General features: G+C 54.0%; 59 protein-coding genes (2 of these 59 only partly in view). 33 read left to right on the top strand and 26 right to left on the bottom strand.

Annotation, left to right across the window (positions count from 1 at the left end; all coding sequences use genetic code 11):
- From tssC to rpmE, 3 genes are all read right to left on the bottom strand, one after another.
- Positions 1-886 carry the 5' portion of a type VI secretion system contractile sheath large subunit gene (gene tssC / locus ACL2XO_RS00225; RefSeq protein WP_203524096.1) on the bottom strand. The gene continues 665 nt to the left of window position 1, outside the view, so the window shows 886 of its 1,551 coding nt (coding positions 1-886); it begins with the start codon at positions 884-886; its stop codon lies off the left edge, out of view.
- A 29-nt stretch (positions 887-915) separates the two neighbouring features.
- Complete coding sequence (gene tssB, locus ACL2XO_RS00230) at positions 916-1,413, bottom strand: type VI secretion system contractile sheath small subunit (RefSeq protein ID WP_413726059.1); 498 nt, start codon at positions 1,411-1,413, stop codon at positions 916-918.
- Between the two features lie 920 nt (positions 1,414-2,333).
- Complete coding sequence (rpmE, locus tag ACL2XO_RS00235; protein ID WP_132924342.1) at positions 2,334-2,549, bottom strand: 50S ribosomal protein L31; 216 nt, start codon at positions 2,547-2,549, stop codon at positions 2,334-2,336.
- 202 nt (positions 2,550-2,751) lie between these two features.
- On the opposite strand from rpmE, the gene priA reads away from it, so the two are divergent.
- From priA to rraA, 7 genes are all read left to right on the top strand, one after another.
- Positions 2,752-4,947 carry a primosomal protein N' gene (gene priA / locus ACL2XO_RS00240; RefSeq protein ID WP_132924340.1) on the top strand — a complete coding sequence of 732 codons (2,196 nt, stop codon included), beginning with the start codon at positions 2,752-2,754 and terminating at the stop codon, positions 4,945-4,947.
- A 236-nt stretch (positions 4,948-5,183) separates the two neighbouring features.
- The gene (cytR, locus tag ACL2XO_RS00245) at positions 5,184-6,218 is read left to right on the top strand and encodes a DNA-binding transcriptional regulator CytR (protein ID WP_413741964.1); all 1,035 of its coding nucleotides are present in this window, start codon (positions 5,184-5,186) and stop codon (positions 6,216-6,218) included.
- Between the two features lie 89 nt (positions 6,219-6,307).
- Positions 6,308-7,297: a cell division protein FtsN gene (ftsN, locus tag ACL2XO_RS00250; protein ID WP_132924337.1), complete on the top strand. Its 990-nt coding sequence runs from the start codon at positions 6,308-6,310 to the stop codon at positions 7,295-7,297.
- Between the two features lie 85 nt (positions 7,298-7,382).
- The gene (gene hslV / locus ACL2XO_RS00255; protein ID WP_132924335.1) at positions 7,383-7,937 is read left to right on the top strand and encodes an ATP-dependent protease subunit HslV; all 555 of its coding nucleotides are present in this window, start codon (positions 7,383-7,385) and stop codon (positions 7,935-7,937) included.
- Entirely contained in the window at positions 7,925-9,256 is a 1,332-nt protein-coding gene (gene hslU, locus ACL2XO_RS00260) for an HslU--HslV peptidase ATPase subunit (RefSeq protein WP_132924333.1), read from the top strand. Before hslV ends, hslU begins: the two co-directional genes overlap by 13 nt.
- 90 nt (positions 9,257-9,346) lie before the next feature.
- Positions 9,347-10,264 (top strand): 1,4-dihydroxy-2-naphthoate polyprenyltransferase, encoded by a 918-nt coding sequence (locus tag ACL2XO_RS00265; RefSeq protein ID WP_132924331.1) that lies wholly within the window; start codon positions 9,347-9,349, stop codon positions 10,262-10,264.
- 112 nt (positions 10,265-10,376) lie between these two features.
- Complete coding sequence (rraA, locus tag ACL2XO_RS00270) at positions 10,377-10,862, top strand: ribonuclease E activity regulator RraA (RefSeq protein ID WP_132924329.1); 486 nt, start codon at positions 10,377-10,379, stop codon at positions 10,860-10,862.
- A 52-nt stretch (positions 10,863-10,914) separates the two neighbouring features.
- Here rraA and zapB read toward each other — a convergent pair whose 3' ends face one another.
- Positions 10,915-11,154, bottom strand: a complete 240-nt coding sequence (gene zapB, locus ACL2XO_RS00275) for a cell division protein ZapB (protein ID WP_132924327.1) — start codon at positions 11,152-11,154, stop codon at positions 10,915-10,917.
- A 585-nt stretch (positions 11,155-11,739) separates the two neighbouring features.
- On the opposite strand from zapB, the gene ACL2XO_RS00280 reads away from it, so the two are divergent.
- The 6 genes from ACL2XO_RS00280 to tpiA all read left to right on the top strand — a co-directional run bounded on the left by ACL2XO_RS00280 (position 11,740) and on the right by tpiA (position 17,803).
- The gene (locus ACL2XO_RS00280; RefSeq protein WP_132924326.1) at positions 11,740-12,588 is read left to right on the top strand and encodes an MIP/aquaporin family protein; all 849 of its coding nucleotides are present in this window, start codon (positions 11,740-11,742) and stop codon (positions 12,586-12,588) included.
- Positions 12,589-12,662: 74 nt separating this feature from the next.
- Positions 12,663-14,183, top strand: coding sequence for a glycerol kinase GlpK (gene glpK / locus ACL2XO_RS00285; protein WP_132924324.1), 1,521 nt, complete (start codon positions 12,663-12,665; stop codon positions 14,181-14,183).
- 143 nt (positions 14,184-14,326) lie between these two features.
- The gene (gene glpX / locus ACL2XO_RS00290) at positions 14,327-15,337 is read left to right on the top strand and encodes a class II fructose-bisphosphatase (RefSeq protein WP_132924322.1); all 1,011 of its coding nucleotides are present in this window, start codon (positions 14,327-14,329) and stop codon (positions 15,335-15,337) included.
- A gap of 179 nt (positions 15,338-15,516) precedes the next feature.
- Positions 15,517-16,263, top strand: a complete 747-nt coding sequence (fpr, locus tag ACL2XO_RS00295) for a ferredoxin--NADP(+) reductase (RefSeq protein WP_413741965.1) — start codon at positions 15,517-15,519, stop codon at positions 16,261-16,263.
- A 53-nt stretch (positions 16,264-16,316) separates the two neighbouring features.
- Positions 16,317-16,910: a DUF1454 family protein gene (locus ACL2XO_RS00300; RefSeq protein ID WP_413741966.1), complete on the top strand. Its 594-nt coding sequence runs from the start codon at positions 16,317-16,319 to the stop codon at positions 16,908-16,910.
- A 125-nt stretch (positions 16,911-17,035) separates the two neighbouring features.
- Positions 17,036-17,803, top strand: coding sequence for a triose-phosphate isomerase (tpiA, locus tag ACL2XO_RS00305; protein WP_132924317.1), 768 nt, complete (start codon positions 17,036-17,038; stop codon positions 17,801-17,803).
- Positions 17,804-18,087: 284 nt separating this feature from the next.
- On the opposite strand, the gene rbsR is transcribed toward tpiA, so the two are convergent.
- From rbsR to cpxP, 9 genes are all read right to left on the bottom strand, one after another.
- Positions 18,088-19,089: a ribose operon transcriptional repressor RbsR gene (gene rbsR / locus ACL2XO_RS00310; protein ID WP_413741967.1), complete on the bottom strand. Its 1,002-nt coding sequence runs from the start codon at positions 19,087-19,089 to the stop codon at positions 18,088-18,090.
- A 1-nt stretch (position 19,090) separates the two neighbouring features.
- The gene (gene rbsK / locus ACL2XO_RS00315) at positions 19,091-20,017 is read right to left on the bottom strand and encodes a ribokinase (RefSeq protein WP_413741968.1); all 927 of its coding nucleotides are present in this window, start codon (positions 20,015-20,017) and stop codon (positions 19,091-19,093) included.
- 84 nt (positions 20,018-20,101) lie between these two features.
- A complete protein-coding gene (gene rbsB, locus ACL2XO_RS00320) occupies positions 20,102-20,989 on the bottom strand; it encodes a ribose ABC transporter substrate-binding protein RbsB (protein ID WP_132924312.1) in 888 nt (295 codons plus the stop codon).
- 23 nt (positions 20,990-21,012) lie between these two features.
- Positions 21,013-21,981, bottom strand: coding sequence for a ribose ABC transporter permease (gene rbsC, locus ACL2XO_RS00325; protein ID WP_132927943.1), 969 nt, complete (start codon positions 21,979-21,981; stop codon positions 21,013-21,015).
- On the bottom strand, positions 21,981-23,492 hold the full coding sequence (rbsA, locus tag ACL2XO_RS00330) for a ribose ABC transporter ATP-binding protein RbsA (protein WP_413741969.1): 1,512 nt from the start codon (positions 23,490-23,492) through the stop codon (positions 21,981-21,983). Before rbsA ends, rbsC begins: the two co-directional genes overlap by 1 nt.
- 7 nt (positions 23,493-23,499) lie before the next feature.
- Positions 23,500-23,919 (bottom strand): D-ribose pyranase, encoded by a 420-nt coding sequence (gene rbsD / locus ACL2XO_RS00335; RefSeq protein ID WP_132924308.1) that lies wholly within the window; start codon positions 23,917-23,919, stop codon positions 23,500-23,502.
- Positions 23,920-24,375: 456 nt separating this feature from the next.
- Positions 24,376-25,365 (bottom strand): sulfate ABC transporter substrate-binding protein, encoded by a 990-nt coding sequence (locus ACL2XO_RS00340; protein ID WP_132924306.1) that lies wholly within the window; start codon positions 25,363-25,365, stop codon positions 24,376-24,378.
- A gap of 177 nt (positions 25,366-25,542) precedes the next feature.
- A complete protein-coding gene (gene pfkA / locus ACL2XO_RS00345; RefSeq protein ID WP_132924304.1) occupies positions 25,543-26,505 on the bottom strand; it encodes a 6-phosphofructokinase in 963 nt (320 codons plus the stop codon).
- Positions 26,506-27,159: 654 nt separating this feature from the next.
- On the bottom strand, positions 27,160-27,657 hold the full coding sequence (gene cpxP / locus ACL2XO_RS00350) for a cell-envelope stress modulator CpxP (RefSeq protein WP_413741970.1): 498 nt from the start codon (positions 27,655-27,657) through the stop codon (positions 27,160-27,162).
- Positions 27,658-27,804: 147 nt separating this feature from the next.
- Between cpxP and cpxR the strand changes: the two genes are divergently transcribed.
- The 3 genes from cpxR (at position 27,805) to trmL (ending at position 30,487) form a co-directional block, all read left to right on the top strand.
- Entirely contained in the window at positions 27,805-28,503 is a 699-nt protein-coding gene (gene cpxR / locus ACL2XO_RS00355; protein ID WP_413741971.1) for an envelope stress response regulator transcription factor CpxR, read from the top strand.
- Positions 28,500-29,870: an envelope stress sensor histidine kinase CpxA gene (cpxA, locus tag ACL2XO_RS00360; protein WP_132924299.1), complete on the top strand. Its 1,371-nt coding sequence runs from the start codon at positions 28,500-28,502 to the stop codon at positions 29,868-29,870. Before cpxR ends, cpxA begins: the two co-directional genes overlap by 4 nt.
- A 149-nt stretch (positions 29,871-30,019) precedes the next feature.
- A complete protein-coding gene (trmL, locus tag ACL2XO_RS00365; protein WP_132924298.1) occupies positions 30,020-30,487 on the top strand; it encodes a tRNA (uridine(34)/cytosine(34)/5-carboxymethylaminomethyluridine(34)-2'-O)-methyltransferase TrmL in 468 nt (155 codons plus the stop codon).
- A 51-nt stretch (positions 30,488-30,538) separates the two neighbouring features.
- On the opposite strand, the gene cysE is transcribed toward trmL, so the two are convergent.
- Genes cysE through ACL2XO_RS00390 form a run of 5 tightly spaced genes read right to left on the bottom strand, consistent with a single transcriptional unit; the run spans position 30,539 to position 33,660 of the window.
- Entirely contained in the window at positions 30,539-31,354 is an 816-nt protein-coding gene (gene cysE / locus ACL2XO_RS00370; RefSeq protein ID WP_132924296.1) for a serine O-acetyltransferase, read from the bottom strand.
- 52 nt (positions 31,355-31,406) lie between these two features.
- Positions 31,407-32,426, bottom strand: coding sequence for an NAD(P)H-dependent glycerol-3-phosphate dehydrogenase (gpsA, locus tag ACL2XO_RS00375; RefSeq protein ID WP_413726067.1), 1,020 nt, complete (start codon positions 32,424-32,426; stop codon positions 31,407-31,409).
- Positions 32,426-32,896 (bottom strand): protein-export chaperone SecB, encoded by a 471-nt coding sequence (gene secB, locus ACL2XO_RS00380; protein ID WP_132924292.1) that lies wholly within the window; start codon positions 32,894-32,896, stop codon positions 32,426-32,428. The genes gpsA and secB overlap by 1 nt, the downstream gene beginning before the upstream one ends.
- A 58-nt stretch (positions 32,897-32,954) precedes the next feature.
- On the bottom strand, positions 32,955-33,206 hold the full coding sequence (gene grxC, locus ACL2XO_RS00385) for a glutaredoxin 3 (RefSeq protein ID WP_132924290.1): 252 nt from the start codon (positions 33,204-33,206) through the stop codon (positions 32,955-32,957).
- A 22-nt stretch (positions 33,207-33,228) separates the two neighbouring features.
- Positions 33,229-33,660: a rhodanese-like domain-containing protein gene (locus ACL2XO_RS00390; protein WP_413726068.1), complete on the bottom strand. Its 432-nt coding sequence runs from the start codon at positions 33,658-33,660 to the stop codon at positions 33,229-33,231.
- A gap of 249 nt (positions 33,661-33,909) precedes the next feature.
- Between ACL2XO_RS00390 and envC the strand changes: the two genes are divergently transcribed.
- The 7 genes from envC (at position 33,910) to ACL2XO_RS00425 (ending at position 41,275) form a co-directional block, all read left to right on the top strand.
- A complete protein-coding gene (envC, locus tag ACL2XO_RS00395) occupies positions 33,910-35,208 on the top strand; it encodes a murein hydrolase activator EnvC (protein WP_203524300.1) in 1,299 nt (432 codons plus the stop codon).
- A gap of 49 nt (positions 35,209-35,257) precedes the next feature.
- Positions 35,258-36,139 (top strand): divergent polysaccharide deacetylase family protein, encoded by an 882-nt coding sequence (locus ACL2XO_RS00400; protein WP_413726861.1) that lies wholly within the window; start codon positions 35,258-35,260, stop codon positions 36,137-36,139.
- Between the two features lie 83 nt (positions 36,140-36,222).
- Entirely contained in the window at positions 36,223-37,155 is a 933-nt protein-coding gene (gene rfaD, locus ACL2XO_RS00405) for an ADP-glyceromanno-heptose 6-epimerase (protein WP_132924285.1), read from the top strand.
- 28 nt (positions 37,156-37,183) lie between these two features.
- Positions 37,184-38,230: an ADP-heptose--LPS heptosyltransferase RfaF gene (gene rfaF, locus ACL2XO_RS00410; RefSeq protein ID WP_413741972.1), complete on the top strand. Its 1,047-nt coding sequence runs from the start codon at positions 37,184-37,186 to the stop codon at positions 38,228-38,230.
- The gene (rfaC, locus tag ACL2XO_RS00415; RefSeq protein ID WP_203524117.1) at positions 38,230-39,201 is read left to right on the top strand and encodes a lipopolysaccharide heptosyltransferase RfaC; all 972 of its coding nucleotides are present in this window, start codon (positions 38,230-38,232) and stop codon (positions 39,199-39,201) included. The genes rfaF and rfaC overlap by 1 nt, the downstream gene beginning before the upstream one ends.
- 81 nt (positions 39,202-39,282) lie before the next feature.
- Positions 39,283-40,104, top strand: a complete 822-nt coding sequence (locus ACL2XO_RS00420) for a sugar glycosyltransferase (RefSeq protein ID WP_413741973.1) — start codon at positions 39,283-39,285, stop codon at positions 40,102-40,104.
- A complete protein-coding gene (locus tag ACL2XO_RS00425) occupies positions 40,091-41,275 on the top strand; it encodes an O-antigen ligase family protein (protein WP_413741974.1) in 1,185 nt (394 codons plus the stop codon). The genes ACL2XO_RS00420 and ACL2XO_RS00425 overlap by 14 nt, the downstream gene beginning before the upstream one ends.
- A gap of 7 nt (positions 41,276-41,282) precedes the next feature.
- On the opposite strand, the gene ACL2XO_RS00430 is transcribed toward ACL2XO_RS00425, so the two are convergent.
- Both ACL2XO_RS00430 and ACL2XO_RS00435 read right to left on the bottom strand, forming a co-directional pair.
- Entirely contained in the window at positions 41,283-41,999 is a 717-nt protein-coding gene (locus tag ACL2XO_RS00430) for a glycosyltransferase family 9 protein (RefSeq protein ID WP_413741975.1), read from the bottom strand.
- Between the two features lie 418 nt (positions 42,000-42,417).
- Positions 42,418-43,371 (bottom strand): deacetylase, encoded by a 954-nt coding sequence (locus tag ACL2XO_RS00435; RefSeq protein ID WP_413741976.1) that lies wholly within the window; start codon positions 43,369-43,371, stop codon positions 42,418-42,420.
- Between the two features lie 216 nt (positions 43,372-43,587).
- On the opposite strand from ACL2XO_RS00435, the gene ACL2XO_RS00440 reads away from it, so the two are divergent.
- The 7 genes from ACL2XO_RS00440 (at position 43,588) to coaD (ending at position 50,732) form a co-directional block, all read left to right on the top strand.
- Positions 43,588-44,685 (top strand): glycosyltransferase, encoded by a 1,098-nt coding sequence (locus tag ACL2XO_RS00440; protein ID WP_413726074.1) that lies wholly within the window; start codon positions 43,588-43,590, stop codon positions 44,683-44,685.
- Positions 44,686-44,809: 124 nt separating this feature from the next.
- Entirely contained in the window at positions 44,810-45,811 is a 1,002-nt protein-coding gene (locus ACL2XO_RS00445) for a glycosyltransferase (protein WP_132924270.1), read from the top strand.
- Positions 45,812-45,874: 63 nt separating this feature from the next.
- Positions 45,875-46,951: a putative lipopolysaccharide heptosyltransferase III gene (rfaQ, locus tag ACL2XO_RS00450; RefSeq protein WP_132924268.1), complete on the top strand. Its 1,077-nt coding sequence runs from the start codon at positions 45,875-45,877 to the stop codon at positions 46,949-46,951.
- Positions 46,948-48,078, top strand: coding sequence for a glycosyltransferase family 4 protein (locus ACL2XO_RS00455; protein ID WP_413726075.1), 1,131 nt, complete (start codon positions 46,948-46,950; stop codon positions 48,076-48,078). Before rfaQ ends, ACL2XO_RS00455 begins: the two co-directional genes overlap by 4 nt.
- Before the next feature lie 129 nt (positions 48,079-48,207).
- Positions 48,208-49,476: a lipid IV(A) 3-deoxy-D-manno-octulosonic acid transferase gene (gene waaA / locus ACL2XO_RS00460; protein ID WP_132924264.1), complete on the top strand. Its 1,269-nt coding sequence runs from the start codon at positions 48,208-48,210 to the stop codon at positions 49,474-49,476.
- Entirely contained in the window at positions 49,477-50,253 is a 777-nt protein-coding gene (locus tag ACL2XO_RS00465; RefSeq protein WP_132924262.1) for a glycosyltransferase family 2 protein, read from the top strand.
- The gene (coaD, locus tag ACL2XO_RS00470) at positions 50,250-50,732 is read left to right on the top strand and encodes a pantetheine-phosphate adenylyltransferase (RefSeq protein WP_132924260.1); all 483 of its coding nucleotides are present in this window, start codon (positions 50,250-50,252) and stop codon (positions 50,730-50,732) included. The genes ACL2XO_RS00465 and coaD overlap by 4 nt, the downstream gene beginning before the upstream one ends.
- Position 50,733: 1 nt before the next feature.
- Here coaD and mutM read toward each other — a convergent pair whose 3' ends face one another.
- From mutM to radC, 4 genes are all read right to left on the bottom strand, one after another.
- Positions 50,734-51,543 carry a bifunctional DNA-formamidopyrimidine glycosylase/DNA-(apurinic or apyrimidinic site) lyase gene (gene mutM / locus ACL2XO_RS00475; protein WP_413726076.1) on the bottom strand — a complete coding sequence of 270 codons (810 nt, stop codon included), beginning with the start codon at positions 51,541-51,543 and terminating at the stop codon, positions 50,734-50,736.
- A gap of 76 nt (positions 51,544-51,619) precedes the next feature.
- Positions 51,620-51,787, bottom strand: a complete 168-nt coding sequence (gene rpmG / locus ACL2XO_RS00480) for a 50S ribosomal protein L33 (RefSeq protein WP_026738454.1) — start codon at positions 51,785-51,787, stop codon at positions 51,620-51,622.
- Positions 51,788-51,798: 11 nt separating this feature from the next.
- A complete protein-coding gene (gene rpmB, locus ACL2XO_RS00485; RefSeq protein WP_132924257.1) occupies positions 51,799-52,035 on the bottom strand; it encodes a 50S ribosomal protein L28 in 237 nt (78 codons plus the stop codon).
- A 238-nt stretch (positions 52,036-52,273) separates the two neighbouring features.
- Positions 52,274-52,957 (bottom strand): RadC family protein, encoded by a 684-nt coding sequence (gene radC, locus ACL2XO_RS00490; RefSeq protein WP_413726077.1) that lies wholly within the window; start codon positions 52,955-52,957, stop codon positions 52,274-52,276.
- A gap of 183 nt (positions 52,958-53,140) precedes the next feature.
- On the opposite strand from radC, the gene coaBC reads away from it, so the two are divergent.
- From coaBC to slmA, 3 genes are all read left to right on the top strand, one after another.
- On the top strand, positions 53,141-54,355 hold the full coding sequence (gene coaBC / locus ACL2XO_RS00495) for a bifunctional phosphopantothenoylcysteine decarboxylase/phosphopantothenate--cysteine ligase CoaBC (RefSeq protein WP_413726078.1): 1,215 nt from the start codon (positions 53,141-53,143) through the stop codon (positions 54,353-54,355).
- A complete protein-coding gene (gene dut / locus ACL2XO_RS00500; RefSeq protein WP_132924251.1) occupies positions 54,333-54,791 on the top strand; it encodes a dUTP diphosphatase in 459 nt (152 codons plus the stop codon). Before coaBC ends, dut begins: the two co-directional genes overlap by 23 nt.
- Before the next feature lie 150 nt (positions 54,792-54,941).
- Positions 54,942-55,538 carry a nucleoid occlusion factor SlmA gene (gene slmA, locus ACL2XO_RS00505; protein WP_132924249.1) on the top strand — a complete coding sequence of 199 codons (597 nt, stop codon included), beginning with the start codon at positions 54,942-54,944 and terminating at the stop codon, positions 55,536-55,538.
- A gap of 26 nt (positions 55,539-55,564) precedes the next feature.
- Here the strand turns inward: slmA and pyrE are convergent, their stop codons facing one another.
- A complete protein-coding gene (gene pyrE / locus ACL2XO_RS00510) occupies positions 55,565-56,206 on the bottom strand; it encodes an orotate phosphoribosyltransferase (RefSeq protein ID WP_132924247.1) in 642 nt (213 codons plus the stop codon).
- A gap of 49 nt (positions 56,207-56,255) precedes the next feature.
- A protein-coding gene (gene rph, locus ACL2XO_RS00515) for a ribonuclease PH (protein WP_132924245.1) crosses the window boundary here: on the bottom strand, positions 56,256-56,836 show its 3' portion. The gene runs 136 nt beyond the window's last position; only the last 581 of its 717 coding nucleotides appear in the window; its start codon lies off the right edge, out of view; it ends in the stop codon at positions 56,256-56,258.

Below are 56,836 nucleotides of genomic sequence, written 5' to 3' on the forward strand. Positions count from 1 at the left end.
CGTGATCCGGTCCTTTTACCTGCTCAATGTAGTTGAAGCTACGCACAGGAACGGTATCAGGGCCGTAGGGCAGCCGGCCCAGCACGCGCGGCAAGGTCAGACCGATATAGCGGGCATCGTCGCTGTCGCGGAAAGCCTTCCATTTCAGGTATTCGGCGCGGTCGAAATAATTGCCGATATCTTTAATGGCGGCTACGTCTTCCATGGTCTCTTTACCGAAAAAGGCCGGCCCGACGGAGCCGATAAACGGCATATGGGCGGCGGCGGCCACTTTGGATATGTTACGCAGCAAGGCGATATCCCGCGGACCGCGATCGAACTCGTAGTTTGAAATGGCGGCGGCAATGGGCTCCCCGCCCGGCGTATCATACTCGTGGGTGTAGGTGATGGCGTAGAGACCGCTTTGGGCGATTTCCGGCGCATCGTCAAAATCCTGCACAAGATGATCTTTACTGATATCCAGCAGCTCAATTCGCACGTTATGGCGAAAATCGGTCTGATCAATCAGGGACTTTACTCCGCGCCAGGTGGATTCGAGGCGCTGGAAATCCGGATGATGCATGACCTGGTCCAATTGCCGGCTGATTTGGTTATCCAGCGCGGCGATATGGCTGTCCAAAAGCGTTTTATCCAGCCGCTCCACCCTTTGTCGCGACTGTCCGAGCAAGTCCATAAACACCCGAACCGCCGCCGTTACCCTTTCATCGGTGGAGACATCAGAAAGGGCATCGCTGTTCTGAAACGACTCGATAGCTGTAACGGAGGTTACCGGGGTAAGATTGATTTTCTCAAACAGAGCCGCATAGACACTTTTCGCCCCCTCGGCAGCGTTGTTTTGTACCTCAGTGGTTGCGTGATCACGAACGTTGTTTTCCTGTAACGACATAAATGCAGTTCCTTCTTTTCCGTGACGGATCAATTGACTGGCGGGACCAGGGCGGCCAAATCCATACGCAGTTCTTGGCTTAATGCCTCATCCTTCAGGATGTATTCCAATTCCCGGCGAAAAGCGGCGTTATCCAGCAAATTGGATTTAAGATCCCTCAGCAGGTTGCGCATCGCCAATAGGGCTCGCAGCTGCGGAATCTGGCGCGCCACCTGTTCAGGTTCAAAATCTTTCATATGCCGGAACGAGAGGGCTACCGCCGTCTCGGCATTATCGTCAGCCAGCGCGTCGGGCACGGAAATCGTCAGGTTTGGCTGTAAATCAGCCAGTACGCTGTTGAAATTATTTTTATCAATGGGCAGTTTGCTACGTTCGGACAACGGACGCTGTTCGCGGCCATTGCTATAGTCCCCCATAACCAAGAGCTTTAAGGGCAGTTCAACGTTTTTTCTGGCTCCGCCGGTATGGAGATCCAATTTTATATTGATTCGCGCTTTTGGTACTTCGTGTTGAAAACTGTCAGCCATAAACCAGCCTTTTAAATTTATTGGAAAAGAAATTATCACACATTATTTACTTACCCGGGATGACCACAATTAAAGGAACCATACCGATATTTAAACTTAGAATAATTAAAATAAGACATATGACACCTCATTCATACATATCCATGTAAAACTATGATCGTGCCAGGTCGGAAATAATTTTTCCTTGGGGGAGGAGTACGCAGAGTATATAAAGCTCAGATGAAAAATATCAAGTGATAATAATCCCCCATAATAAACATGGAAACCTGTCTCATCTTGGATGAGAGCGAATAATTGCCGAATTCATATTAATCATCCGTCAGTTGGCGGGTTGATGCGTGAATGAGCATGCTTTTGATTGAGCTATTAATGAGATATCGGCCAGAACGGTTAAACACCTACAATTAATACCCTTGGGTTTCATCAACCAACGGCACTTTATTTTTTATCAATTACACGAAGAGATAATATTTAAAAAAAACATCAACAAATAGTAGATTCAAATAGCCAATCGTTGAGCATTTTCAGTTATGGGGTCAATAATTTCGTAAAACAACCTTCCGCTGCTATGGAAAATAGTACCGTCCATTTTCTGAAATATTATTCCTTTTGGGCAACAAGAATAGAAAGCCTACCATCACTGCCGGCAGAACTTCCGCTCAGAGTATTACTCAGACATTGAGGCAGAAGGCAGCAAAGGAATACGAACTGAAAATCCGGTTTTGTAATCAAAAATGAAGTACGGCACAAGGGGCAATGAATATCCGCGATACCGGGTCGCCTTTGAGTTATTAGGGCATAAAAAATACGGAACGGGTTGTTTTACCGGCAGTACAAGCACAAAGCCCCGATCAATTGATCGGGGCTTTGTCAACCGGAAGCCTTCGTCCCATTGGGCGCAGGCTAATCCAGCGGGGATACTATTTCTTGGCGCCCGGAATACTGAAACGCTTGTTGAAGCGATCAACACGTCCGCCGGTATCAACAACACGTTGTTTACCGGTATAGAACGGATGGCATGCGCCGCAAACGTCCAGGGTCAGGTCGTGGCCCAGCGTGGAATGGGTCTTGATAACATTACCGCAAGAACAGGTTGCAGTAATTGCTACATATTTCGGATGGATATCTTTTTTCATGGAAAACCTCTTCATAAGGCCGCGTCGCTATCCGGTCTGCTTGCGCCGGACACCACGCGAAGGGAGTGTCGTTTCTCTGATATCGGATTATACCAAAGGCCGCGAATCATACAGAATGTCGCGGCCCTTTGCAAACACATCCGTGCATTGGAGTCGACACAGTGTACACTATCAGCGCTATTTTTTCTCCCGGGACTATCCGATGCCTGTTGTTCACGTTGCGTTACCGGTGCCATTGGCACGCACGTTTGATTACCTCTATCCCGACCATGCGCGTCCGGTTATCGGCGGGCGCGTTCGTGTACCCTTTGGACAGCGCAACGCCATCGGCATAGTCACGGGGTTAAGCGAAGGCAGTACACTGCCGCCGGACAAACTCAAGACCATTAACGAAGTGCTTGACGAGCGTTCGCTGTTTCCCGACAGTCTCTGGCGGATTCTCAATTGGGCTATCGGTTATTACCACTACCCTGCGGGAGAGGTCTTGTTCCATGCACTGCCGATTTTACTGCGCCAGGGCAAAGCCGCCGAAATGACGCCGTTATGGCAATGGTTCGCCACCGAGCAGGGGCGGGTCACTGCCCTGGATACCCTGAAGCGGGCGCCAAAGCAGCAGCAGGCGCTGGCGGCCCTATTGTCCGGTCCGCTCTATCGCCATGAGGTGGCGGAACACGCGCTGGCGGAGGGCGCGTTGCAGGCCTTGCGTGCCAAGGGATTAAGCGATCTGCGGGCCGCACGGGCGGACGGCGCCGACTGGCGCCGGGATTTTCGCGTGGAAGGTGAACGGCTGAGGCTGAATACCGAGCAGGCCACCGCGGTAGGGGCTATTCATGGCGATGACCAGCAGTTTGCCGTCTGGTTATTGGCGGGCGTGACCGGTTCGGGTAAAACCGAGGTTTACCTGACCGTACTGGAAAATATCCTGTCGAAAGGCAAACAGGCGCTGATCCTGGTGCCCGAAATCGGTTTGACGCCGCAAACCATCAGCCGCTTTCGCGAACGTTTCCATGCGCCGGTGGACGTGTTGCATTCCGGTTTGAATGACAGCGAGCGCCTCGCGGTCTGGCTCAAGGCCCGCAGCGGCGAAACGGCGATCGTTATCGGTACCCGTTCGGCGTTGTTTACCCCTTTTGCCCGGCTCGGTATCATCGTTATCGACGAAGAGCACGACAGTTCCTATAAACAGCATGAAGGCTGGCGCTACCATGCACGGGATTTGGCGGTATTTCGCGCCCGTGAGGAAAATATTCCCATCATTCTCGGTTCGGCCACGCCGGCCCTGGAATCCCTCTATAACGCCCAGCAAAAGAAATATCGCTATCTTACCCTTGGCAAACGCGCCGGCATTGCCAGGCCGGCCCACGAACAGCTCCAGGATTTGAAAGGCCTGGCGCTGACCAACGGCATGTCGCAACCGCTGTTGCATAAAATGCGGACCCATCTGGATGCCGGCAACCAGGTGATGTTATTTCTCAACCGGCGGGGATTCGCGCCGGCGTTGTTATGCCATGAATGCGGCTGGATTGCAGAATGTCCCCGCTGCGATCACTTTTATACGCTCCACCAGCAGCAGCGGCAGATGCGTTGCCATCATTGCGACAGCCAGCGGCCGATCCCAGACCAATGTCCCCAGTGCGGCTCAACCCAGCTGATACCCGTCGGCCTGGGCACCGAACAGCTTGAGGAGACGCTGGCTTCGCTCTTTCCCTCCACCCCCATTACCCGCATCGATCGCGATACCACCGCCCGCAAAGGCGCTCTGGAATTTCATCTTGCCCAGGTGCATCAGGGAGGAGCCCGAATTCTGATCGGCACGCAGATGCTGGCGAAAGGGCATCATTTTCGCGATGTCACCCTGGTTTCGCTGCTGGATGTGGACGGTGCGCTTTTTTCGGCGGACTTCCGCTCCGCGGAACGCTTCGCCCAGCTGTATACCCAGGTTGCCGGCCGGGCCGGACGGGCGGGTAAACAAGGTGAGGTTTTCCTGCAAACACACCATCCTGATCATCCGCTGTTGCAAGTCCTGCTGCATGACGGCTATATGGCTTTTGCGCAGCAAGCGCTGGCCGAACGGCAGGCCGTATCGTTACCGCCTTTTACCAGCCATATCCTGTTCCGGGCCGAAGATCTCGATAACCGGCAGGCCGCTCAGTTTCTAGAACGCCTGCGCCAGCTCCTTGATGCCAGTCCGTTGCGGGACGATGCGCTGTGGTTGATGGGGCCGATACCGGCGCTCCAGCCCAAACGCGGCGGGCGGTTTCGCTGGCAGCTACTGCTTCAGCACCCTTCCCGTGGACAGTTGCAACGATTGGTGGCCGCCAGCCTGCCCTTGGTAGACACGCTGACCCAGGCGCGAAAAGTCAAATGGTCGTTGGATGTGGATCCCATCGACATTTAACAGCGGTTTTTCATGCCGGATTTTTGTGATTGCCATTCGAATAATATTGAAAGATCCGACACCATCGGCCTTTTAAATACCCCAAGTCCCTCACAATCTGATAGAAAGGACAATATTCATTATTACGTGTTCTTTTAACAGCAACCCGTAACCGGGACGGTGCAACAATGCCCCGGCGACTGTAAATGGGATAGTAGGTTAATTCGTCAGCGTTAACCTGACGCCAGGAGATGAATGTGGAACTTAAAAGGCCTACCGTCGTGGCGACCATGAAGGATGTGGCGGAGAAGGCAGGGGTATCTACAGCCACTGTTTCCAGGGCATTGATGAATCCTGAAAAGGTTTCCGCCCAGACCCGGAAAAGAGTCCAGATTGCAGTACAATCTGTCGGTTACGATCCGCAACCCCTGGCCCGTCAGGTAAGGCGCAACGAAACCCGCAATTTATTGGTTATGGTGCCTGATATTTGCGACCCTTTTTTTTCCGAAATGTTGCGGGGAATTGAAGAAACCGCCGATGAGCAAGGGTATCTGGTCCTGATAGCCGATTGCGCGCACCAACATCCGGATAAAAAAAGCTTTAGCGATTTGATCATCGCCCGGCAAATCGATGGTATGTTGCTGCTGGGTTCCGTTCTGCCGTTCGCCATTGATAAAACTCAGCAGCAGAATTTACCGCCGATGGTCATGGCAAATGAATTTGTCCCCGAGCTTGAGTTGGCCACCGTACATATCGATAATCTTACCGCGGCCTATGAAGCGGCGGATTATCTGTTTAAACTCGGCCACCGGCGGATCGGCTGTATCAGCGGGCCGGCGGACCTGACATTGTGCCAATATCGGGTGCAGGGATTTATCCAGGCGCTGCGCCGCCACGGCATTCCGGCGGGCGAACATATGGTTTACCGGGGCGATATCAGTTTTCAGACCGGCGCGGCGGGGCTTAATGCATTAATATCGCAAACCAATCCGCCAACTGCTATCTTTTGTCACAGTGATATCATTGCGTTCGGCGCTTTGTCGCAGGCAAGGAAAATCGGCTTGAGCGTACCGAATGATTTGTCTCTGATAGGATTTGATGATATTACGCTGGCAAACTATTGCGATCCGCCGTTGACCACCGTGGCGCAGCCGAGTTTTCAGATCGGGCGGGAAGCGACGCTGTTGCTTTTGCAGCAGGTCAGGCAGCATCAGATGACGAATACCTCTTTGCTGCTGGACAGTAAATTGATCGTCCGGGGCAGCACCGCGGCGCCCCGTATAAAAACATGACGGGCTTTAGGAATACAGGCGCTAGTCAAATAATATTGCCTTCAGTAACATGACGGGCTGGTTACTTTCTTAAACTTAGCGAAATAATAGTGGCACAAAGAGACTATGTAAGCCGTGGAAGGACCAATACGCGGCGCAGAAAACCAAACAGTCGAAAAAAGCGCACGTCTTCCGGCATTTCAAAAACCATGATCGCTCTGGCGGTTGCCGTATTGATAACGTTTATCGGCGGTCTCTATTTTATTGCACACAATAAAACGGAAGAGGCGGTAATTTTACCAAGCCACGGCAATCACACCAATAACGGACTGCCGCCGAAACCCGAGGAGCGCTGGCGTTATATCAAAGAGCTTGAAAACCGGCAGATTGGCGTACAGTCCCCTACCGAACCTACCGCCGGCGGAGAAGTGCAATCGCCGGCGCAATTGACCGATGAACAGCGTCAGTTGCTTGAGCAAATGCAGGCGGATATGCGCCAGCAGCCCACTCATCTAAACGAAGTGCCTTATAACGATCAAACGAGGAACGCCGCGGCCAACACCGGCCGGTCCCCGGCGAACCCGTTCACGGCGCAGCCATTGCCGCGCCAGGCGCCTTCCGTCACGCAGACCACGCCCCGCCAGGCGGCGCCCGTTACGGCACAGCCCCGTCAGACGCCTTCCACGACCCTGGTCGCTCCACGCGAGGTTGCGCCCGCCGCCTCGCAGCCGCGCAAGACGCAGTCCGTCGCCGAGCAACCGCGCCAGGCGCCGATTACCGCCATCACCCAGCCTCGTCAGGCCGAGCCGTCGGCGCAGGCTTCACCAGCGCCGAAAGCCGAAGCCAAAACCGACAGCGCGGCGAAGGAAAAGTCCCAGCGCTGGGTAATACAGTGCGGATCCTATAAGGTCATGGATCAGGCCGAATCCGTCCGCGCCCAACTGGCGTTCGGCGGCGTTGAAAGCCGTATCACCACCAGCGGCGGCTGGAACCGCGTGATGTTGGGCCCCTATCCCAACCGCGCCAGCGCCGATAAATCGTTACAAAATCTCCGCGGCTCAGGGGTACCAAATTGTATCCCTATTGCCAGCGGGGGTTGAAAAAAGCCAATCCCGCCCCATTTATAATTTCAAATGCCCCGGATGAATGCCGGGGCTTCATTCTATCTCTACCGGAGAGTTGCTCGTGACAACAATCGTAAGCGTACGCCGCAACGGCCATGTGGTAATTGGTGGCGATGGCCAGGCCACTCTGGGAAATACTGTAATGAAGGGCAATGTAATCAAAGTCCGGCGCTTGCATAATGAACAGGTGCTCGCGGGCTTTGCCGGCGGCACTGCCGATGCCTTCACACTATTTGAATTATTTGAGCGTAAATTGGATCAGCATCAAGGCCATCTTTTGAAGGCCGCCGTGGAGCTGGCCAAGGATTGGCGTACCGATCGGATGCTGCGCAAGCTGGAAGCGCTGCTGGCGGTAGCGGATAAAAAGAATTCCCTTATCATCACCGGCAATGGCGATGTGATTCAGCCGGAAAACGACCTGATTGCCATCGGTTCCGGCGGGCCTTATGCTCAGGCAGCCGCGCGGGCATTGCTTGAAAATACTGAATTGGGCGCACGAGATATCGTCGAGAAAGCGTTGAGTATCGCCGGGGATATCTGTATTTATACCAATCAGTTCCATACTATTGAAGAATTAACGTACGAAGCGCAAGGATCCGAAATATGTCCGAAATGACCCCACGCGAAATCGTCAGCGAACTCGACGGCTATATCATAGGCCAGCATAATGCGAAACGGGCAGTGGCCATCGCATTACGCAATCGCTGGCGCCGCATGCAACTGGACGAAGCATTGCGCCACGAAGTCACGCCGAAAAATATTTTAATGATCGGCCCCACCGGCGTCGGCAAAACGGAAATTGCCCGCCGCCTCGCAAAACTGGCCAATGCGCCTTTTATCAAGGTTGAAGCGACCAAATTCACCGAAGTAGGCTACGTCGGCAAGGAAGTGGATTCCATTATCCGCGATCTCACCGATGCCGCCGTCAAGATGGTGCGTTTGCAATCCATGGATAAGAATCGCCACCGCGCCGAAGAACTGGCGGAAGAGCGGGTGCTTGACGTCCTGATCCCGCCGGCTAAAAACAACTGGGGCCAGCCGGAAGAAACGGCTGAACCTTCGGCTGCCCGGCAGAATTTCCGCAAAAAACTGCGTGAAGGGGAACTGGACGACAAAGAAATAGAAATCAATCTGGCTGCCGCGCCAATGGGTGTCGAAATCATGGCTCCTCCGGGCATGGAAGAGATGACCAATCAGCTGCAATCGATGTTTAAAAATCTGGCCGGACAGAAACAAAAACCGCGCAAGATTAAAATCAAGGAAGCGTTAAAGCTTCTGGTGGAAGAAGAAGCGGCCAAACTGGTAAATCCGGAAGAGCTGAAAGAGACGGCCATTGAAGCCGTCGAGCAGCACGGGATCGTGTTCATCGATGAGATTGATAAAATCTGTAAACGCGGCGAAACCTCCGGCCCGGACGTTTCACGGGAAGGGGTGCAGCGGGATTTGCTGCCGCTGGTGGAAGGCTGCACCGTTTCCACCAAGCACGGCATGGTGAAAACCGATCATATTCTGTTTATCGCCTCCGGCGCGTTCCAGGTCTCCAAACCGTCCGATCTGATTCCGGAATTACAGGGCCGCTTGCCCATCCGGGTTGAGCTGGAAGCCCTGACCACCAATGATTTCGAACGCATCCTGACCGAGCCCAGCGCGTCGCTGACTATTCAGTACAAAGCGCTGATGGCTACCGAAGGGGTGGATATCGAATTCACCAGCGACGGCATCCGCCGCATCGCGGAAGCGGCTTGGCAGGTCAATGAGCGTACCGAAAATATCGGTGCCCGCCGGTTGCATACCGTCCTTGAACGGCTTATGGAAGATATTTCATATGATGCCAGTGAATGGGATGGTAAAACTATTACAATTGATGCAGATTATGTTCGTAGCCATTTGGATGAGCTAATATCTGATGAAGATTTAAGCCGGTTTATCCTCTAAACGCTAAGGGATAAATGACATCCGAAACGGGAGGCTACGGTCTCCTTTTTTTTTACCAGAACCGGGTATTCACACAAAGATCCGTTAACTATGAGCCAAACCGTCACGTTAAGCCCCACCAAAGCCTGGATGGTCAGCCTGCGCCTGCGTACCCTGCCGCTGGCGTTGGCTTCCATTGTTACCGGTTCGGCTATGGCCGGCTGGCAAGGTCATTTCAAACCCGTTATTGCCCTGATGGCGCTGATAACGGCCGCGTTGCTGCAGATTTTATCCAATCTGGCCAATGACTACGGCGACGCGATTAAAGGCAGTGACGAAAAAGGCCGTATCGGGCCGCTGCGCGGGATGCAATTGGGCATTATTACCCGTGAACAAATGAGGGTCGCCCTGATGGCGGCCATTTTCCTGTCGCTATTATCCGGGGCGGTCTTGATCTGGATCGCCTGTGAAAAACCCGCCGATATTCTGGGCTTTCTGGTCTTGGGGGTATTGTCGGTTATCGCCGCCATCACCTATACCATGGGCACCCGCCCTTACGGCTATATGGGCCTTGGCGATTTGTCCGTGCTGATCTTTTTCGGCTGGCTCAGCGTCGGCGGCAGCTATTATCTGCAAACCGGCGCTTTTCACAGCGTGGTGATGTTGCCCGCCACCGCCTGCGGGCTATTAGCCGCGGCGGTATTGAATATCAATAACCTGCGCGATATTGAGAGCGATCGTCTCAACGGCAAAAATACCCTCGCGGTAAGGCTCGGCCCGACGCGGGCACGTTATTATCACGTCGCGCTGCTCACCGGCGCGGTGTTTTGTCTGGCAATTTTTACCCTGCTTGAACTGCATAACCTGGTGGGCTGGCTGTTTGTTTTGACCGTGCCCGCATTATATATGCAAGCACGCTATGTTTTACATGAAACCAGCCCGTCAGGCATCCGTCCGATGCTGGAAAAAACCGTCAAATGTGCATTATTAATCAATATCTTATTCGCAGTCGGCCTGCTGTTTAGCTAAACATGCGTCGTTCATTTTTCTGATGCGTATCAACTTAACAATTGATGATTTTGGCAACTGTCGTAAGAAAGCGATATACTTTGGGCTCCAGCGGCAAACCGACGTAAATCCTATGAAATACGATACCTCAGAACTGTGCGACATTTATCATGAAGACGTGAATGTTGTTGAACCTCTTTTCAGTAATTTTGGCGGGAGGACATCGTTTGGCGGGCAAATCATTACCGTGAAATGCTTCGAGGATAATGGTTTGTTATACGATGTGCTCGAGGAAAACGGGCTTGGCCGGGTGCTGGTTGTGGATGGCGGCGGTTCGGTCCGTCGGGCCCTGATCAATGCCGAGCTGGGTAACCTGGCGATGCAGAATCAATGGGAAGGTATCGTGGTTTATGGCGCGGTGCGCCAGGTGGATGATCTGGAAGAACTGGATCTGGGCATACAAGCCATGGCCGCCACGCCGGCGGGCGCCGCAAGCGAAGGTATCGGTGAAAGCGACATACGGGTCAATTTCGGCGGAGTGACCTTTTTCTCCGGCGATCATCTTTATGCCGACAATACCGGTATCATCCTGTCGGAAGACGCTCTCGACCTGGAATAACCGCTGCGGGTAACCAAAGGGCGGTTCGCCGTCGCCCTTTGGATCAAGGTTGTTACACCTCTTCCATTTTGCTGAGCAATGCGCGTAAACGCTCTTGCCATACACCCTGTTCCTGCTTCAGTTGTTCGTTTTCGTTAATCAACGATTCACGATTGCCGGCCGCTTGTTGGATTTCCTGCGTCAGGCTGTTGTTTTTCTCTTTTAATTCTTCAATTTCCATTTGTAAAAGCGTGATGGTATCAATTGCTTGCTGTACCTTCGCTTCCAACTTCTCAAATACTTCAAAAGCCATTTCAGCCCCCTTAAGCCTGCAAGGTGTCATCGTAAATTTGCGTTATACCCGTCATACTTCAAGCTGCAGGGATGTTGGCTTTCCTGCAACTCCAATTATTTAGGATATACACTTCTTATGTGCAACCAATGAAAATATCCGCACCATGCGCCGTGCACCATGGCCGGCGTGTGTAAAAATAACGTTGGTGCTGAAAGTCCGAAGAACGGATTTTATGTAGGCCCGTCCCCGCTGTCCAGCCGCGATCGTTCAAAAGATCGAATGCGTCCGACATTGTACGCTATACCACCCCAACGCCGCTGAAAGATTTACCTCCCTTTACTAAAATTTCCCCGTATTTTTAACATTAATATTTGAACTCCGGGTAGTCAAAATCAGCCTGTATTGGTGCTTTTCTAACACCTATTACGCGTATTCGCTCATTTTTATGACGTGACGCACACATTTTGATTTCGATATTTCTCGTTTTCGCTCATTAACGATAAATTTACAAGATGCCTACATTTGCTTCTAGGTTAAAACATTTCCGGTACGCAGAGGCCGCCCTTTGCTAAGACCTCAACTTAACGCCAGCAGGAAAAGTCTATGAGCCAATTAAAAACGCCTACGCTAACAGGCCAGTGCATCGCAGAATTTCTTGGAACAGCTCTGTTAATCTTCTTCGGCGTCGGCTGTGTCGCCGCGCTGAAGCTGGCGGGAGCCAGCTTAGGACAATGGGAAATCAGCATCATCTGGGGGCTCGGCGTCGCCATGGCGGTGTATCTCACCGCCGCGGTGTCCGGCGCCCACCTCAGTCCGGCGGTCTCCATCGCCTTGTGGTTATTCGGCAATTTTGAACGCCGTAAACTGCTGCCCTACATTATCTCGCAAATGCTCGGCGCCTTTATCGGCGCGGCGGTGGTCTATTTCCTTTATTACAACCTGTTTTTTGATTTCGAACAGGCCCACCATATGGTGCGGGGAAGCGTGGAAAGCCTGCAGCTCGCCGGCATTTTTTCCACCTATCCCAATGCGCACATCACCGTGATACAGGCATTCTTTGTGGAAACGGTTATCGCCGCCATTCTGCTGTGCCTGATCCTGGCGCTGACCGATGACGGCAACGGCATCCCCCGCGGCCCGCTGGCGCCGCTGCTCATCGGCCTGCTCATTGCGGTGATTGGCGCATCCATGGGACCGCTGACCGGCTTCGCCCTCAACCCGGCCCGTGATTTCGGACCCAAGGTATTTGCCTATCTGGCCGGCTGGGGCAAAGTGGCCTTTACCGGCGGACGCGATATTCCCTATTTCCTGGTTCCGCTGATTGCGCCGGTGGTGGGCGCCTGCCTTGGGGCGTTCGGCTACCGTGCGCTTATCGGCCCCTATCTGCCTTCCGCCGTAAACGAAGATGGCCTGGAAGAGACGCACCGCGCCGCCAGCGAGCATAAAGCATAATGACCGCCATGATCCGCGATGGAAATGGCAAGCCTTATACGCCATTAGAACGACAACTTTTGCAGGAAAACATCATGCCATCTGAAAAAAAATACATTGTAGCCCTCGACCAGGGCACCACCAGTTCCCGGGCGATTGTTCTCGACCACGAGGCTAATATCGTCAGCGTTTCGCAGCGCGAATTCACCCAAATCTATCCCAAGCCCGGCTGGGTGGAGCATGACCCGATGGAAATCTGGGCGTCGCAAAGCTCAACCCTGGTGGAGGTCCTGGCCAAGGCCGATATCAGCTCCGACCAGGTTGCCGGCATCGGCATCACCAACCAGCGTGAAACGGCGGTGGTGTGGGACAAAGAAACCGGGAAACCGGTGTACAACGCCATTGTCTGGCAATGCCGCCGCACCGCCGATATCTGCGAAAAACTGAAAAACGACGGGCTGGAAGAGTATGTCCGTGAAACCACCGGGCTGGTTATCGACCCCTATTTCTCCGGCACCAAGGTCAAATGGATCCTGGATAACGTCGAGGGCGCCAGGGAACGGGCCAGGCGCGGCGAGCTGCTGTTCGGCACCATTGATACCTGGCTGATTTGGCGCATGACCCAGGGCCGGGTGCATGTGACCGACTATACCAACGCTTCCCGCACCATGCTGTTCAATATCCATGCCCTGGACTGGGATGAGAAAATGCTGGATGTGCTGGATATCCCGCGCTCCATGCTGCCGACGGTGCGCTCCTCTTCGGAGGTCTACGGCCAGACCAATATCGGCGGTAAAGGAGGGACCCGTATTCCCATCGCCGGCATCGCCGGCGACCAGCAGGCCGCGCTGTACGGCCAGCTGTGCGTCGAGAAGGGCATGGCCAAGAATACCTACGGCACCGGCTGCTTCCTGCTGATGAATACCGGCACCGAAGCGGTACGGTCGAAACACGGCCTGCTGACCACCATCGCCTGCGGCCCGCGCGGCGAGGTGAACTATGCGCTGGAAGGGGCGGTGTTCGTCGCCGGCGCGGCCATCCAGTGGCTGCGTGATGAAATGAAGCTTATCAGCGACGCCGCCGACAGCGATTATTTCGCCTGCAAGGTAAAAGACACCAACGGCGTCTACGTGGTGCCGGCCTTTACCGGCCTGGGGGCCCCCTACTGGGACCCCTATGCGCGCGGGGCCATCTTCGGCATCACCCGCGGCGTCAACGCCAACCATATTATCCGCGCGACGCTTGAGTCCATCGCGTTCCAGACCCGGGATTTGCTTGATGCCATGCAAGGGGATTCCGGCGCCCGGCTGAAGTCGCTGCGGGTGGACGGCGGCGCGGTGGCCAATAACTTCCTGATGCAATTCCAGTCGGATATCCTGGGCACCCGGGTGGAGCGGCCGGAAGTGCGGGAAGTGACCGCGCTGGGGGCGGCCTACCTGGCCGGGCTGGCGGTGGGCTTCTGGAACGATCTGGACGAGGTGAGGAGCAAATCGGTTATCGAGCGGGAATTCCACCCCGGCATTGAAACCGTGGAGCGCAATGTGCGCTACAGTGGCTGGCAGAAGGCCGTGGCGCGCGCCCGCTCGTGGGAAGAGCATGAAGAACAGAAGGACTGAGGCATATGGCCCATTCAATGAATGGGCCTTATTTTTTCGGACAAATCATAGATTCAGGCAAATCATAGACCACCCGGAAAGCGTGACGAATGTGATAAACTTTGCAGCAAACTTCAATTTAAGTTGCGACGCAAGGTTTAGTCATGAAACGTGAATTAGCCATTGAATTTTCCAGGGTAACGGAAGCCGCCGCGCTGGCGGGCTATTGCTGGCTGGGCCGCGGCGATAAAAATGCCGCCGACAACGCCGCGGTCCAGGCCATGCGCATCATGCTCAATCAGGTGGACATCGATGGCCGTATAGTGATCGGCGAAGGGGAAATCGATGAAGCGCCGATGCTGTATATCGGCGAAGCGGTGGGCACGGGCCGGGGCGATTCGGTGGATATCGCGGTGGATCCCATCGAAGGAACCCGCATGACGGCGATGGGCCAACCCAATGCCTTGACCGTGATGGCGGTGGGGGAAAAAGACAGCTTTTTACATGCTCCCGATATGTATATGGAAAAAATAGCGGTGGGACCGGCGGCCAAAGGCGTTATCGACCTCGAGTCGCCCCTGGATGAGAATCTGCGCAACGTTGCCCGCAAACTGGGTAAACCATTGTCGCAACTTACGGTCATTATCCTGGCCAAACCGCGCCACGAACAAATTATCGCCGAACTGCAGCAATTGGGCGTACGGGTGTTTGCCATTCCTGACGGCGACGTGGCGGCGTCCCTACTCACCTGCATGCCGGACAGTGAAGTGGATGTCATGTACGGCATCGGCGGCGCGCCGGAAGGGGTGATTTCCGCGGCGGCAATCCGCGCCATGGACGGCGATATGCAGGGCCGCCTGCTGCCCCGCCATCAGGTCAAAGGCAACAGTGAAATAAACCTGCGCATCGGCGCCGATGAACTGGCCCGCTGCGCGGCCATGGGTATCGCCGCCAATACCGTGCTGCGGCTCAATGACATGGCGCGTAACGACAATGTGGTCTTTTCCGCCACCGGCATCACCAAAGGGGATTTGCTGAACGGCATTACCCGCAAAGGTCTGCTCGCCACCACGGACACCCTGCTGATTCGCGGCAACAGTCGGACGATCCGGCGCATTTCTTCCACCCATTATCTCGATCGTAAAGATCCCGCCCTGCATCCGTTTATCCTTTAGCGCCGTTGATGGCGTCTTTCGAATGCAACTTTTTCTTAACAAGAACCGACAGCCGGGCTGGATGCAATACCGAAATTAACTGATAATGGCGCCATCGCCTTTATCAAAAGCCGCTGTGACAGAGTGGAATATAATTTGCCGGTCAGATTATTTATTGAAAGACCAAGGGGAAATGCACTATGGCTGAATGGGTTAATGGGGAAATCTTACATGTTGAGCACTGGACGGAAAGTCTTTTCAGCCTGTATGTCCGCGCGCCGGTGGACGCTTTCACCGCGGGCCAGTTTGCCAAACTCGGCCTGGAGATCAACGGCGAACGCGTCCAGCGCGCCTATTCGTATGTGAATGCGCCGAATAACCCCAATCTAGAATTTTATCTGGTGACGGTACCGGAAGGAAAGCTCAGTCCGCCGCTGCATGCCATGCAACCGGGCGACCAACTGATGGTTACCAAAGAAGCCGCCGGTTTCTTTGTCCTTGACGAAATTCCCCCCTGTGAAACGCTGTGGATGTTGGCCACCGGCACGGCGTTGGGCCCGTTTCTGTCTATTTTGCAATTTGGAGAAGGGCTGGAGCGCTTTAAAGATATTGTCCTGGTGCATGCGGCGCGCTATGCCCGCGATCTCAGTTACCTGCCGTTGATGCTTGAACTGCAGCAGCGCTATAGCGGCAAACTGCATATTCAGACCGTGGTCAGCCGAGAAACGGTGCCCGGTTCACTCACCGGCCGTGTCCCGGCGCTGATCGCCGACGGTTCGTTGGAACAAGCGGTAGGAGTGGCACTGAGCGCGGAAAATGGCCATGTCATGCTCTGCGGTAATCCGCAAATGGTGCGTGATACTCAGCAATTATTGAAAGAAACGCGCGAAATGCGCAAACACCTGCGGCGCAAGCCGGGTCATATCACCAGCGAGCATTACTGGTAACCGGTGAGACTCGGTCTGATGGGTATCGCATAGGGTGGTTAACGGGGTTATAAATGGATAGGAACCGGTTCATCCGCTTCGCCGTCGCCAGTCTGCTGCTGGGCGTTGCCTGGACACATGTTCTGGCCGCCGATACCTCCGCCGCGGCAACGCCGGTGGCGCCATACCTGTTGGCCGGCGCACCGACGTTCGATTTAACCATCGTTAAATTTCGTGAAAGATATAACGACCATAACCCCAACTTACCTATCGGTGAATTTCGATCCATTGATAACCGAAACGATCTTATCAACCTGACCCGCGCCGCCAGCAAGATCAACAGCACTCTCTACGCATCCACCGCCCTGGAAAAGGGCAGCGGTAAAATAAAAACGCTGCAGATTACCTACCTGCCGGTGGTAGGCGGCGGCGAAAAAGCCGCCCGCGCCACCGCCGTCAATTATATGGCCGCGCTGGTGCGCGAGTTTGAACCCGGCTTAACGGTGGAGCAAAGCACGGCCCGGGTCATGGATTTATTGGCCAAAGGCCGGGGCGCCCATTTTTTTCAGCAATCCTGGGGGCCGTTACGCTATGTGGTGGCGGATGATGGCGATAAGGGCCTTACTTTTGCCGTCGAGCCCGTTAAACTCGCTTTAGCCGAGCCTTGATCCCCCTGCGTTTGATGACAAAAAACAAAGCCACCACAGCATTAAATCTCTATACTATGGGTCAGGTAAGAGTGCCTTACGGCAATCAATTTTCGCTTCGCGTTCCTGATTGGAGATTATAAAAAATGCGACATCCGTTAGTGATGGGTAACTGGAAACTGAATGGTAGCAAACATTTGGTGAACGATCTGATTACTGCCCTACGCAGTGAACTGAGTGGCGTCGTCGGCTGTGATGTGGCTATTGCGCCGCCGGTCATGTATCTGGATCAAGCCAAACACCAGCTTGCCGGCAGCCGCCTGGCATTGGGCGCCCAAAACGTCGACGTTAATCTGTCCGGCGCCTTTACCGGTGAAGTTTCCGCCGCCATGCTGAAAGACATCGGCGCCAAATACATCATCATCGGCCATTCCGAACGTCGAACCTACCATAAAGAAAGCGATGAGCTGATCGCGAAGAAATTTGCGGTACTGAAAGACGCCGGACTGATTCCGGTGCTCTGTATCGGTGAAAGCGAAGCTGAAAACGAAGCCGGGCAAACCGAAGCGGTATGCGCCCGTCAACTGGACGCCGTATTGACCACCCTGGGTGCCGGCGCGTTTGAAAACGCAGTGATCGCCTATGAACCCATTTGGGCCATCGGCACCGGCAAATCCGCCACCCCGGCACAGGCGCAAGCGGTGCATAAATTCATCCGCGACCATATCGCCAAACAGGACGCCGCGGTCGCCGAACAGGTTATTCTTCAGTACGGCGGCTCGGTTAACGCCGGCAACGCCGCTGAACTGTTCACCCAGCCGGATATCGACGGCGCGCTGGTGGGCGGCGCTTCACTGAAAGCCGATGCATTTGCCGTTATCGTTAAAGCCGCGGCACAAGCCAAACAGGCCTGATACTGAATCAAGACGAAAACGGGAACAGATGTTCCCGTTTTTTTTTTGCGCAATACCCAGCCATGAACAGTGCGAGAACATGCAACGGCCGGGTCGCATCGGCGAAAACTGATGACCTCATGGCACGACCCGCGATCGCCGGAGGTTACACCGAGCGTGTTAAAGGGAGACCGTGCTGATGGGGTCGAAGCGGGCGTGGTTTTACCGCCTGCCGGAGCGCCCCACAGCTCGGTAGGCCCGCGATCACCGGCGGTTAAACCAAGAGAAACGGGGCAATGGCGCCATCATCGACGCCCCACCGACGCCCGCTCCACCAGCTCCGGGGTCAGCACCAGCACTTGCGGTTCAGTCTCGGGATTTTGCAGCCGATAAATTAAGGTATCAATGGCCAGCTCGCCAAGGGAATCTTTCGGCTGATTAATGGTGGTCAGCGGCGGAGTAAGGTATTTGGCCAGCTCGATATCGTCATAACCCACCACCGCCATATCTCCCGGCACCGATAGCCCGGCCTGAAACAGCGCCTGGTAAACCCCAACCGCCACCGCGTCATTGCCGGTGAAAACCGCATGGGGCGGTTCGGGCAACGCCAAAAGCTGTTTCATCGCCGCCACACCGCCGCCAAATTCAAAATCGCTGAACACTTCATATCCGGCCGGAATAACCAGCCCGGCGCGATTCATGGCGAGACGATAGCCCTCCAACCGGTGGCGGGCAGTGGTTTTATCCTGGGGACCGGCAATACAGGCAATTTTATGATAACCACGGGAAATCAGATAACGGGTGGCCAGATCGCCCCCCAGCAACGAATTATCCTGGATGATATCCAGCGCGTCCTCAAACGGCGTCCAATCCATCATCACAATGGGCAATGAAGGATAACGACGCAACGCCAGCCGGGAGGGACGATTGTTTTCGGTACACATGATAAGCAGGCCGTCCACGCGTTTTTGCAGCAACGTCTCCATGCTGCGGCTCATGCGATCCGCATCCTCCTCGGTATTGCACAGGATCAAGCTATAACCGCGCTCATAGCAGCTGCGTTCCACCCCGTGCACCACTTCCGCATAAAACGGATTATTACTGGAGGTTATCAACATCCCGATGGTGCGCGTCTGGTTTATCTTCAAACTGCGGGCCAAGGCCGAAGGCGCGTAATTCAGCTGTTCCACCGCCGCCAGAACCTTATCTCGCACCGCATCGCTGACAAAACGATTGTCATTGATCACATGAGAAACCGTGGAGGTTGAAACGCCCGCCAAACGGGCGACATCTTTCATGGTGGACAAGCTAGTCTAACCCTTGCAAAAAGGCGTCGATTTCTTTGCGCCAGGGAATGGACGGCTGCGCACCCGAGCGGGTGACCGCAATGGCGGCGGCGGCATGGGCAAATCTCACTGCCTTGTCCATATCTTCCCCTTCCAGCAATGCCGTAACCAACGCGCCATTGAATGTATCCCCCGCCGCAATGGTATCCACCGCGTCGACCTTAAACCCCGGGATCAGTTTGCCATGACCCTGCCGGCTAAGCCATACGCCGCGGCTGCCCAGGGTAATCAATACCGTGGGAATGCCTTTGCCATGGAGTATTTGCGCGGCGCGGGCGGCGGAGGCGTCATCATTGATTGCGACGCCCGTCAGACGTTCCGCTTCAGTCTCATTCGGCGTGATGGTATCCACCAGGGCCAGCAACGGGTCCGGTAACTCACGGGCCGGAGCCGGATTCAGAATAACCTGCGTCTGATGCAGCTTTGCCAGCTTGGCGGCGGCAATCACCGTCTCCAGCGGCGACTCCAGCTGCATCAGCAGCACGGAGGCATCGATAATCTTTTTCTCGTATCGCGCCAGATAATCCGGCGTAAGCGCGGCGTTGGCGCCCGGATCGATGGCAATCACATTCTCACCATCCCGGTTCACGAAAATCAGCGCAACGCCGGTGGTTGTGCCGGGGCTGGCTTCCACCGATCCGACACCGATGTTGTCCGCCGCCAACTGCTTACGGATACGCTGCCCTATATCATCCTCGCCGACGCAGGCGACAAAATCGATATTCGCCCCGCTACGCCCGGCCGCCACCGCTTGATTGGCGCCTTTACCGCCGAAAGCGACGGTATAGTTTTTTCCAATAACCGTTTCACCGGGACGAGGAAATTGCTCAAGGTTGAGGATATGATCGGCATTGATACTACCCAGCACCACCAGCTTGTTTGTCGCCATCGTATTTATCCTGATTGAATGCGTTATCGTCCCCCGGCTGGCGGGTCGATAACGCAATACCTTGCTGTAGAAAGTGAACCGGCGTTATTTCGTGACCAGCTTAAGGGCTACCGGGATTATGGCATCCACCTTGCCGCCTTTTAATACTTTGTCTGCGGTTTCAACACCGATAATACCGATTTGATCGGGCTGCTGCGCCACGGTGGCGGCCATTCTTCCGCTTTGCACCGCTTTGAGTCCATCCGCCGTACCGTCAAAGCCTACCACCAGCACATCGGTTTTATTGACGGTTTGCAGGGCACGCATCGCGCCTAAGGCCATTTCGTCATTTTGCGCGAATACCGCTTGTACCGTCGGGTGGGCGGTCAGCAGGTTCTGCATGACGTTAAGACCTTTGGTGCGATCGAAATCAGCCGGCTGGCTGGCCAACATGGTGAATTTGTATTGATCGGCGGATTGCTTGAATCCTTCGCCGCGTTCACGGGCCACTGAGGTGCCGGCAATCCCTTCAAGTTCAATAACCTTGGCGCTGTTACCCAGTTTTTGCCCGATAAAATCACCCGCCATTTTGCCGCCGACCCGGTTGTCCGAGGCGATATGACTGACGATCTGGCCCTTGTTCGCCTTACGATCCAGGGTGATGACCGGGATCTTGGCTTGGTTGGCCAGGATAACGGCATTGCCCACGGCATCGGAATCCGTCGGGTTTATCATGACCAGCTTGACGCCGCGCACCGTCAGATCCTGCACGTTAGCCAATTCCTTGGCCGGATTGTTTTGCGAATCGAGGACTACCAATTGATAACCCAGTTTATTCGCTTCCTGTTGCGCCCCGTCTTTCATCGAAACAAAGAACGGATTGTTAAGAGTGGAAACCACCAGCGCAATAGTATCTTTTGCCAGGGCGTTGGCGCTGAAAGCGGCGCTTAACGCAACGGCGGACATCAAAACAGCTAATTTTTTCATTTTCATCTTTATGTTTCCTGCAGGGGAGGTTATTTACTGCTTTTGTTATCTACCAATACCGCCAACAAAATGACGACAGCCTTTACAATCATCTGATAGTAGGAAGAAACACTTAATAAATTCAGTCCGTTATTCAAAAATCCGAGGATCAGCGCGCCAATAAGGGTTCCCATGATGCGGCCTTTACCGCCGGACAGGCTGGTTCCCCCCAGCACCACGGCGGCAATGGCATCCAGTTCATACCCGGTACCGGCGGTGGGCTGCGCCGAAGAGAGCCGGGCCACTTCAATCACGCCGGCCAGCGCCGCCGTCAGCCCGCACAGCGAATAGACGATGACCTTGACCTTATCAACGCTGATGCCCGACAACCGCGTCGCGGCTTCATTGCCGCCCAATGCGTAGATATAGCGGCCCAAACGGGTGTGGTGCAGCATGTACCAGGCGGCGAGAAACACCACCGCCATAATCCACACCGGCGTAGGCACGCCCAGCGGACGGCCGATACCAAACCAGCCGAACGCATCGGCCGCATCGCTGAAGCCGGTATTCACCGGGCTGCCGTCGGTATATACCATGGTGACGCCCCGCAGCAGCAGCATCATCACCAGGGTCGCGATAAAGGCCTGTACCTTTCCTTTCGCCACAATGACCCCCGTCACGGCGCCGATTGCCGCGCCCAGCAATAGGGAGGCTCCCACCGCGACGAACACGTTGATTTCAAGCCCCACCACCGACGCGGCCACCGCACCGGTCAGGGCCAGCAGCGAACCCACGGAAAGATCGATACCGGCGGTCAAGATCACCAGCGTCATGCCCACCGCCATAATGGCGTTCACGGAGGTCTGTTGAAGAATATTGAACAAATTATTGAGGCTGAAGAAGTTCGAACTCATGGAAGACACCACGGCGATAAGCACCAGCAGCGCAATCAATGATTTCTGTTCTAATAGCCAAGTTTTGCTGAAACCGCGTTTAACGGGAATAATCCGGGTACTCATCATTGATTCTCCTGCTGGGTACTGTATTGCTTACCGACGGCCGCGGCCATCAGGACCTCTTGAGTGGCCTGCCCTATGGGGAAAATGCCGCTTAAGCGGCCCTCATGCATCACCATCACGCGATCGCTCATTCCCAGCACTTCGGGCATCTCCGAAGAGACCAAAATGATACTGAGCCCTTCTTCTTTGAACTGATTGATTAATTGATAAATCTCTTTTTTAGCGCCGACATCGACGCCGCGGGTCGGTTCATCCAGAATCAATACCTTGGGCCGGGTCATCAAGCCGCGGGCAATGGCGACTTTTTGTTGATTGCCGCCGGACAGCAGGCCTATTGGCTGCTCCATCGAGGGCGTTTTAATATTGAATAAACGAATAAAATCCCCTACCGCCTGCTGTTCTTCCGCGTGTTTCAATCCGCCGCCCTGACGGCTGAAATAGCGCAGGGCGGTGAGGGTCATGTTCTCCTTCACCGACATCCCCAGCACCAGCCCGTCCCGCTTACGATCTTCGGAAATGTAGACGATACCGTTAGCCAACCCGTCCTGAGGGGTGCGGGTCATAATGGCTCGCCCGTCCAGCACTACCGTGCCGCCGGTGCGTTTCGCCGCGCCATAGAGGGTTTTCATCAGTTCCGTGCGTCCCGCGCCCATCAAGCCCGCGACGCCGAGGATTTCACTGCGGCGCAGCGTAAAGCTGACATCGTCGACGCCGGGGCCGCTAAGATGATTGACCGCTAGACGTTCCTCGCCGAGAGGGACTTCAATGCGCGGGTATTGCTCTTCCAGGCGACGTCCCACCATCATTTCGATCAGGGCGTCTTCCTGTAACTCGGTTACCCGGCGTTCGGCGATAAACTGCCCGTCCCGAAGCACCGTGACATCGTCGCAGATTTGAAAAATCTCTTTTAACCGATGGGAAATATAAACGATGCCGCAGCCCTGCTGCCTGAGTTCGTTTATCACGCTGAACAGCGACGCCGTTTCGGTATCGGTGAGCGCATCGGTAGGCTCATCCATGATAATGACCCGGGACTTGAAGCTGATGACCTTGGCTATTTCCACCATCTGCTGATCGCCGATGGACAGCTCCCCCACCAGACGGTGGCTGCTATACCGCAGATTGAGCCGGGCCAACAGCTGGTCAGCTTCGCTGTACATCCGTTTCCAGTCGATACCGCCGAACCGATTGAGGAATTCGCGGCCGAGGAAGATATTTTCCGCAATGGTCAACTGAGGAATAAGATTCAATTCTTGATGGATAATGCCGATACCGGCTTCCTGGGATGCCTTCGGCCCGCTGAACGCCACCTCTTTTCCCAGGTATGACAGGGTGCCGGCATCTTTGCTGTAGATGCCGGTCAACACTTTCATCATGGTAGACTTGCCGGCGCCATTCTCTCCCACCAGCGCCATAACGCGGCCGGGATAAACCGTCAGCGCCGCGCCGGTAAGCGCCTTAACCCCCGGGAAGGATTTGTCTATCCCTGTCAATTGCAGTAACGGTTGCATAGATGCCTCAGAAGGTGACGCCGGAGCACAGGATGACATTGGCGAAAGGAGTGCATTCCCCACTGCGGATGACCGCGCGGCTATATGCGGTCTGGGCTTTGAATACCTGGTGGCTGATATACTCGATGGCAATGGTATTGCCCTGTTGCTGCTCAAGGGCCGTCAACTGATCCAGCAGCGCCTCATGCAGCTGAGGATTAATTTCCGCCATTTCCTTGGCCAAAATGGCCTTTTCTACCTGCATTTCGCTGACAACCGCGCTCACCACCTGTAAAAAGGTCGGCACACCCCGGGTCAACGCCAGATCAATCCTTTGGCTTGAAGAGGGAATGGGCAATCCCGCATCGGCAATCGTGACCTGATCCGTATGGCCCAGACGGGAGATGAGCGCAGAGACGTCAGCGTTCAGTAAAACACCTTTCTTCATTTTCCTGCCTCCACCAGCGAAACGTTTCGCTGAGGATGAAATTAGTTAAAAAAGCAGAGGTGTACAAGCTCAATCCATCAAAAATGTGATCGCCATCGAAACGTTTCGCTAGTGATAAAAAAGATTATTCACACAAGCAATTGAATTTGAGAGTGAAGCGAGAAGAGGATGCGGTCGCCGGAAAAACGTGGTCCGTCAGGGCAGCGGGAAGAAGATGTGAGGAAAAAAACCGACGGCTTATTGCCATCGGCCAGACTGTTGACAAATGCACTCGAAGTCAATAAGGCAGGGCAGGTTGCCAGAAGAGTAAACCGTCCGCGCCATGGGTGGCGCGGATCGAGCCTACAGGGATGTATTCACGGCGTGTTTACGATCTGGTAGCCTAACCCGACCGAACACTTTGTCAACAAGCTCACCGATGGCTTATAGCCATCGGCGTTATGCTTGGGTTAACGGTTAACGTTGGTTGATTTGATCGAAGCTGCCGCCGTCGGAGAAATGCACTTTTTGCACCTGCTGCCAGCTCCCGAACACATCCTTCAAGCTGTACAGCTTGAGCTGTGGGAATTTATCGGCAAATTCCTTCGCCACTGCCGGATCACGGGGACGATAATAGTTTCTGGCCGCGATACGCTGGCCTTCCGGCGAATAAAGATAGGTCAGATAAGCGGTAGCCACGTCGCGGGTTCCCCGTTTGTCCACCACTTTATCTACTACCGATACCGTAGGCTCCGCCACAATTGACTCGCTGGGAACAACGATATCGAATTGGCCTTTACCCACCTTATTCACCGCCAGCAAAGCCTCGTTTTCCCAGGCGATTAAAACGTCGCCGATGCCGCGTTCCACAAAGGTATTCGTGGAATCGCGGGCGCCTGAATCCAGTACGCTCACATTTTTATAAACCGCCTTGACGAAATCCTGGGCTTTCGCCTGATCGTTATTATTATGATGCAGCGCATAACCCCAGGCGGCCAGATAGTTCCAACGCGCGCCGCCGGAGGTCTTCGGGTTCGGCGTGATGATGGAGATGCCAGGCTTGATTAAATCAGGCCAGTCATGAATTTGCTTGGGATTGCCCTTACGTACCAGAAAAACAATAGTGGAGGTATAAGGCGCCGAGTTATCAGGCAGCCGGGTAATCCAGTTTTTATCAATCCGGCCGCGCGCTGCGATGGCGTCCACATCAGATTCCAGCGCCAATGTCACCACATCCGCATCAATACCGTTGATAACCGAGGTAGCCTGCTTACCTGACCCGCCGTGGGATTGCCGAATGGTGACCTTGTCGCCGGTCTTAGCCTGCCAGTATTTGCTGAAGGCAGCATTGTAGTCCTGATAAAGCTCCCGTGTCGGGTCATAGGACACGTTCAATAATTGGATATCTTTTGCCAGCGCGCTTCCCGACAATAAAATCAACAACAACCCTGCTTGCCACTTTGACATCGTTGCTCTCCCGAAGAGTCTTTTTATCACCTGAATATCGACTAAGCAGAGAGTGTCAGAAATCCTGTAACATTTTAAAGAATAAAAACGTAATTTATATAAGCAAAAGAGCTAAACCACAGAGGGTAAAAAAAACCCCCGATGACGGGGGCGTTAAATAGCGGGAAGTTGAAGCGATCAGTAGAGTTTTTTAGCACATTCCAGCAAATCACTTTTGAACGGCCGTTTCATGTTTTCTATGGCGTCGATAATGTCGTGATGGACCAATTTATCATTTTGCACCCCGACGCAGCGCCCGCCGTAGCCCTGCAGCAGCAGTTCGATGGAAAATGCCCCCATGCGCGAGGCCAGGATGCGGTCATAAGCTACCGGGCTGCCGCCACGCTGGATATGACCCAATACAGTGGCGCGGGTTTCACGGCCGGTTTCTTTTTCAATATATTGCGCCAATTCGCTGATATTGCAGATATGTTCGGTGATGGCAACGATGGCGTGCTTTTTACCCTTGGCGATACCGGCTTTAATTTCATAAACCAGATCTTCCGGTTTAAACTCCACTTCCGGCAGTACGATAAATTCGCATCCGCCGGCAATGGCCGCCGACATGGTCAAATCACCGCAGTAGCGGCCCATGACTTCAACGATGGAAATACGCTGGTGTGAAGAAGACGTATCGCGCAGCCGGTCAATAGCCTCGACCACCGTTTCCAAGGCGGTGAAATAACCGATGGTGTAGTCAGTGCCGGCCACATCGTTATCAATGGTGCCGGGCAAACCGATGCAGGGAAAGCCCATTTCAGTGAGACGCTTGGCACCCATATAAGAACCGTCGCCGCCGATAACCACCAGCGCATCGAGTTGACGTTTTTTCATGTTCTCAATGGAAATAACGCGGGTTCCCTCTTCACGGAACTCAGGGAAACGGGCCGAGCCCAAAAAGGTACCGCCACGGTTAATCATATCCGATACGCTATAGCGGTCGAGCTTGCTCATTCGATCCTGAAACAGTCCGAGGAAACCGTCATAGACGCCATAAACCTCCAAACCTTCGGAAAGTCCGGCGCGCACAACGCCCCGGATCGCTGCATTCATGCCCGGTGAATCACCACCGCTTGTCAGTACACCGATTTTCTTAATCATGACTACCTCTGAGCTTTAGCTATTATTTGTAGAATACACTATGCCGGTTAACTTTGAGGAACGGATTAAATCCGACCTATGGCTTATGGTGGAAATAGTATATCAAATCCCTTTTGCTGAATTGATTCAGGTCAGGCAATTTCCCACTATCCTCACGTTTATACCCTATGATAATGCATTACATTTACCAGTGTCTTAGCTTTTCACCACTCGGTACACCGGACAATTTGTAACCCAATGGGAAAAAGGATGGGTCTGGCTTGGCGCCGCAATTACCATAATGCCAATCATCGGCACATGCAGCACCACAGTTGATAAAAGATGTTGCAAACCGCGTGTTAGGTTATTTTCGCCAGATTGCAGAGATATGAAAGCGAGACCGGTGCCGGCCTGCCCGGGAGGCCGGCTTCCTTTGGTTTATGTCACACTTTTGCAAGACATTTTAGGATGCGGCACGGGAATATCGTAGCATTAACGCAGCGGAACTGCGGGCACTTTGCTTGTGTCTTATGTCGCCACATTCCAAGGACTTGTCATTGCCGGCATTGGTTTGCTGCTTGTCGATGATTGTAGGTGTCAGTCATTAAAAAAAACCCCACCTTTCGGTGGGGGAAGACAGGGATGGTGTCTATGGCAAGGAAAAATGAAGATGTCTTATTTAAGGGTCACACTCTGTACCGGCTTCTGGGCAGAAGATGGCATCATTTCCGATATTTGCGACGCCATTTCTGCCAGGCGTTGCTGATGATTCTGATTCAAAATTTGTCTTTGCTCCGGCGTCAGCAGGTTGTACATTTGATTCCGCACTTTAGCCATTTCAACCTGGCGAGCGACATTTTGCCGGGACATTTTTTCAATTTGGGCCCTAACAGCCGGCTCATCAAAATTTTCTGCTGTTACCAGTACATGCAACTGTTCCATTTCACTCACATTGATACGGGGAATATCAAGGCGAGCCTGACTCATCAAATCGCGCATTTGCTGCCGCTGGTGTTCCGTCAGCCTTACGCCTTCAAACATGCTGTAATGACTATCGCCGCATCGGTTTGCGATGTCATCCTGATGCCAACTTCCCGTTGCATTGTTCTCACCGGCCACAGTGCTTCCGGAAAAAAGAGTGGCGGCGATGAACATGGCGTTAAGTTTGTGCATCCCTAACCCCTACACCCATTACTAAGTTGCTTAACGATGAATTCATTCTACTGTCGCCGCTGCAAACTAGCGTCAGGGGATGTAAAGCTACGTAAAGTCATGGATTGGTAGTGATTGATGACGTATTTTGCGTTTGGAGGTGAGAAAATGAATAAAATCCTTTTGGTCGACGACGATCGTGAATTAACGGCATTGTTAAAAGAATTGCTTGAGATGGAAGGCTTTAACGTCCTGGTGGCTTATGACGGCGAACAGGCGTTGAATATGCTGGATAGCTCGGTTGATCTCTTATTGCTTGACGTAATGATGCCCAGGAAAAACGGTATCGATACGCTTAAGGAATTACGCCAGCAACACCAAACGCCGGTTATTATGCTCACGGCGCGCGGCAGCGAGCTGGATCGCGTGCTGGGACTCGAACTGGGCGCGGATGATTATCTGCCCAAGCCGTTCAACGATCGGGAATTGGTGGCGCGAATCAGAGCCATTTTGCGTCGTTCCCAGTGGACGGAACAGTTGCAAAACGGCGAAAACGGCACGCCATCGCTGGAAGTTGATTTTCTGCGCCTCAATCCCGGCCGGCAGGAGGCGACCTTTGACGGCGTTCCCCTGGAACTGACCGGGACGGAATTCACCCTGCTCTACTTACTGGCGCAGCATCTCGGCCAGGTGGTTTCACGGGAGCACCTCAGCCAGGAAGTCCTGGGTAAGCGCCTGACGCCGTTTGATCGGGCAATCGATATGCACATCTCCAATCTGCGGCGTAAATTGCCGGAGCGCAAAGACGGGCATCCCTGGTTCAAAACCCTGCGGGGCCGGGGTTACTTAATGGTATCGGCCGCATGATAAACAGTTTGACCGCGAGGATATTCGCCATCTTCTGGCTAACCCTGGCGCTGGTTTTGATGCTGGTGTTAATGGTTCCCAAACTGGATACCCGCCAGCTGACCCCGTTGCTGGACAGTGAACAGCGACAGGGCGTGATGCTGCAACAGCATGTCGAGGCCGAACTGGCCGCCGATCCGGCCAACGATCTGATGTGGTGGCGCCGCCTGTTTCGCGCCATCGACAAATGGGCGCCGCCGGGCCAGCGTTTGATTCTGGTCACCAGCGAGGGGCGTGTTATCGGCGGTCAGCGTAATGAAATGCAGGTTATCCGCAATTTCATCGGCCAGTCCGATAACTCGGATCAGCCGCAAAAGAAAAAATATGGCCGCATGGAATTGGTGGGGCCCTTCGCGGTGCGGGATGGAGACGATAATTATCAGCTCTATCAAATACGGCCGGCGGGCAATTCGCAATCGGATTTTATCAACTTGATGTTTGACAGGCCGTTTCTGCTGCTTATCGTTACCATGCTCATCAGCATTCCGTTGCTGCTTTGGCTTGCCTGGAGCCTGGCGAAACCGGCGCGTAAACTCAAATACGCCGCGGATGAAGTCGCCAGGGGCAATTTACGCCAGCATCCGGAACTGGAAGCCGGTCCACAGGAATTTTTAGCCACCGGCGTCAGCTTTAACCAGATGGTCAGCGCGCTTGAAAGAATGGTCAGCGCACAGCAACGGCTGCTGTCGGACATTTCCCATGAACTGCGTACCCCCCTCACCCGCCTGCAGCTGGCCACAGCGCTTATGCGGCGCAAGCATGGCGAAGGCAACGAACTGGCGCGTATTGAAACCGAGGCCCAGCGGCTGGATTCCATGATAAACGACCTGCTGGTATTGTCGCGTAATCAGCATAAAAACGAGTTGACGCGGGAGTTTATCAAAGCCAGCGAGTTATGGAACGATGTGCTGGACGACGCAAAGTTTGAAGCCGAACAAATGGGAAAAACCCTTGAAATTACCGCGCCTCCCGGCAGTTGGGTATTGGTGGGTAATCCGGCGGCGTTGGACAGCGCCCTGGAAAACGTTGTGCGCAACGCCTTGCGTTATTCTCATCAGCGTATCGCGGTGGCCTTCAGCGCCGACGCGCAGGGCGTCACTATCACCGTGGATGACGATGGTCCCGGCGTGAGCGAAGAGGATCGCGAACAGATTTTCCGTCCTTTCTATCGCACCGATGAAGCCCGCGATCGCGAGTCCGGCGGCTCGGGCCTTGGCCTGGCCATTGTTGAAAAAGCGGTTGAGCAGCACCATGGCTGGGTCAAGGCTGAGGATAGCCCGCTGGGCGGGCTGCGCCTGGTGATGTGGTTGCCATTGCAGCACCGTTGACCTGGTGATGCGGTTGCCATTGGAGCCTTGATGAACCTGAGGAAGTGGTTGCCTTGCGGCATCGTTAGCCAGTTGTAGCCCAAAGCGGCGGGGAGTTGCGGCGCGTTGGGCTTTTTTTTGTTATTCTTCGCCCTCTTCAAGGGGGCAGTATGTTAAATATCGTTTTATACGAACCGGAAATCCCGCCTAATACCGGCAATATCATTCGTTTGTGCGCCAATACCGGCTTTGCGTTGCATCTTATCGAGCCTTTGGGATTTACCTGGGACGATAAGCGTTTACGCCGCGCAGGCCTGGATTACCATGAATTCGCCCATATAAAACGCCACCACGATTACGCGGCGTTCCTGGCGCAAGAACAGCCGGCGCGGCTGTTTGCGTTGACCACGAAAGGCACGCCGGCACACAGCGAGGCGGAGTACCGGGCGGGGGACTATTTGCTGTTTGGGCCTGAGACCCGCGGATTGCCGCCGTTTATTCTGGATAACCTGCCCGTGGGCCAAAAAATTCGCATTCCCATGCAGCCGGGCAGCCGCAGCATGAATTTATCCAATGCCGTTTCGGTGGTGGTATATGAGGCATGGCGACAATTGGGGTATGCAGGCGCGGGCAGGTAGCGTTCGACTACGCCACGTGGCGTATGGATTTCAACCAACGCTGGAAACGAATCAGATGCCGTCGCCGTACTCAAAGCCATGGCTGCCGAAAAACTGATCCATATCCATGGAGGGTTTATCGCTGTCCGGCTTGCCGACAATCCTGGCGGGAACCCCCGCCGCAGTGGTGTGGGGCGGTACTGATTGTAATACCACCGAGCCCGCGCCGATTTTAGCGCCGCGTCCCACTTCGATATTGCCCAGAATGGTGGCATTGGCGCCGATCATGACCCCTTCGCGAATCTTGGGATGGCGATCGCCGCTGGTCTTCCCGGTACCGCCCAGCGTCACCGACTGCAGAATGGAGACGTCATTTTCAACAATGGCCGTCTCGCCGATAACAATTCCGGTGGCGTGGTCAAGCATGATGCCGCAGCCGATTTTGGCGGCCGGATGGATATCGACCCCGAAAGAAACCGAGATCTGGTTTTGAAGATAGATGGCCAGGGCCTGCCGATCCTGGCCCCATAGCCAGTGGCCGATACGGTAGGCCTGCAGGGCATGGAACCCTTTGAGATAGAGCAACGGCGTGGAGTATTTGTCCACCGCCGGGTCGCGCAGCCGCACGGCGGTGATATCGCGGGCCGCCGAATGGATCATTTGCTCGTCGTTCTTGTAGGCCTCTTCCACTATTTCACGAATGGCGATGGCCGGCATAATGGTATTGGCCAATTTATTCGCCAGCATATAGCTCAGGGCGCTGCCTAAATTTTCATGTTTCAGCAGAGTGGCATGAAAAAAACTGGCCAGCATGGGTTCACACTCCGCCAGCAAACGCGCTTCAGCTTTGATGTTATTCCATACCGCTTCCAATTCTTCAGTGGACATACTCACGACCCTTTTGCTGATGTAATCACTCTTGCCGGACGGCCGACAGCCGTCAACCACCTGTTTTCTCGTCTTTTTGGGCTCGTCCGAGCAGGCTAAGCGCCGCTTCATGGGCATTTTTGTTACGGTAGAGCACCTGGTAGATTTGTTCGGTGATCGGCATCTCGACCCCGTAACGCCCTGCCAGCGCCAGCACCTCTTTCGTATTGCGATAACCTTCCACTACCTGGCCGATGCGGTCCTGAGCGGTCTGAACGTCGACACCCTGACCGAGCAGCATGCCGAACCGACGGTTACGGGATTGGTTATCGGTGCAGGTCAAGACCAGGTCGCCGAGTCCCGCCATGCCCATAAACGTCCCCGGGTCCGCCCCCAGGGCGGCGCCAAGACGCGACATCTCCGCGAGTCCGCGGGTGATAAGCGCCGTACGGGCATTGGCGCCGAAGCCGATGCCATCCGACATGCCGGCGCCGATGGCTATCACATTCTTAACCGCGCCGCCCAGCTGGACGCCGATAAAATCAGCGTTGCCGTAGACGCGAAAGCTTTTGCCGCAATGCAGCAGATACTGTAAATCAGCCGAAAAATCGGCGTCGGTGGATGCCAGGGCAATGGCGGTGGGCAAACCCGCCGCCAGCTCCTTGGCGAAAGTCGGTCCCGAGATCACCGCAAGGGGGATCGTATCACCCAATACTTCACGGGCCACATCCGCCAATAAGCGGCCGGTGTCCGCCTCCAACCCTTTGGTTGCCCAGACCACGCGTGCATCGGGCCGCAAATGCGGCCGGATTTGCGTCAATACGCTGCCGAACACATGGCTCGGCACCACAATCAGCACGTCGCGGCTGAACAGCATGGCACGGGACAAATCCGTCTCAAGACGCAGCGAAGGCGGGAACGGCACATCGGGCAGAAAGACCTGGTTGCACCGCGCCGCCTCCAGGGTATGGATATGATCGGGATCATGCCCCCATAACAGTACCTCATGACCGTTTCGCGCCATGGTAATAGCAAGGGCCGTGCCGTAGGAGCCGGCACCGATAACAATCATGGAGGCACTTTTAGGCATCATCAGGCTTCCTGGGTCGGTTGGTTTCCTTCACCATCGGTCTGCTGTTGCAGATAGTTCATGAACAGTGCGTCAAAGTTCACCGGCGCCAGGTTAAGCTGCGGGAACGTACCACGGGATACCTGGCTGGTTATGCACTCGCGGGCATAGGGGAAAAGAATATTCGGGCAATACGCGCCCAGGCAATGAGCCAACTGCGTCCCGTCAATGCCTGAAATGGTAAAGATGCCGGCCTGCTGCACTTCACACAGGAAAGCGGTCTCTTCCCCCAGCAACGCCGTTACCGTCACGCGTAATACCACTTCATAGATGCCTTCCGCCAGCTGAGTGGAGGCGGTATCGAGGTCCAGCTTGATTTCCGGCTGCCATTCCTGCTGAAAAACCTTTGGTGCGTTAGGTGCTTCAAAAGAGACGTCCTTGGTGTAAACGCGCTGGATCTGGAACGTCATCTCGGTATTATTTTGCTCGGACATTAAAAAACCCTTTGGTTAATTTCGCTTCATGCACCCGGGCGCGCGTCTGGCTCCCGGCTTATTTAAGCAGGGGATCCAATCCACCGCGCGCATCAAGTGCGTGTAAATCATCACAGCCACCCACATGCTGTCCGTCGATGAAAATTTGTGGAACCGTGTTGCGGCCGCTGCGTTTAATCATTTCTTCCCGTTTATCCGCATCCCCGTCAATGGGTATTTCCTGGAATACGGCGTGCTTGCGGGTGAGTAAAGCCTTGGCGCGATGGCAATATGGACAAGTCGCTTTGGTATAGATTTCAATATTGGCCATGGTTCCCCCTTTCAGGTTTGTCTTACTTGCCCCGGACAAGGGGTAAGTTCTCTCCGCTCCAGCCGGATATGCCCTCCTTAAGGACATAAACCCGTTCAAAGCCCGCTTTGTTCAGGTTTTCCGCCGGCTCGCGCGACGTAGTGCCGGTTGCGCATACCACGATAACCGGTTTCGTTTTGGCTTTATCCAACTCGCCGAAATTGCCGCTTTTCACCTCGGACGAGGTGAGATTCAACGCGTTGGCAATGTGTCCTTTACGGTAGTCATCCCGGCTGCGCAAATCAACTATGACAGCGTCTTCCTTATTGATCAGACGGATGGCTTCGCCGCGGGTAATTTCATTCACCTTGGAAAAACGTGTTTTTACAGTGGTTACGATGACGGCGATCAATAAAGCGACCCAGGCCAGACAAAGCATGGGGTGATCGCTAACGAACGGCATAATTTCTTGCATGGGGTGTAAAAGCTCCCGTGAGTTGTGGCCACGCAGTAAAGGCTTCGAGTATACCCTCGCATTACGGCAAATTCAGCCAATATACATGGCCGGAAAGAAGAAACTAACCACATTGCGCCCCATGTCGCTAAAAATTGTGGCCTTTATCGCCTAATTTTATCTCTTACCCAGGCATGCAGACATGCGGGCGAAGGGATTTACGCCATAGATAACTGGTAAGCCGCTGTTCAACGTGGAATAATCTTGTCAATGAGGGGAAAGGCATCGTTGAAAAGAGTGAATACCGGGGAAAACGGCAGCCGAGGCCCTTTTCCAACGTTAAAGCATCATGTTTACGCCAGCCTGTTTTATGCTGGCGTAATGTTATTGCCTATAGCCGGCCACGCCGATGACAACAAGCAACAGCTTAAAACCCTGCAGCAAAATATCGCCGAGAAAGAAAAAAGCGTACAGCAACAGCAACAGCAGCGCGGCGCATTGCTGAGCCAGCTGAAAAAACAGGAAGAGTCCATTTCCAAATCCAGCCGTGCCCTGCGCGAGACGCAAGGCACGCTGGCGTCGCTGACTCAGGATATAGACAGGCTGAACCAATCCATCAAGCAGTTGCAAGCGCGCCAGGCCGCTCAGCAGAAGCTGCTGGCGCAGCAGTTGGACGCCGCGTTTCGCCAGGGCCGCAACTCCGGTCTGCAATTGATTTTAAGCGGGGAAGAAGGCCAGCGCAGCGAAAGGATCCTGGCGTATTTCAGCTATCTCAATCAGGCGCGGGAAAAATCCATTCAGGATCTCAAACAGACACGGCAGCAACTGGCGGGTCAGAAAACCGATCTGCAGCAAAAACAGCTTCAGCAGGCGACAATGCTGCGACAGCAGCAGTCCGAGCAGAAAACGCTGGAAAATGCCCGGCTGGCGCGAAAGAAAACGCTCTCCGCCCTCGATACCTCCATCCATCAAAATCAGCTCAGCCTGAACGAACTGCGGCAAAACGAAGCCCGCCTGCAAAACGATATCGCCCGCGCAGAACGGGAAGCCAAAGCCCGTGCCGAGCGGGAAGAACGCGAGGCGCAGCAGGTGCGGGAACGGCAGGAACAGGCTAAACGCCAGGGAGCGACCTATAAACCTTCCACCAGCGAACGCGAGCTAATGTCCCGTACCGGCGGACTGGGCCAGCCCGCCGGGCAAGCCATGTGGCCGGTCAGGGGCCGCACCCTGCATCAGTTCGGAGAAGCGCTGCAAGGCGAGCTGCGCTGGAAGGGCATGGTGATCGCCGCCCCCGAAGGCACCGAAGTCAAAGCCATTGCCGACGGCCGCGTGCTGATGGCCGACTGGCTCCAGGGCTATGGCCTGGTGGTGGTGCTTGAACACGGTCAAGGAGATATGAGTCTCTACGGCTACAATCAAAGCGCCCTGGTGAAGGTGGGGGATCAGGTTAAATCCGGCCAGCCCATCGCGCTGGTGGGCACCAGCGGCGGGCAGGATACCTCAGCCCTCTATTTCGAAATTCGTCGTCGCGGCCAAGCGATCAACCCCTTGCCATGGTTAGGAAGATAGCGTGTTGAATAAAAAAACCGGTGCCCTGGTACTGTTGCTCCTGCTCGGTATGGCTAAAACCGCTTTTGCCGGCAGGCTGGCCATCGTCATCGACGACTTCGGCTATCGTCCGCATACTGAATATCAAGTGCTGTCGATGCCCACCGCCGTATCCATCTCCGTCTTGCCCAATGCTCCCTTTGCCGCCGAGATGGCGCGCAAAGCCCATGCGCAGGGACGGGAAGTTCTGATTCACCTGCCGATGGCGCCGTTGAGCAAGCAGCCGCTGGAACGGGACACGCTGTTCCCAAGCATGAGCCGGGATGAGATCGCCCGCATCGTGCGCGATGCGGTGGGCAAAGTTCCGTATGCCGTCGGGGTGAACAACCATATGGGCAGCGCCATGACCTCCAGCCTGGCGGGCATGCAAAATGTCATGCAGGTACTGAGCCGCTATCCCTTTTATTTTCTCGACAGCATGACCATCGGCAACAGCCAGTCGCGCCAGGCGGCGGCCGGCACCGGCGTCAAGGTAATCAAACGCAATGTATTTCTGGACGACACGTCCAACCAGGACGACATCCGGCAGCAGTTCAACCGTGCCGTAGCCCTGGCCCGCCGTAACGGCTCGGCCATCGCTATCGGGCACCCTCATCCGGACACCATCAAGGTGCTGCAGCAGGTATTGTCGGCGTTGCCGTCGGATATCGTGCTGGTGCCCCCCAGCGCGCTGGTGAACGAGGCGGCTTCACCCTCCCCCGCGCCGACGCCGTTACCGGCCCCCGGCCGTCCGCGCCATCGGTTCCAGGGCGTTCCGCAATGTATTGTCAAGCAGGCTCCGCCGCCGGTTTATGCTGATGCGATGTTCAGCGTGATATTTTCCAGCTTGAATCAGACGTCTTGGGTGACGCAGATTAAACATTGGTTCGCTTCAGCGCCGGACGGATATTAAGCTTTCACCGAAAATGTTATGCTAAGAACCATAAAGGGGCAGACGCAGTGCCTGCTCCGCCAAGATTACACAAGGGTTAATCCATGATAGTCGTCACTGGTGGGGCCGGTTTTATCGGCAGCAATATTGTTAAGTCTCTGAATAATGTCGGATATAACGATATCCTGGTGGTGGATAACCTTAAGGATGGCACCAAATTCGTCAATCTGGCGGATCTGGATATTACCGATTATATGGATAAAGAGGATTTTATCGCCAGTATCATCGCCGGCGATGATTTCGGCGATATTGAAGCGGTATTCCACGAAGGCGCCTGTTCGTCCACCACCGAGTGGGACGGGAAGTATATGATGGACAATAACTATCAATACTCCAAGGAATTGCTGCATTACTGCCTTGAACGGACCATTCCCTTTCTTTATGCGTCTTCCGCCGCTACCTATGGCGGCAGGACGGAAAACTTTATCGAACAGCGTCAGTATGAACAGCCGCTGAACGTTTACGGCTATTCCAAATTCCTGTTCGACCAGTATGTGCGCACCCTGCTGCCGCAGACGGACTCTCAGATCTGCGGATTCCGCTATTTCAATGTGTACGGACCCCGTGAAGGCCACAAAGGCAGTATGGCCAGCGTGGCTTTCCACCTTAACAACCAGATCCTCGCCGGTGAAAATCCCAAATTATTTTCCGGCAGCGAAGGGTTCAAACGCGATTTCATCTACGTCGGCGACGTGGCCGAGGTGAATTTGTGGTTCTGGCAAAACGGCGTTTCCGGCATTTTCAACTGCGGTACCGGCCGGGCGGAATCATTCCAGGCGGTGGCCGATGCGGTGCTGGATTTCCATAAAAAGGGCCAGATCGAATATATTGATTTCCCCGAGAAACTCAAAGGTCGTTATCAGGCCTACACCCAAGCCGATTTAACCCAACTGCGCGCCGCGGGTTACGATAAGCCATTCAAAACAGTAGCCGAAGGCGTTTGTGCCTATTTGGCCTGGCTGAATCGCACCCGTTGAAATCAGCGCAAGGGAAGATAGCGGCGGCATGAAAATACTGGTTATCGGGCCATCCTGGGTGGGCGACATGATGATGTCGCAAAGTTTGTATCGCAGCATAAAGGATCTTCATCCCGCTGCGGAAATAGACGTGATGGCGCCGGCCTGGTGCCGTCCGCTGTTAAACCGGATGCCGGAGGTGCGCCGGGCGCTGCCCATGCCCCTTGGCCATGGGACGCTGCAGCTGGGTGAACGCCGCCGGCTCGGCCGGGAGTTGAGGGATGAACGCTACGATCGGGCGCTGATTCTGCCCAACTCGTTCAAGTCCGCCCTGGTGCCTTTTTTTGCCGGCATCCCGATACGTACCGGGTGGCGCGGCGAAATGCGCTACGGACTGCTCAACGATCTGCGGGTATTGGATAAAACCGCGTTTCCCCTGATGGTTCAGCGCTATGTCGCCTTGGCTTATCCCCCTACCGTCCGTTCGGCGAAAGCGTTGCCGAACCCTTTGCCTTGGCCGCGCCTGCGGGTCGATGAGAATGAATCAACCACCGCCGTCAGTGAATTCGGGCTCGATAACGGCCGTCCCCTGGTGGGTTTTTGTCCCGGAGCGGAGTTCGGGCCCGCCAAACGCTGGCCCCATTACCACTATGCAACCTTGGCGAAATCGCTGATAGACGGCGGTGATCAAATCGTTCTTTTCGGTTCGGCGAAAGACCGCCAGGCGGGGGACGAAATAATCGCCCTGCTGCCGGCAAACGAACGGCCTTATTGCCGTAATCTGGCCGGCGCCACCGCCCTGGAGCAGGCCGTCATCCTGATAGCCGCCTGCCGGGCCGTGGTGAGCAATGATTCAGGGCTGATGCATGTAGCCGCCGCGCTGGGGCGGCCGCTGGTGGCGCTTTATGGCCCCAGCAGTCCCGATTTTACCCCGCCGCTATCCCACCAGGCCAGGGTAATACGGCTGATTACCGGCTATCAGCGAGTGCGTAAAGGCGACGGCGATCAGGGTTATCATCAGAGTCTTATCGATATCCAGCCTGAACAGGTTATGGCCGAACTGGATACCCTTGCTGCAGCCGGTAAGGAAAACTGATGCGGGTGCTTATCGTCAAAACCTCTTCCATGGGAGATATCCTGCATACCCTGCCCGCCTTGACCGACGCTATGCATGCCATACCCGGCATTCGTTTCGACTGGGTGGTGGAAGAAGGTTTTGCGCAAATCCCTTCATGGCATCCGGCGGTGGAACAGGTGATCCCGGTGGCCATCAGGCGCTGGCGTAAAAACTGGTTCGGCAGCGTTGCCCGCCAGGAGCGCTGCGACTTCAAAAAACACTTGCGACGCCAGCAGTATGACCGGGTGATTGACGCCCAGGGACTTATCAAGAGCGCGGCCCTGGTCACCCGCGTCGCCCGGGGAGAAAAGCACGGCCTGGACTGTAAGAGCGCGCGCGAACCTTTTGCCAGCTGGTTCTATAACCAACGCCATGCCGTTGCACGCAGCCAGCACGCAGTGGAACGCATCCGCCAGCTCTTCGCCCTCAGCCTGGGTTATGACGTTCCGGCGGGTAAAGGCGATTATGCCATCGCGGGGCATTTCAGCTCTCTGACAAGCAAGTCGGCCGTCGAACCGTATCTGGTATTTTTACATGCCACGACACGGGCGGAAAAACATTGGCCGGAATCGCACTGGCGCGAATTGATAGGATTAATGGCGGCTCGCGGCCTTACCATCAAATTGCCTTGGGGTTCGGAGCCGGAATATAAGCGAGCGCTTCGACTTTCAGATGATTTCCCTTTTGTTGAGGTGCTTCCAAGACTTACACTCAGTGACGTCGCGCAGGTACTGGCCGGCGCTAAAGCGGTAGTGTCGGTAGACACCGGCTTGAGTCATTTGGCCGCTGCGCTCGATCGGCCGAATATCGTATTATATGGCCCTACCGATCCCAAATTGATTGGCAGTTACGGTAAAAACCAGATTTTTGTGACAGCGCCCGCCGGAAGCCATTATATGAAAGACATTAAACCCGCTAATATTGCAGAAGTGCTTGACAATATTGAGTGAACAATGAGTACATTTTTTAAGCAAATCTATCGATACACCCGGCCACGGGCCTATAGGCACAACGAGAATCTATGGCCTTACGTGAAAATTGCCCGTGCGCCCAGCGGAGAGATAACGTCATTGCGCTATCGTGGTGAATCGGTGAAGATACAGAAAATCTCATCATTGCAGCAAAGGCATACCGGGAACATTCTTATCACCGCCACCGGACCTTCCATCAACGATATGGATTTTTCCCGTTTCCCCGCAATGCCGGTAATGGGTGTCAACGGCGCTTATGCTCTGCGGGATAAGATAAATTTTCAATTTTATGTCATCGTTGATATGACTTTTATCGATAAAAAAATCGAGATGGTACAAGGAGTGATATCCGATCCGGCTATCACACTGTTTACCACCTTGCACGGCGTCGTTAAAATCATTAACGCGTTTACCACGTTAAAAATACAATGCAAAGTGGTCATCATTGAAGATGCTTGCTACAAAATTTATGAACGCAAAGTGATACCGGTGCAGATTTTAGACACTTATCGCAATGCCAAAGACGTGTCTATTTGCCCTGGGCATAAGCATATCGCTTTTAGTAATGACATCCGCAGCGGAATTTTCGATGCCGGCACCGTTGTTTATTGGGCATTGCAAATCGCGGCATTCATGGGTTTTCAGACGGTTTACATTGCCGGCCTGGACATGAATAATTTTACTCAGCCGCGTTTTTATGAAAATGAAACGAATAAATTGCCCTGTTTTCTTGATGAAAAATTTGCAAGTTTGATTGAACCTGCCTTTAGGCATGCCAGCATTGTGTTGAAGAAAAAAGGCGTTACCGTCAAAAATCTTTCCAAACATAGTGCATTGGGTAATGATATATTTGAAAAGGTCGATTTTTATGACGTCCATTAGAATTAAACAATTTTCTGAAAAGAATTATATTTTTTTCTACCAACTTTTTTTATTGCTTAGCGCTATATTTTGCGGCTATACCAAAGTTAACAATATATATCATTTGTCTCTTATCTTGCTGGGGATAACTCTTTTCACTGACAATAAAAAATTAATTAGACTCTTTCTTGAAGATACTGCTTTCAGAAGGGGCCTCACCATTACGGCCGTTTTCCTGATGTACTTCTGCCTGAGTACCTTTTGGTCTGATAATCCTCGTGATTTTATTTCAGCCATAACTCATTCTCTCTATCTGCTGGGTTTTTTATTCATTTACCGGCAAGCCTGCCTCAATGGAAAAAAAACAGGAATATTGCTTTTCGCGCTGGCAGGGATAATGATTCTGCTGATCTTGACTTTTTATTGTGTCGATAAGAAATCCATTCTTACCAATAGATTGATGGTTTCTTTTTTTGCCGCGCCATCAAACGTTATTGACCTGGCGGGATATTTTTGTATTGGGATTTTTTTATGCCTGATAATTATCAGAGATACTAACAATAAGTGGTTTTATCTGCCTATTCCCTTTTTATTTATCGGCGTAATTTTGACACAAAGCCGAGGACCACTGCTTTCGTTTGTGGTTTCACTGTTACCACTGCTGTTAATGAAACCGGCCATTAGAAAGCAGCATATATTCATTTTTCTAATTTTCATCATTATGCTCGCATCATTTATAGTAATGATGAATTTTGAATATATTTTATTCAACCGTTTTGAGACCGCGTATCAGCAAAGCTTCATTCGCGTCGGCATTTGGGCGCATACCCTGGATATGGTACAAATACACCCCTTTTTCGGTTGGGGCTTTAACAAAGAATTGCATTTTGTAAATAGTCTCAATGCGCCGGTCAAGACTACACACAGCCTTTACCTCTCAACACTGCTGAAGGGCGGTATCGCCGGACTTTTTTTGCTGGGGGGAGTTCTGTCCTATGGCCTGTACATGGCCAAAAAACATCTGGCTGATCGGCAGGGTTTTGAAGCGGCGCTTTTTTTATTCATGATTTTTTTCTTTACCACGCAAGGCATGTTTATCATCAGCAATCCCGGGGTAACATGGTATTTGTTCTGGTTCCCCCTGGCGGTGATATTAAGCCCGCCCGGCAAACAAACCACGCTGAGTGTCTGATACCCGCTTACGCTTTCGGTGACATAAGCGGTTCAGGGTGTAGGCCCATTTTTTTGATTTCGCCGAAAACCTCATCGGCGGAAATAATAGCCAACGGGAAATCCTTTGGCGACGACGCACCTGCATCCAAACGGTCTTTTACATAAATAATCTTGTGCAAATCCAGCGACTGCAATGGCCCGGTATGATGGGGATTCGCCGTTGCAAACAGGCTGATGGTTTTAACGTTCAGCGCAACCGCGATATGCAATGGCCCGGTATCGCCTGTTACCAATACATCCAGATTGGCAATGTTTGACAGCAGCTGCTTCAGATTGGTTTTTCCTACCAGCGAGACGATATATTCACGCTCTTCGGCATTCAGCGACCCTAGGTAGGCATCCGCCAGATGATTTTCCCTGGCGCTGCCTATCAGTATGATCCGGTATTGAACTGCCGCCGAATTCAGGGCCAGAATTGCCCGGGTCAGTTCAGCAAAGCGGTAAACCGGCCATTGCCGGATGGTTTCCGAAGCCCCCATCTGGAAACCTATATTGATTTGATGGGGAACCTTTTCAATATGCTCAAAAGCCACCGGTATATGCATCCTGATATCGTCGGTATCGCATCCCAGGACATTCAGCAGCTTTAATTTACGTAGGATGATATGGCCATTGAATCGTCCCGACGAGGCCGCCAATAAGGGATTAAGCAATTGCGAATCCGTCGCATAATTATCACGCATGATGTAATGGCTGCCTGCCATCACGGCGATAAGAACATCATAGGGCATATGCGAATGGAGTATTACCGTAAGCTGTGGCTTGGATTGCCGTAATTTTTTTATGACTCCATATGCGTGCTTTATTTTATTATCCCAATAGATGATTTTATTGAAATAAGTGCTGCCCTCCACCATAGCGCTGTTCTTGTTGCTCGAAACCAACGTCACATGGGCTGCAGGATAGCGTTTGCGTAACGCATGAATGGCCGGCGTATTAAATAGAAGGTCCCCTAATGCCGTCGTGGACATGATAACAATGCTGTCGAATTCAGAAGCTGCGCTTAACGTTGCGGTATTTTTTAAATGCCCGAAAATTTTATTATAAATATTGAGAAAAATATAAATCAGGAAAATTTTCTTTTTCTTCATTTCTCACGGCTCATGTCTTTTTTTGATAATATTCTGCCAGTGTCATGCCGACGACACGTCCGCTTAACCACTCAAACAGCTGCTCAAGATCCGCATATAACCGCTCAATGGCGGCCTCATCGGCAAAGGTGGGGCTGCCGCCGGGCATCAGTTCCGATGAATGGAGCATGAATTCAACATAATCGCTTCTCCGGGCCAGCATGGTATCAACCACCCATTGCATATTCGCCACATTGCCGCCATGAGGGCGCAGCCAGTGCACCGACGGCGTCCGGCTTTTACCCCTGAGACTGTCATAGAGGCTCTTGACGGAGTTGACCCATGCCGGGTGCTTGTAGCGGGTGCTCATGGGGACTTCCAGCAACGGGGAATCACCTGCGGCGGCAATATTTTCCGGGTTGATGAAATAGGCTTGATCGGGGAAGCCGATATAGTTGGTACCGCCCTGGCCTTGAGGCGCGCCGGGAGAACGGCGCCAGTCCACCCGAGGCGTGACGGAACAGTCGACGCGATAGCCGTGTTCAATCAATATTTTTACATAAAGCTCGTTCAACGCCCAACGCCCGGCGCGATGGCTGAGCATTTTGGTCTGGAAGGTCTCTTCCAGCAATTGCGTCTGGAACTTCACCTTAGCGGCAATGATTTCATCGGGATAATCGATCAAATACGGCTTGTGCCTACCGTCGTCGCCGGTTAAATCAAACAGCGGCGGGCTGTTCCAGGCATGCAGATGCATGCCCACTTCGCCTTGGGCCCGGGCGATGACATCTTTCGCAAACTCGACATATGCGCTATCCACCGCCATTTCATAGTTGGTGAGATAAACAGGCTTGAAACCGAATTTTTCGCACAGCGACTGGAACCGGGGCAAAAAAAGCGCATTTTCCGTCAGAATCTGCCCATGATTACGCCAAAGATTATCGCCCTCCGTATCAATTGTAATAATAAATGCGGGTTGATTCATGTGAAAAATCCCTGGAAATCAGAGTCCGGTATGTTACGCTGCCGAGCCCCTGAGGGCAAACGCCGTAGATAATGCTCCGATTGGACATTAGAACAAACGCATTGGCAAGATGTCTATCGCAAAAGGCAATAGACGGTCAATGTCCGCAGGATTTTATCGTTATCTTAGGGTAGGATCGCACCTTAATGACTCAGGCAGGGCAAAGGATAACAGCGCATGCGGGTATTGATGATCATCGACGGATTGCCGGGCGGCGGCGCGGAGAAAGTACTATTGACCCTGTCGCAAGGATTAATGGCCGCCGGTCACCGCGTTTCGCTGTTTTCATTACGCTCCGTTTGCGACTATACGCTGCCTGAGGAGATCGATTACCGGGTTATTGTCGATGATTGCCGAACTCCCTGGCGCAAGCTTACCGAACTTTCCCGTCGGGCGAAAAAACTGGATTCGGCTATTATCGAGGCCGAGCGGCGGGAGGGTAAATTCGATTTGGTGATATCCCATCTGCATAAAACCGACCGCATCGTCGCCCGCAGCCGCGCCCTTGATCCGAAAAAAGTCTGGTTTTGCCTCCACGGCATGTTTTCCCCTTCCTATCTTGGCCATCGCAAAGGGCTATCGCGCGCCTTGAAACGCTACAAAATCGGCCGGGTGTACCGGCATCGCAATATTACCGCCGTCTCCCGCGCGGTGCTGGAAGATATGACCGGCACATTTGCCGTGACTCCCGCTGAATCGGCGGTCATCTATAATCCGTTCGATATAGACGACATCCGCCGGCTGGCATCCGAACCCTGCGATATGGCGGGACAGGATTATCTTATTCATGTGGGCCGATTACATCCCCACAAACGCCATGACCGGTTGCTCAGGAGCTATGCCCTTACCGGTATCCAAGCGCCGCTGGTCATTATGGGCCAGGGCAGTGACCGGGAGCTCAGCGCGCTGAAAACCTTGGCCAATGAACTGAATATTGCCGATCGCGTCATATTCAAAGGTTTTACCGCGAATCCCTATCCTTATATCAAGCATGCCCGCATGCTCATTCTCTGTTCCGACAGCGAAGGGTTCGGTAATGTCTTGGTGGAAGCGCTGATTTGCCAGACGCCGGTGGTCAGTACCCGCTGTCCCGGCGGGCCCGCCGAAATATTAACTGGCGATTTGGCCCGCGGCCTGGCGGAATTGAACGATGACTCTCTGGCCGAAAAAATTCTTACAATTTATAATAATCCTCCCCTTATAAATCTCCACCAGCTGGAACCCTACGGTATCGCCGCTATTTGCCGAAAATATGCTGCATTAGCCAGGAGTTAATAGGTTAATTGAGCTAGCAACAGCAGAGCGCGGCGGGTTTCAGCGATCTCAACACATCAGCTTATGTTATTATTCAGTATGAATTTAACAGTTTCCTAATTGGACAGCTGGCGTTGATTGCAAAATGTTAGATAACCATAAGCCGCTACGTAAACTCAGCGTTATCGTTCCGTTGTATAATGCCGGTTCGATGTTTGAAGACTTTATGCGGTCATTGGTGGCCCAAACGCTTAAAGATTTAGAAATAATCATCGTTAATGATGGTTCGACCGATGGGTCCGACGCTCTTGCAAGGTTATATGCCGAGCGTTACGAAAACATTATTGTTATCGATCAGCCCAATGGCGGTGTTTCTAGGGCGCGTAACGCCGGTATGGCCATTGCCAGCGGCGAATATGTGACGTTTCCCGATGCGGACGACCGGCTTTATCCCGATATGTACCGAACGCTGGTGGATATGGCGCAGCGGGACGACCTTGATGTAGCCCAATGCAATGGCGAGCGGTATTTTATGGGTTCGAAAGAAATAAAAACCCTGATTCCTCTCGACCGGCTAACCTCCACCGACGTACTCGACGGGCCGACCTGGCTGCATAAGGCCTTAGGCACCAGACGCTATTTGCATGTGGTCTGGCTGGGTATTTATCGGCTGTCATTGATAAAACAGCTTAACCTGCAGTTTGTGCCGGGCTTGCATCACCAGGATATTCCCTGGACCACGGAATTAATGCTTAACGCCGGTCGGGTAAGGTACACGCAGGAAGTGTTTTATCGTTATTATATTCACGACCAATCCATCAGTAATCAGAAAAGAACCGGCATGAAAAATGTCGAATACCAGCGCCATTACATCCGCATTGCCGAATTGCTGGAGGATATCAACCACCGGTATCGTGGCAAAGTGAAAATGTATCGTGAATTTCCTTTGCAGGTGACTCATGAGGCATTATCCGTTTGCCATGCGGTGCGTCGCGAACCGGATCCTGTGGCCAGGCAGCTTATACTTAATGATATTTTCGCCAGCGGCACACATAAACGCATGATTCGCAATGCACGCGGCATAAAGCAGTGGTATCAGCTATTACTGTGGCTGAGAAGAATATATGCCTGGCGCAAGCCAAGATAATCCGCTTCTCTCCCGCCCTGTCTTGACCTAAAATCAACGCTGGATTTTCTTTGGTCAGACAACATGCCTATATCTCATGACGTATCACCGACTCCCGTCAAAAGGATTCTCCTGATCAAGCTACGCCATCACGGCGATATGCTGCTGACCACACCGGTTATCAACACTCTGCATCGGCAGTATCCCGCCGCTGAGATCGACATATTGTTATACAAGGAAACCGAGGCCATCCTCCGTTATCATCCTGCGCTAACCCATATCCATGTCATTGATCGATCATGGAAAAAACAGGGGGTCAGGCATCAGATTCAGCAAGAGACCGGGCTGATAAAAATCCTGCGATCGCGGCATTATGATATCGTGGTAAACCTGGCCGACCAGTGGCGCAGCGCGATAATCACCTACCTCAGCGGCGCGGCGGTGCGTATCGGCTTCGATTATCCCAAGCGACAATCTTTTTTATGGCGCCTGGCCCATAACCGGCTGGTTTCCACCGTTAATCACGGCCGGCTTCACACCGTTGAACAAAATCTCACCATTCTGGCGCCATTGGACATCGCCTTGACCGACCGGCGCACCTCGATGCATTATTCCCCCGCCGATGAGGCCCATCGCAACACCTTGCTGGCGTCAAAGGGCATTACCGGAGATTACCTGGTGATTCAGCCCACTTCCCGCTGGAGCTATAAATGCTGGGACGATGAAAAGGTGGCGGAACTGATAGACGCGCTGCAGGAACAGGATTTGCCCATCGTACTGACCGCCGCGCCGGATAAAAACGAGCTCGACATGATCGGGCATATTCTGTCCCTTTGCCATAATCCCCGGGTCGTCTCCCTGGCGGGAGAACTAACCTTAACGCAGCTGGCGTCGGTTATCGACGGCGCCAGGCTGTTTATCGGGGTCGATTCGGCGCCGATGCACATGGCGGCGGCGTTGAATACGCCCTGCGTCGCTCTGTTCGGTCCCACCAAGTTGACGTTCTGGCGGCCCTGGAGTGAGAACAGCACCGTTATCTGGGCCGGCGATTTTACTGAACTCCCGCCGCCGGATGACATCGACACCAAAACCCAACAGCGTTATTTAAGCGCCATCCCGGTGGATGCCGTCCTCCAGGCCGCACGGGGATATTTGTCATGAAAAAAATCCGGCTGGCTATAGTCCGGCAAAAATATCGCCCCGACGGCGGCGCCGAACGTTTTATTTCCCGGGCGTTGGAAGCCCTGGACAGCGACGAGCTGGAATTGAATATCCTGACCCGGCAATGGTCGGGAGAGCCGCGCCCGAACTGGCATGTTCATATTTGCAATCCGGCCAAATGGGGACGCGTCTCGCGGGAACGCGGTTTTGCCGAAGCGGCGAAACGCTGCTGGCAGCGTGAACATTTCGATTTGGTACAAAGCCACGAACGTATCGCCGGTTGCGACGTGTTCCGCGCAGGCGACGGCGTTCACCGGGTATGGCTGGAGCAGCGGGCGCGCATCGATACGCCATGGCAACGATGGCTGACCTCAATAAGCGGATATCATCGTTATGTGCTCGCAGCGGAAGAAGCGATGTTTCATTCTTCTTCATTGAAAAAAATCATCTGTAATTCCGCGATGGTGATGAACGACATTATCCGCTGTTATCAGGTGCCGGCGGATAAATTCGCCCTGATCTATAACGCCATTGATTCGTCGAGCTTTTATCCTGCAAGTTCGGAGCAGCGCCAACTGGCCCGTGAGAGGCTTTCCCTGCCTGATGAAGCCTGCGCGCTGATTTATGTGGGGTCCGGCTTTGAGCGCAAAGGATTGCGGCAGGCCATCGCCGCCATCGCCGCCACCGATCGTTATCTGGTTGTGGTAGGTCAGGACAAACACCAGCCCAAATATCTCGCTTATGCCAACAGCCTGGGATGCCGGCAACGCATCCGTTTCGTCGGCATACAAAAGGACGTGTTACCTTTTTATCACGCGGCGGACGGTTTGATCCTGCCGACACTGTATGATCCGTTCCCCAACGTGATATTGGAGGCCATGGCTTGCGGCTTGCCGGTGATTACCAGCCAGACTTGCGGCGGCGCCGAATTTATCGAACCGGGCATCCAAGGGTATGTTTGTGATGCCCTGGATCTGAAAACGCTTACAGAATTGGCGGCGGCCATACCGTTACGGCACCGGCGTCCCGACATGGGTCTCGCCGCCCGCGAACGGGTTAAAGAGTGCACCCCCGCCCGGTTGTCCAGTGAGCTGACGGAGCTCTACCGGCAACTGCTTGAGGATTAAAAGCACCGGATATCAATGAGGGATAGCCACTTATCTGTTAGCATGAATGCGCTTACCATGCGATTCTAATTATTTGGTTAAAAATTAACTCAGCACATCGGTCGCCGTGCCTTACAATAGCTAACTATAATGATCTATAACGTAATCATCTATTTTCTTCAGCCCTTTATATGGATCCGGTTATTATGGCGTAGTCGAAAAGCGCCGGCCTATCGCCGGCGTTGGGGGGAGCGCTACGGGTTTTGTCAGGGCAAAGTCAAACCGGGCGGCATCATGCTGCATTCGGTTTCGGTGGGTGAAACATTAGCGGCAATTCCCCTGGTGCGAGCCCTGCGCCACCGTTATCCTTTTTTACCCATTACCGTCACCACCATGACCCCCACCGGCTCCGAACGCGTTCAGTCCGCGTTCGGCAAAGATGTCGATCACGTTTACCTGCCGTATGACCTGCCGGGGGCGATGAACCGGTTTCTCAACCAGGTCAATCCCAAACTGGTGATCGTCATGGAAACCGAGTTATGGCCTAACCTGATCAAAGCCCTTTATCAGCGTAAAATTCCCTTGGTGGTGGCAAATGCGCGCTTATCCGCCCGTTCCGCCGCCGGCTATAAAAAATTCGGCAGTTTTACCGCGGGCATTATGGGTAAAATCACGCTTATCGCCGCACAAAACGAGGAAGACGGCGAGCGCTTTTTGTCCTTAGGGTTAAAGCGTAACCAATTGGCGCTAACCGGCAGCTTGAAATTCGATATTTCGGTCACTCCCGAACTGGCGGCCAGAGCATTGACGCTGCGCCGTCAATGGGCGCCCCATCGTCCGGTGTGGATAGCCACCAGCACTCATGAAGGGGAAGAGAGCCTGCTGTTGCAGGCTCATCGTCAATTATTGGCAAACTTTCCCAATCTACTGCTGATCTTGGTGCCACGGCATCCCGAGCGGTTCCCCGTGGCGAAAGAGATGACGCAAAGGGCCGGTTTCAGCCTTACCACCCGCAGCTCCGGTGAAGTGCCTTCGCCGGGTACGCAGGTGGTGATCGGCGATACCATGGGCGAACTGATGCTGCTATACGGCATTGCCGATATCGCCTTTGTCGGCGGCAGCCTGGTGGAACGGGGCGGTCATAATCCCCTGGAGGCCGCGGCCCACGCTGTCCCTGTTCTCATGGGCCCCCATATCTTCAATTTCCGGGATATATGCAGCAAACTGGCCGAAGCGGGCGGTCTGATTACCGTGACCGATGTCCCTTCGTTGGTGAAAGAGATTTCAACTTTGCTCACCGATGAGGATTACCGGTTATATTACGGTCGTCACGCGGTGGAGGTTTTGCACCAGAACCAGGGCGCGCTGCAGCGGCTGCTACAATTGCTGGAGCCTTATTTGCCACAGCGGAGCCAGTAGATGCCGACGGTAAAACGTCTTTCCGTGGTCCTCATCACCCGCAACGAAGCCGAGCTGCTGCCCGAGTGCCTCGAATCGGTGCGGTGGGCGGATGAAATCGTGGTGCTGGACAGCGCGAGTACCGATCTCACCCGTCAAATCGCCGAGCGGTACGGCGCGCAAGTCTTTTCGGCACCGGATTGGCCGGGATTCGGCAAACAGCGCCAGCGGGCGCAGGAACACGCCGTAGGGGATTATATCCTGATGCTCGACGCCGATGAGCGGGTCACTCCCGAGCTGCGCCGGTCCATTGAAGAGGTCTTGCGCCGCCCGTCTCCGGATACGGTTTACAGCTGCGCCCGCTCGAACCTGTTCCTGGGACGCTATATGCGGCACAGCGGCTGGTATCCGGACAAGGTGGTGCGGCTGTATGCCCGGGAAGCCTACCGTTATAACGACAGTCCGGTACATGAATCCCTCGATAGCCGCCAGGCCAAGGTCGTTACCCTGCACGGGCATCTGCAGCATTTGACCTGCCGCGACCTGATAGCGTTCCAGCGCAAGCAGCTGCAGTACGCTGAAGCCTGGGCAATGGAACGTCACCGTCAGCATAAAACCTGCGGTTTTCTTTCCATTATCGGTCATACCCTTGGGGCTTTTATCAAGACCTGGCTGCTGCGGGCCGGCTTTCTGGACGGAAAACAGGGTTGGTTGCTGGCAGTGGTGAACGCACAGTATACTTTCAACAAATATACCGCTTTATGGGCGCTGCGCCGTGCCGAGAGAGACGTATTATGACAACCAAGGCCATTTATCCCGGAACCTTCGATCCCTTCACCAACGGGCATTTGGATTTGGTGACCCGTGCCGCGAAAATGTTCGACGAAGTCATATTGGCCATCGCCTTCAGTCCCAGTAAAAAGCCGCTGTTTACCCTGGAAGAAAGAGTAGCGCTGGCAAAAGACGTTACCCGGCATTTAACCAACGTTGAGGTGGTGGGTTTTAGCGATTTGATGGCCAATTTCGCCCGGCAGCAGCACGCCAATATCCTGGTGCGGGGGCTGCGGGCGATTTCGGATTTCGAATATGAAATGCAGCTGGCGAAAATGAACCAGCATTTAATGCCGGAGCTGGAAAGCGTTTTCCTGATGCCGGACCAGGAATGGTCGTATATTTCTTCATCTCTGGTCAAGGAAGTGGCGCTGCACGGCGGGGATGTGGATCATTTCTTGCCCCCCGCCATCGCGAAAGAAGTGAAACTACGGCTTCATCCCTGATTTAATGCTGGCAATGAGGGCAAAAAAAACTGCTCCGCTGCCCGAGCCTGACGGTCTGGATAGGCGTACCGCATACCCGGCAGCTCTCGCCTTCACGGCCATAGACTTGCAGTTCCTGTGCAAAATAGCCGGGCTTACCGTCCGATTGCAGAAAATCACGCAAGGTGGTGCCGCCCTGTTCGATGGACCGCAGCAATACCGCCTTGATGGTACGCGCCAGCAGTTCCGCCTCGGCCAGAGTTAACGAACCGGCCTGCCGCACCGGCAGGATGCCCGATACAAACAGCGACTCGCTGGCATAAATATTCCCCACCCCCACCACCAGTTTGTTATCCATCAGCCAGGGTTTAACCTGCGTACGCTTATTGCGCGATTTATCGAACAGCCATTGACCGTCGAACTCGTCGCTCAGGGGTTCCGGACCCAGTTGGGAAAGCACCCGGCTGGTTTTAAGGTCATCGCTCCATAACCACGCGCCGAAGCGCCTGGGGTCGGTATAGCGGATGATACAGCCGTTGCTCATGATGAGATCCACATGATCGTGCTTTTCCGGCGGCTGCGGCTGCTGCAGGACGCGCAGGCTGCCCGACATACCCATATGGATGATGATCCAGCCCGGATCCAGCTCCAACAGCAGGTATTTCGCCCGCCGCCGGACGCTTACCACCAGGGCGTCGCGCAGAGCGATGATCTCGCTGGAAACCGGCCAGCGCAGACGCGCATTACGCACCTCCGCCCGGACTATCCTATGGCCGGCTACCCAGGGCTCAATGCCCCGGCGGCTGGTTTCAACCTCGGGCAACTCAGGCATGTTCGCCTCCGTGTAGCAGTTAACGCCAGCAAATAAAAAAACCCGCCGTGGCGGGTTTTTATGCAACTCACTAAAATTACTTGATTTTAGCTTCTTTGTAAATCACATGCTGGCGTACCACCGGATCGAATTTTTTCAATTCCAATTTTTCCGGTTTGGTGCGCTTGTTCTTCGTGGTGGTATAGTAGTGACCAGTACCAGCAGAAGAAACCAGCTTGATCTTCTCGCGAACACCTTTAGCCATGATTCATTTCCTTAATACTTTTCACCGCGGGCACGCAAATCGGTCAGAACCGTTTCGATGCCCTTCTTGTCGATTACACGCATACCTTTAGCAGATACACGCAGCGTAACAAAGCGTTTTTCGCTCTCAACCCAAAAACGGTGAGAGTGCAGGTTAGGCAGAAAACGGCGTTTGGTCGCATTCATTGCGTGGGAGCGGTTGTTGCCGCTCACCGGGCGCTTGCCAGTAACTTGGCAGACTCGGGACATGTCTATTCTCCAAAAATCAATCAGCTCGAGCTCAAAAAAAGGTGTCAGCCGCCTCGTCAGGCTTTAGAGCCCATCTCAGCACATTCACTGAGGAGAGACTTACAACAGGTTTGAACCTGCTGAGATAGGCTCTCAACGCTACACCCAAGATTCTCAAAGGTGGCGTAGTATACGCTTTGAAGCGCAAGTGCTCAAGTCCCGCGCAAGCAAAGATCCTGGTGGATCGCAAGAATAAAGCTCACAACCACCCTCTTTCGGCAAAAGAGACGCACTCTTCTGCCCCGATGACCAGGTGATCCAGCACCCTGATATCCAGAAAAAGACCTGCTTTCACCACCTGTTCGGTGACTTCGCGATCGGCGCGGCTGGGTTCGGCCCTACCCGAAGGGTGATTGTGCGCCAAAATAATCGCCGCCGCATTGACTTTAAGCGCCTCGCGAAGGATTTCGCGGGGATGCACCTCGACGCTGTTCACCGAGCCGTGAAATAATTCCATGTGTTTTATAAGATGGTGCTGATTATTTAAAAACAATACCACGAACACTTCCCGCTCCCGGTGCGCCAACATGATCTGCAGGTAATTCTGCGCAATATTCGGGCTGGTCATGGCGTCTTCGCGCATCAGGTGCGAACCGTAATACCGCTGCGCCATCTCCCTGATGGCCTGCAGCTGGGTATATTTTGACGGTCCCAGGCCTTTTGTGGCGCACAGGGTTTTACAATCGGCCGACATCAATTTATCCAAAGAGCCGAACCGGGCCATTAACTGCTCGGCAAGATGAATGACATGTGAACCCGGCAGACCGGTTCGCAAAAACAGGGCCAACAGCTCCGTATCCGACAATGCCGACGGGCCTAACAAGGTTAATTTTTCCCTGGGCGCCAGTCCATAGGGCCACTCCTTTTTGTTTCGCTTCGCCATATCCTTATCATCCCCCATTCGCCGCCTATCATGCCATCCGGCGCAAATTTGCTCGACGGTCAGATGACGAAATTACGGCAGGCATTGCAATTTGCGATGGATTGCCTCAAAGAGACAAATGATGGTTAACCGTAGGGTTATGATAAAATGTTACCTACTCAAGCTTTCAAGTGGACATTCGAGATGACGGAACTTGCCGGCAAACATATTGTACTTGGCATAAGCGGCGGCATCGCCGCCTACAAGAGCCCTGAACTGGTGCGCCGTTTACGTGACAGGGGCGCTGAGGTACGGGTTGTCATGACCCCCGCGGCAAAAGCGTTTATCACCCCGCTGACGCTCCAGGCGGTTTCCGGACATCCGGTAGCCGACGATTTGCTGGATCCCGCCGCCGAAGCCGCAATGGGGCATATCGAACTGGGCAAATGGGCCGATCTGGTCCTGCTGGCCCCTGCCAGCGCCGATGTGCTGGCCCGTATGGCGGCGGGCATGGCCAATGACCTGGTGACCACGATATGCCTCGCCACCGCCGCGCGCATTGCCGTGGCCCCGGCCATGAACCAGCAGATGTACCGGGCGAGCGCTACCCAGGCCAACCTGCAGACCCTGGCCGCGCGCGGCGTACTATTATGGGGTCCGGATGACGGCAGCCAGGCCTGCGGCGACATCGGCCCGGGCCGGATGCTCAATCCCCTGGAGCTGGTGGAGAGGGCGCGCCGTCATTTTACCATCGACCGCAGCCTGGAACATCTCAACATCATGGTCACCGCCGGCCCCACCCGGGAGTCCCTTGATCCGGTGCGTTATATCAGCAATCAAAGCTCCGGCCGGATGGGATTCGCCATCGCCAAGGCGGCGGCGGACCGGGGCGCCCATGTCACGCTGGTGGCCGGCCCGGTGGATTTGCCCACCCCGGCCAACGTCTGGCGCGTCAACGTTACCAGCGCGCTGGAGATGCATGACGCGGTAATGAATGATATCGAACTGCAGCAGATTTTTATCGGCTGCGCCGCGGTGGCGGATTATCGCGCCATTCAAACCGCCAGCGAAAAAATAAAAACCCAGGGTGACGAAATCACCATAAAAATGATAAAAAACCCTGATATTGTGGCCGAGGTGGGGGCCATGACCAAAAATCGCCCGTATGTGGTCGGATTTGCCGCCGAAACACAGAATATGGAAGAATACGCCCGGCAAAAGCGCATAAAGAAAAATCTCGATTTGATTTGCGCCAATGACGTGTCCCGGCAAGACCAGGGATTTAACAGCGAGACCAACGCCTTGCATTTATTTTGGCAGGATGGGGATCGCCTTTTGCCGCTAAGCGATAAGACCTTGCTTGGTCAACAATTAATCGACGAGATTATCAGCCGTTATGAAGAAAAAAATCGACGTTAAGATCCTTGATCGCCGCATCGGCGAGCAATTTCCCCTGCCGGCCTACGCCACTGAAGGCTCCGCCGGCCTGGATTTGCGCGCCTGTCTCGATAGCGCCGTTGTCCTGGCGCCGGGAGAAACCACCCTGGTTCCCACCGGCCTGGCCGTTCATATTGCCGATCCGGCGCTGGCGGCGGTGATATTGCCCCGATCCGGGCTGGGACATAAGCACGGCATTGTACTGGGCAACCTGGTGGGACTCATCGATTCGGACTACCAGGGGCCGCTGATGGTCTCGGTGTGGAACCGCGGTCAGCAGGTCTTTACTATTGAACCGGGCGAACGCCTCGCGCAGATGGTCTTCGTACCCGTAGTGCAGGTGGATTTTAACGTGGTGGACGATTTTACCGCCAGCGAACGTGGCGAAGGCGGCTTTGGTCATTCCGGACGCCACTAGTCCTTAATGGAAGCGTTAATGTAGACGTTAACGGGCAAACCTTCCCCGGCATTGATAATTCATTTTTTTAACGCCGTAACACAGGGTGATGTTACGGCCGATGCCTGATGTTGATTCGATTTGATTTTATTACCCAGGGACCCGTTAGGTATGACAGAACAAAAAAACAAGAAGCGTAATCGACGCGAGGAAATTCTTCAGGCATTGGCGCAAATGCTTGAATCCAGCGACGGCAGTCAACGGATCACCACCGCTAAACTGGCCGCGGCGGTGGGGGTATCGGAAGCCGCGCTTTACCGCCACTTCCCCAGCAAAACCCGCATGTTCGACAGCCTGATAGAATTTATCGAAGACAGCTTGAGCAGCCGCATCAATCTCATTCTGCAGGATGAAAAGGAAACCTTTAATCGTCTTCGTCTGATTTTACTGCTGATCCTGGGCTTTGCCGAACGCAACCCCGGCCTGACGCGCATCATGACCGGCCATGCCCTGATGTTCGAACAGGACCGTCTGCAGGGCCGCATCAATCAGCTTTATGAACGCATAGAAGCCCAGCTGCGCCAAGTGTTGCGGGAGCGCAAGCTGCGCGAAGGCCAAGGATTCGAAAGCGATGAAACCCTGCTGGCCAGCCAGCTGCTGGCCTATTGCGAAGGACTGCTGGCGCGTTTTGTCCGCACCGAATTCAAATATTTGCCGACCCGGGACTTTGAAGCGCGCTGGCCGCTGCTGCTGGCTCAGTTGAAGTAAATGCCGCCGCCCGGGGCGGCAATGCTTCAGACACCGTATTGCCGCTGGTAAGCATGCACCGCCGCCAAGTGATCGGCCATCTCGTTTTTTTCTTCCAGATAATCGATAAGATCGTCCAAGGTAATGATAGCCAGCACCCGGCAGTGATAATCCCGCTCCACTTCCTGGATCGCTGAAATATCCCCCCGGCCTTTTTCCCGGCGGTCGAGAGAAATCAACACCCCGGCAAGGGTGGCCTGATGGGCGGTGATGATTTCCATGGACTCGCGAATGGCGGTGCCGGCGGTGATAACATCATCCACCAGCATGACTTTCCCCTGCAAAGGACTGCCCACCAGGCTGCCCCCCTCCCCATGTTCCTTGGCTTCCTTGCGATTGAAACAGTAGGGCACATCCCGCTCATAGTGCTCCGCCAGGGCTACTACCGTGGTGGTGGCGATGGGGATGCCCTTATAGGCCGGCCCGAACACCACATCGAAATCAATACCGGAATCCATCAGCGCGGCGGCGTAGAATCGGCCCAGCAGCGCCAGATCGCGGCCGGTATTAAACAAACCGGCATTGAAAAAGTAAGGGCTCTTGCGCCCTGACTTCAGCGTAAATTCGCCAAATTTAAGCACCTGTTTATTTAATGCGAACTCTATAAATTCACGCTGGTAGTCTTTCATATACACTCCTTCCAACCCGCAGGCGGCGCATCGGCGCCGCCCGGCAACATTAAACCGACAGCGCCGCTTTCTGCGCCTGAATCAGGGTTTCGATGCCCCCGCGCGCCAGCTCAAGCAAGCCGAGCAGTTCCTGTTGGCTGAACGGCTCTCCTTCGGCGGTGCCCTGGACTTCTATCATCCGGCCGTCTTCCAGCATCACCACGTTCATATCGGTTTCCGCGGTGGAGTCTTCCACATATTCCAAATCGCATACCCCGCGGCCCGCCACTATACCTACCGATATAGCCGCCACAAAACCCTTGAAGGGGCTCACCTTGAGCTGGCCTTCCTTCACCATGCCGTTAAGGGCATCCACCAGCGCCACGCAGGCGCCGGTGATGGACGCGGTGCGGGTGCCGCCATCGGCCTGCAGCACATCGCAATCAAGGGTAATGGTATATTCGCCGAGCTTGGTCAAATCCACCGCCGCACGCAGGGAACGGGCAATCAGACGCTGGATTTCCATAGTCCGGCCTCCCTGCTTGCCGCGAGAGGCTTCCCGCGCATTGCGGGTGTGGGTTGCCCGGGGCAACATGCCGTACTCCGCGGTAATCCAGCCTTGTCCCTGCCCCTTGAGAAAACGCGGTACGC

It is taken from the genome of Sodalis sp. RH15 (genome assembly GCF_047324255.1).
GTDB lineage: Bacteria > Pseudomonadota > Gammaproteobacteria > Enterobacterales > Enterobacteriaceae > Acerihabitans > Acerihabitans ligni.

Coding starts and splice junctions, on each gene's coding strand:
- tssB (WP_413726059.1), bottom strand. CDS start 1,413: ATGGCTGACAGTTTTCAACACGAAGTACCAAAAGCGCGAATCAATATA.
- rpmE (WP_132924342.1), bottom strand. CDS start 2,549: ATGAAAAAAGATATCCATCCGAAATATGTAGCAATTACTGCAACCTGT.
- priA (WP_132924340.1), top strand. CDS start 2,752: ATGCCTGTTGTTCACGTTGCGTTACCGGTGCCATTGGCACGCACGTTT.
- hslU (WP_132924333.1), top strand. CDS start 7,925: ATGTCCGAAATGACCCCACGCGAAATCGTCAGCGAACTCGACGGCTAT.
- ACL2XO_RS00265 (WP_132924331.1), top strand. CDS start 9,347: ATGAGCCAAACCGTCACGTTAAGCCCCACCAAAGCCTGGATGGTCAGC.
- rraA (WP_132924329.1), top strand. CDS start 10,377: ATGAAATACGATACCTCAGAACTGTGCGACATTTATCATGAAGACGTG.
- zapB (WP_132924327.1), bottom strand. CDS start 11,154: ATGGCTTTTGAAGTATTTGAGAAGTTGGAAGCGAAGGTACAGCAAGCA.
- ACL2XO_RS00280 (WP_132924326.1), top strand. CDS start 11,740: ATGAGCCAATTAAAAACGCCTACGCTAACAGGCCAGTGCATCGCAGAA.
- glpK (WP_132924324.1), top strand. CDS start 12,663: ATGCCATCTGAAAAAAAATACATTGTAGCCCTCGACCAGGGCACCACC.
- glpX (WP_132924322.1), top strand. CDS start 14,327: ATGAAACGTGAATTAGCCATTGAATTTTCCAGGGTAACGGAAGCCGCC.
- fpr (WP_413741965.1), top strand. CDS start 15,517: ATGGCTGAATGGGTTAATGGGGAAATCTTACATGTTGAGCACTGGACG.
- ACL2XO_RS00300 (WP_413741966.1), top strand. CDS start 16,317: ATGGATAGGAACCGGTTCATCCGCTTCGCCGTCGCCAGTCTGCTGCTG.
- tpiA (WP_132924317.1), top strand. CDS start 17,036: ATGCGACATCCGTTAGTGATGGGTAACTGGAAACTGAATGGTAGCAAA.
- rbsK (WP_413741968.1), bottom strand. CDS start 20,017: ATGGCGACAAACAAGCTGGTGGTGCTGGGTAGTATCAATGCCGATCAT.
- rbsB (WP_132924312.1), bottom strand. CDS start 20,989: ATGAAAATGAAAAAATTAGCTGTTTTGATGTCCGCCGTTGCGTTAAGC.
- rbsC (WP_132927943.1), bottom strand. CDS start 21,981: ATGAGTACCCGGATTATTCCCGTTAAACGCGGTTTCAGCAAAACTTGG.
- rbsA (WP_413741969.1), bottom strand. CDS start 23,492: ATGCAACCGTTACTGCAATTGACAGGGATAGACAAATCCTTCCCGGGG.
- rbsD (WP_132924308.1), bottom strand. CDS start 23,919: ATGAAGAAAGGTGTTTTACTGAACGCTGACGTCTCTGCGCTCATCTCC.
- ACL2XO_RS00340 (WP_132924306.1), bottom strand. CDS start 25,365: ATGTCAAAGTGGCAAGCAGGGTTGTTGTTGATTTTATTGTCGGGAAGC.
- pfkA (WP_132924304.1), bottom strand. CDS start 26,505: ATGATTAAGAAAATCGGTGTACTGACAAGCGGTGGTGATTCACCGGGC.
- cpxP (WP_413741970.1), bottom strand. CDS start 27,657: ATGCACAAACTTAACGCCATGTTCATCGCCGCCACTCTTTTTTCCGGA.
- cpxR (WP_413741971.1), top strand. CDS start 27,805: ATGAATAAAATCCTTTTGGTCGACGACGATCGTGAATTAACGGCATTG.
- cpxA (WP_132924299.1), top strand. CDS start 28,500: ATGATAAACAGTTTGACCGCGAGGATATTCGCCATCTTCTGGCTAACC.
- trmL (WP_132924298.1), top strand. CDS start 30,020: ATGTTAAATATCGTTTTATACGAACCGGAAATCCCGCCTAATACCGGC.
- cysE (WP_132924296.1), bottom strand. CDS start 31,354: ATGTCCACTGAAGAATTGGAAGCGGTATGGAATAACATCAAAGCTGAA.
- gpsA (WP_413726067.1), bottom strand. CDS start 32,426: ATGATGCCTAAAAGTGCCTCCATGATTGTTATCGGTGCCGGCTCCTAC.
- secB (WP_132924292.1), bottom strand. CDS start 32,896: ATGTCCGAGCAAAATAATACCGAGATGACGTTCCAGATCCAGCGCGTT.
- grxC (WP_132924290.1), bottom strand. CDS start 33,206: ATGGCCAATATTGAAATCTATACCAAAGCGACTTGTCCATATTGCCAT.
- ACL2XO_RS00390 (WP_413726068.1), bottom strand. CDS start 33,660: ATGCAAGAAATTATGCCGTTCGTTAGCGATCACCCCATGCTTTGTCTG.
- envC (WP_203524300.1), top strand. CDS start 33,910: ATGAGGGGAAAGGCATCGTTGAAAAGAGTGAATACCGGGGAAAACGGC.
- ACL2XO_RS00400 (WP_413726861.1), top strand. CDS start 35,258: ATGGCTAAAACCGCTTTTGCCGGCAGGCTGGCCATCGTCATCGACGAC.
- rfaD (WP_132924285.1), top strand. CDS start 36,223: ATGATAGTCGTCACTGGTGGGGCCGGTTTTATCGGCAGCAATATTGTT.
- rfaF (WP_413741972.1), top strand. CDS start 37,184: ATGAAAATACTGGTTATCGGGCCATCCTGGGTGGGCGACATGATGATG.
- rfaC (WP_203524117.1), top strand. CDS start 38,230: ATGCGGGTGCTTATCGTCAAAACCTCTTCCATGGGAGATATCCTGCAT.
- ACL2XO_RS00425 (WP_413741974.1), top strand. CDS start 40,091: ATGACGTCCATTAGAATTAAACAATTTTCTGAAAAGAATTATATTTTT.
- ACL2XO_RS00430 (WP_413741975.1), bottom strand. CDS start 41,999: ATGCGTGATAATTATGCGACGGATTCGCAATTGCTTAATCCCTTATTG.
- ACL2XO_RS00435 (WP_413741976.1), bottom strand. CDS start 43,371: ATGAATCAACCCGCATTTATTATTACAATTGATACGGAGGGCGATAAT.
- ACL2XO_RS00440 (WP_413726074.1), top strand. CDS start 43,588: ATGCGGGTATTGATGATCATCGACGGATTGCCGGGCGGCGGCGCGGAG.
- ACL2XO_RS00445 (WP_132924270.1), top strand. CDS start 44,810: ATGTTAGATAACCATAAGCCGCTACGTAAACTCAGCGTTATCGTTCCG.
- rfaQ (WP_132924268.1), top strand. CDS start 45,875: ATGCCTATATCTCATGACGTATCACCGACTCCCGTCAAAAGGATTCTC.
- ACL2XO_RS00455 (WP_413726075.1), top strand. CDS start 46,948: ATGAAAAAAATCCGGCTGGCTATAGTCCGGCAAAAATATCGCCCCGAC.
- waaA (WP_132924264.1), top strand. CDS start 48,208: ATGATCTATAACGTAATCATCTATTTTCTTCAGCCCTTTATATGGATC.
- ACL2XO_RS00465 (WP_132924262.1), top strand. CDS start 49,477: ATGCCGACGGTAAAACGTCTTTCCGTGGTCCTCATCACCCGCAACGAA.
- coaD (WP_132924260.1), top strand. CDS start 50,250: ATGACAACCAAGGCCATTTATCCCGGAACCTTCGATCCCTTCACCAAC.
- mutM (WP_413726076.1), bottom strand. CDS start 51,543: ATGCCTGAGTTGCCCGAGGTTGAAACCAGCCGCCGGGGCATTGAGCCC.
- rpmG (WP_026738454.1), bottom strand. CDS start 51,787: ATGGCTAAAGGTGTTCGCGAGAAGATCAAGCTGGTTTCTTCTGCTGGT.
- rpmB (WP_132924257.1), bottom strand. CDS start 52,035: ATGTCCCGAGTCTGCCAAGTTACTGGCAAGCGCCCGGTGAGCGGCAAC.
- radC (WP_413726077.1), bottom strand. CDS start 52,957: ATGGCGAAGCGAAACAAAAAGGAGTGGCCCTATGGACTGGCGCCCAGG.
- coaBC (WP_413726078.1), top strand. CDS start 53,141: ATGACGGAACTTGCCGGCAAACATATTGTACTTGGCATAAGCGGCGGC.
- dut (WP_132924251.1), top strand. CDS start 54,333: ATGAAGAAAAAAATCGACGTTAAGATCCTTGATCGCCGCATCGGCGAG.
- slmA (WP_132924249.1), top strand. CDS start 54,942: ATGACAGAACAAAAAAACAAGAAGCGTAATCGACGCGAGGAAATTCTT.
- pyrE (WP_132924247.1), bottom strand. CDS start 56,206: ATGAAAGACTACCAGCGTGAATTTATAGAGTTCGCATTAAATAAACAG.